Genomic DNA, 57527 nt, shown 5'->3' on the forward strand with positions numbered 1-57527 from the left:
ATATCCAGCTCTTTTCCGTCGGAAAGGCGGATGATGGTGCAGTCCAAAGCCAGGCCCCTGTTGTGTCCTGAGCCTTTGGTGGGTTCGGCCACATAACGGGGATCGCGCACCAGCTCCCAGAAACTCACCGTAACGGAGTAGGGGCGGTACGCATCAAAAATCTTCATTCCGTAACCTTTGGCATTCAATTCGTACAGTATTTTCTGTAGTGCCAGGGCCGCCGGAAGGCGGAGAAAACTAATATTTGTATTTTTGGGATACATTCGCCGGTTCATGAAGTTATTCTGAGTAGCATACCGGAGGTCATACACAACGCCTGGAACTACCGTACGAAGTTCAACCATCCTATGCAACGAATCTTTTGAAACACCCTGCTCATACTGTGAAAAATGCCTGATCACTGGCACTCCATACGCGCTGGTATCGGTTTTTTGAGCATGCACTGTTAGAGTGAGTAGTTGAGATAAAGCAATAACCAGTAAGGTGGTATTTGGAAAGTAACGGTGAAGTAGTATTTTGTTCGGCATTGCAACTGGGTGATGATGAATTACATCAATAAGGAAGGTACAAAAAATATAAATCAGGGAGAATACATGAATAAGCATTTGAATGCAGGCACACGAAGTTGCATGTTTGTTTTTTTACTGGCCCTCGCAGCCTGTGGTGGTGGTGAAACTGAAAAGCCCAAAGTAAAAGACATCGTAGAATCACCGGAAAAGTTTGAAGCCCGCGTAAAAGAGAATCTCACAAAAGCGCTTTCATTCATGCTCGATAACAAGGGCAGACTGAACGATACCGTGGTACTCGCCGACGATGTAATGGTAAACGAAGTATACGTTCGCCGCGACCACCAGCCCATCTGGAGTGCACGCGAACAGTGGAATGCCATCGGCGAATCGTTCTTCCAGTTCATTGCAAAATCAAAAGAATACGGATTATTTCCTTCGGATTATCATTTCCGCGCATTGCAGGGAATCCGCACACAGATTGAGCGCGATACACAATCGCGCAGAGATGCTGCGCTCTGGAGCCGCGCCGATCTGATGATGACAGATGCCTTTCTGCTCGCAGCCCGCCATCTGAAACAGGGGCATTTCAAAAACGACAGCGCATGGATCCGCACCGATTCTGCACTGGGCCCCGATTTCTATCCAAACGTTCTTGCCAACTTAATCAATACAAGAAACCTCAACGGAGTAATCAAGGAGCTGGAACCAACTTATGCAGGTTATGCAGCGCTGAAAGAAGGATTGAAATCTTTCCTCGACTCCATCCAGACATTCAAACGATACACCAAATTATATTACAGCTATCCGCTTCGCGACAGCGTAGAGTTCTATCATCAGCTGCAGCGCCGTCTCTTTGAAGACGATCTGGTAGTGTCTGCTACGGAGCCTCTCGATACAACCATGTGGCGGCAGGTACTTACCGATTATCAGAAATCGAAAGGGCTGAAACCAACGGGACGCATCAACGAGAATACGGTAAACAGTCTCAATTACACCAGCTGGGATAAATTCAAGCGGGTAGCGATTACGCTTGATCGTTATAAGATGGCAACGGATTCATTTCCTGAAACATATATCTGGGTGAATCTGCCTTCGTTCTATCTGCGCGTATACGATGCCGATACTGTTGCGCTCGAAAGCCGCATCATTGTTGGTCAATCGAGAACAAGAACGCCGCTGCTCACATCGGCGATCAGCAACTTCATCACGTATCCGCAGTGGACGGTCCCTTACAGCATCATCTACAAGGAAATGCTGCCGAAGATCAAGCAGAATGTGGATTATCTCCGCAAGCAGAACCTGATGGTGGTAGACCGCAACGACAGCATACTCGATCCTGCACTGATCAACTGGGCAGCGCTGGGCAAGGGCAATTTCCCTTACCTGCTGAAGCAGCGTCAGGGCGACGATAATTCACTCGGCGTACTCAAATTCAATTTTCCGAATAAATATGATGTGTACCTGCACGATACCAATGCCCGCTGGTTGTTCAGCAATGGCAACCGCGCCATGAGCCATGGATGTGTACGTGTGAAAGAGTTTATGAAGCTGGCAGATTTTCTGGTGAGGAACGATACTGCCAAGTATCATCCTGATACACTTCGTGCATGGATCAAACGCGAAGAGAAACATACGGTATGGGGTTTTAAGAAAGTGCCCATCTATATCCGTTATTTCACATGCGAAGGAAAAGATGGAAAATTGAAAATTTATGAAGATATTTATGGGGAAGACAAGATTCTGAGGGAGAGATATTTCGCCGATAAAGCCGTCCAATAAAATCCCCTATCTATGAAAAAATGGGCTCTTATTACTGTCTTGAGTACCGTTATCCCTGCTGTTGTATCCGCCCAGGCAGCAGAAGACAGTGTTCGCATGTCTAAGAAAGCGAGGGTTGCCAAAGTTCAGTATGGCATCGCAAGTTTCTACCACAACAAGTTTGAAGGCAGAAAAACCGCCAATGGCGAGATCTTCAGCCAGAAAAAATTAACAGCAGCCTGTAATACGCTTCCACTTAACTGTTGGGTGCGTGTAACCAATATCCGCAATAACAGGTCTATCATTCTGAGAATTACAGACAGAATGCATCACCTGAATAAAAGATTGATCGATTTAAGTCATATAGCGGCTAAAACACTTGGGTATACCGGTCATGGGCTCACGCGCGTGAAGGTTGAATACCTCGGAAAAACAAAGCCGGTAGAGCTTAGCCTTATCGAAGGCGCCTCACAACCGGCTACCCAAACACCGTAGCTCGTATTGTTGTATCCGTGAGTGACTTGTATTAACGGAATCTTAATTATCAACCACAGTTGATAAATTATTTTTCTGTTTAATGGGTACCCCATTAATTTTGCTCCCTTACGAATACAAAATGTCCCGATATGAAGAAAGTACTACTACACCTTGTATTGTTGTTAACCCTAACCCAGGTTTCGTTTGGTCAGAATAAAGACTATATCCAGAATCCTTCGTTGGGAATTCACTTTTTCATGCACGATTTCCATTCTGCTGATTACATCAGAAAAACCTCTCTGGGAGCCGCTTTCAGAGATAAGGAATTCGGAAGAATCAAAGAAATGTCTCCAGGTCTCGCTATCAGCTACACCGAAGGCCTGAGCAATACATTCGATTTCGTTTCTACATTGGCAGGCGCTTTTCTCGACTATCCAAAGAGAGATGGTTCCACTTACGGAAAGGATAATTTCCTGCTGGAACTCGATGCATCGGCCCGTGCAAAATTGTTCTCCAATAAATATGTAGTGTCTCCATTTGCTTCAGCAGGTGTGGGTGGTTCTATGTATAAAGGAACATTCGGTGCGTTTCTGCCACTGGGCGCTGGTGTTCAGTTCAATCTGGGCGACGAAGCTCACCTGGTAGTGAACTCACAGTACCGCGTACCTGTAACCAACACCGTTAACTATCATTTCTATCATAGCATTGGTTTCACCGGAACCATCTTCAATAAAAAGAAGAAGGCAGAACCGGCACCAGTTGTTGTTCCTCCTCCGCCAGCTCCGAAAGACACAGACGGAGACGGAATCGTTGACAGCCTCGACGCATGCCCTGAAGTGGCCGGTCTGGCTCAGTTCCAGGGTTGCCCTGATAAAGACGGAGACGGTATTCCTGATAAAGATGATAAATGTCCTGAAGTGGCAGGTCTCGCCCGTTACAATGGTTGCCCAATCCCTGATACAGACGGAGACGGCATCAACGATGAAGAAGATAAATGTCCTAACGTTGCAGGTGTTGCCCGTTACAACGGTTGCCCGATCCCTGACCGTGATAAAGACGGAGTGAATGATGAAGAAGATAAATGTCCTGATCTTCCCGGAACTGTTGCCAACAACGGTTGCCCAGAGATCAAAGAAGAAGTGAAGAAACGCATCGATGTAGCTGCGAAAAACATTTTCTTCGCAACAGGATCGTTCAAGCTGCTCGCTAAATCGAACAAATCACTGGATGATGTAGTGAAACTGCTGAACGAAGACACCAACCTGAAACTCGATGTAGAAGGTCATACCGACAATACCGGTAAAGCAGACAAAAACCTCACGCTTAGTGAGAATCGTGCTAAAGCTGTGTACGATTATTTCGTGAAGAAAGGAATCAGCCCTGAGCGCCTGAAATCAGCAGGTTACGGTCAGGAACAGCCGGTTGCAGACAACAAAACTGCTGCAGGCCGTGCTAAGAACCGTCGTGTTGAACTGAAGCTCCACTATAATTAATCGCATTGCGACTAAATAGAAAACCCCGGCAATTTGCCGGGGTTTCTTTTTGTATTGTTGTTTGTAGTTGCCGGTTATTTTGCATTCAGCAATTGTCTTTTATACAACTGCACTGCATTTTCATATCCGAGATACAAAGCATCACATACCAGTGCATGGCCAATGGAAACTTCTGCCAGCCCCGGAACCTGCTGTGCAAAGAAAGCAAGATTCTGCAAATCCAGATCATGCCCTGCATTGATGCCTAACTTCAGTTCCTGTGCGCGTTTTGCAGCTGCAATATACGGTGCAACAGCAGCTTCTTTACCTGCAGCAAATGCACTGGCATATCCTTCGGTATACAATTCAATTCTGTCTGTACCTGTTTCTGCTGCGCCGTTCACCATTTCAATCACCGGATCTACAAAGATGGATACACGAATGCCTGCCTGCTGAAATACACCGATGATCTCTTTCAGATAATCTTTGTATCTGATGGTATCCCAGCCGTGGTCTGATGTAAGCTGACCTTCAGCATCGGGTACCAGTGTTACCTGATCGGGCTTTGTTTCGAGTACCAGATCGATGAACTTCTGTTCCCTGCAATTGCCTTCTATATTGAATTCTGTGGTGATGATCTTTTTGATATCGCGTGTATCCTGATAGCGAATATGTCGTTCATCGGGTCGGGGATGTACGGTAACGCCATCGGCACCGAATCGCTGTGCATCGATTGCTGCTTTCACTACATCGGGATTGTTGCCACCGCGGCTATTGCGCAGCGTTGCGAACTTGTTGATATTGACACTAAGTTTTGCCATACCCAAAAGTATAAAAAAAGCTGCCTCGTTTTGCAAGGCAGCAGTGGACATGGGTAGGGATCAAGCAATAAGTTACGGTTTTGGGTAAGGGGTTAATATTTGCCATGAAAAAAACAAGTACGGTTTCGGGTAAAGGAGTTAAGGGGACGGAGTAAAAAAGGGCCTTGAGAAAGGCGCAGCTGGTGCTGCGCTTGTTTGTTTTGGGTACGGCAGTGTTTGAAAAATAATTTTCTACAGCGAAGGGGAGGGGTCAGAGAAACTGCTATCAGTTTGATTGGGTCACATCAATTGTATGCAACAGTGTTCCATCCTGATTGATCACATCCAATCTGCACTTTCCACCTACTGTTGAACTGATGTCTTCGATGCTTGTGATGTTGGCCCCTTTGAGCAGGTACCAGCTGAACAATTTTACAATGCGATCCTCTGCATTGATGAGCCGGACAATGGCGTGTAAATTCTGGTTACAATTGATCTCCAGTGTAAAGGCATTTGTAAATGGATCGGGATTGACCAGTACTTCATTGATCATTGGTTATTGTTTTGGTCATGTGTTGGAAGATGCCAATCCTGTGCCGGGAGTTGAACTGTTTAATAATCAATGTGTTAGAAGCTTTGTGCCAACTCAGTTTTTCCCTTTTCTGGAATAGCGTGGGAAAAGGGAATTTCGATCAGGTGTTTTTGCTCACTTTGGAAGTTGCTGGTAGTTCGCGAGTGCCCGGTCGCTCGCATCCCGCGAGTGACTTCTATTTCTTCGCCTCTGGCGAAATTCTTATGCGCCGCCGAACGAAGTAGCAAGAGATGGCGACCATAAACTCTATCATTCCTAAAGGGCAGGTCGCTGCAACGCTGCCGGCTTGCGAGTTCCATAAAACAAGAAGGCCGGCCCGTTTACCGGGACGGCCTCATGTGACATCCATTATCGGATGGCTCTAACCATAAACCATTTTCCAATAATCATTAAACTTGCCAGTTATGCTTTAATCAGAAAACCAATAACCATTAACCATTAAACCTTATCCTATGAAAATGCTTGTACAAATGAACAACGTACTTAATAAAATGCACTAACCAGAACCATTAACCTTACCTTATCCTCTATTCAATTTCTTTAATCAGAATGCCTGTAACCTTAACCAATTTGCTACAACCAGAGCCCTAGCCTTACCTTATCCTCTATTCAAATTCGTATAGTTCGATTGATGATTATCAATTTGCCAATGGAATGCCAGAAAAGTAGTATGCTGTGAATCAGATTGTTAGAGAGTTGGCACGGACTCGATTTGTCCCGTAATTGGAATGACGTGGGAAATGGGAATAATGCGAAGACCGTAAACGGTCTTATTTAATGGGGAAGGATTGACGTAAACAGATGTCTGCCGCCGCTTATTTATTATGGAGATATGGGAATCCGGAACTTGCCTGAAAACGGATTAATGATTCTAACGTTCTGCCCAGAACGAACTATTGAAGCCAGTTTTCTTACTAATAAAAGAACGACTGTTATCGGTTTCTTGCCTGAAACAAATTAAAATAATTTACCCAATCCCCCTGACAACTAATAAAATATAAATTAGCGTCTTATTCTAACTAATTTCTACACACGTATGCCAAAAGCTCTATTCATCATCAGCTTTATGCTGTTGTCATCACTCAGTTTTGCCCAAACTTCCAAAATCGATTCCCTCTCAAAAGTCAAAAAAGAAAAACAAATCCTCCAACTGGAAGAACAACTCAAGGAATACCGTGCAGATTCTACTTCCATTGAAACCGATCTCCAGCAAAAGAAAATCGATCTACATGCCCTGCAACTCGAATCTCAGAGCTCTGCTAACAGGAATTATGAATTGGCAGCCAAACTCCGGAAAGACGCCCACGACAAATCTGCCGCAAGACAGGCTGAGAAAGCAGCCCGCGAAGCAGGGAAACTGGCTAAGAAAGTGAGAAGCGCAGACAATGCTGTTCAGAAATACGAAAAGAAACTCAGGAAGCTCACAAAAAACATCTCCAGTGATGAAAAGAAACTGGCAAAGCTGAAAGCCGCGCTTCAGTTATTGAACAATGCTTCCGCATCACAAACTGGTTCATAAAGCAAACCCGGCCTCAATTGTAAGATTTTACCAGGCCCGGAATGGGCTTGGGTTTTTGTTTTGCAGGAGTAAGCAATAAAGGATCGAAGTTGACCGTACCCTTTTCTAGAACCTCGCAATCAGTTTCAGGTTGATCAATCTCGGCGTCAATCGGTTCGGCATTGCAAATACCGTATTCGAGAAGTCTTTGATCAGCATGTAAGAGATGGTATTGTTGCGGTCTATCAGATTGAATACTTCCAGCGTAGCCCAGATATTCTCGAAGTTGCGGAATGGATTATGGCTGCGTCGGTTTGCCTTATCGCTGTCGAGCAGCAGCGCACTAAACCCGATGTCTATGCGCATGTACGGATCGATCTCCAGTGCATTCCTGTACTTCACACTGTTCGGAATATTGTAAGGCAGATTGCTTCCGTACAACATATTCAGGTATACTTTGAAGTTCTTATTGGTAGAAAGATAATCCTGTAAGAACATACCGATGGTCAGCAATCGATCGCTCGGACGGCGCAGCCATCCCGCTTCGGTCTGAGTACTGTCGATGGGTTTGTTATTCGCGTCGAGTGTATAGTTGTAGTAAGTGTCTTTGTCGAGATCTTCGCGGGTACGCATGAGACCAATGCTCACCCAGCTTTCAGCGTCTTTAACCAGCTCGCCGAAGAAGCGGAACTCAACTCCCGTTGCATACGCTTTTGCGCGGTTCTCGCCGAAATAACGGATGCGCACATTGTCGATATCGTAAGGCACCACATCCCACATTTGTTTGTAGTATGCTTCTGCCGTGAATCTGAAAGGACGATTGCCCGATTTGAAATTGTAATCCATTCCCGCTACAACCTGCCAGCTCTTCTGTGCTTTCAGATCTTTGTTGATTGTGCCATCATATCTTCTCAGTTCACGATAGAAAGGTGGCTGATGATAGAGCCCCGCAGCTCCGCGGAAGATCACATCGCGTTCCCAATTCGCAGGCTTAAAACTGAAACCGAGGCGGGGAGAAAGCAGGAACTCTTTGTTGAGTGTATTGTAATTGTAACGAAGTCCGGCCTGTAGCGTAAAGGCAGCCGAATCGTGGAATATGATATTGTCCTGTATGTATCCGCTGAGTCGCGTAATATCCAGACTGGCGCTTGCTTTCAGCACTTTGCTGAGATTGAGCATATTCGGATTGTAAGGAAGACTATATCCCGCAGAATCCTGATACTCCCATTCGTTGAGTCTGTCGCTGATGTTCTGACGTTCGATGGTTTGTCCCCACTGAATAAAATGTTTGCCCTGATCATAACTTCCCTTATGCGAAAAATTCCAGAGCGCTATGTTGAGTTTGTTGCGCGCGAAATTCTGGTATACACCAGCACCCAGCGGATTGGTGATGGTTCCGAAATCGGGCTTGGCCTTGTCGAATGCGCGATCGCCAAAAAGATAAGCACCGGTAATGTCGAGCGATTCTTTCTCATCGTTCTCGAAACGGCTGGCCATCCATTTGAGGCGAAGTTTTTTATTGAGTTGCTGCACCCATGCCAGACCGATCATATTGGTACGATACCGGTCTTCCTCCCTTCCTTCAAAATAAATATCGAGTCCGAGATTGGCGCTGAAGTATGGTGAGAACACACTGGAGGTGAGCTGGCTGAACTCTGGTGTAAGCGTGAATTTGGTTTGCGAAATATTTCCCAGCAACTCCAGCGAGTTGCGGCTATTGATCTGATAAGTCAGCTGCGCCTGCAGGTCTGATGAAGAAGGTACGTAGTTGCCTTTTGTATCCTGACTCTTCAGCAGGTTTCGGTTGCTTCTGTTTCGAACACCGATGAGGTAAGTGAACCTGCCGTTCTTCGAAGCGCCTTCGAGATGAAGTCCCTGTTCGAGTAATCCCACATAGGCTGACCCTCCGAATGTTTTGGGTTTCTTGTACTGGATGTCGAGCACAGAGCTCATCTTATCACCGTAACGCGCCTGGAAGCCGCCATTGTAGAAACTCACGTTTCGCGCGAGTTCCGGATTGATGAAGCTGAGACCTTCCTGCTGTCCGCTGCGTACAAGGTATGGACGGAAGATCTCAAAATCGTTCACATACACGAGGTTCTCATCATAATTTCCTCCGCGTACATTGTATTGAGAAGTGAGTTCGTTATTGGAGCCTACCACCACTTTAATGAGACTTTCGATACCACCGCCGGGAGCAGGGATATTGATGGCGTTCTTGGGATTGAGCAGTATCAGTCCGGCTTCGCGGCGTTGCCGCTGATCGGTCACCACCACAGAATCGAGCATGCCTGATCCGCGTTCCATGCGGATCACCACGTATTCGTTTTCTTTCTCGCTCAGCAGAAAATTGCGCTGAACAGTTTTATATCCTGTAAAAGAAAACACCAGGGCGAAGGCTTTGTCGGCGGGTACCTGTAGCTGGAAGGTACCAGAATCGGAAGTGGAAGTGCCGATTCGTTTACCCAATATGGTTACGGAAACATTTCCCAGAGGATTCTCATTGTCGTCGACCACTTTTCCCGTGAGGGATGCTGGTTTCTTTTGGGCAAATGCAGCCTTGGGCAGGATTGGCAACAACAAAACCAACAGTAGCGGTATGATTCTCACCGGCAGTATTTTTAAGTGCAGTCGAAATTAACAGATTTTATCGGTTCACCAAACCGGTTGTTTCCTTTTTCAGCTGGGCGATGGTAGCCGCAGGGTCGGGTGATTTGAATACGGTATTCCCTGCCACCAGCGCGTCTGCGCCTGCCTCCACAATCTGTGGCGCATTGGCGAGGGTAATGCCTCCATCTACCTCGATGAGGGTAGACAATTTCTTCTCGTTGATCATGCCGCGAAGCTGCCTGATCTTTTCGAGGGTATGGGGTATGAAGGTTTGTCCTCCGAAACCGGGGTTCACGCTCATGATCAGCACCAGATCGATATCCTGAATCACATCCTGCAACAGACTCACAGGAGTATGAGGGTTCAGCGCCACGCCAGCCTTCATGCCCAGGCTTTTGATCTGCTGCAGGTTTCTGTGAAGATGCACGCAGGCTTCGATATGAACAGTGAGAATGTCTGCTCCGGCATTTTTGAATGCTTCGGCATATTTCTCCGGTTCGAGTATCATCAGGTGTACATCGCACACTTTTTTGGTGGCTTTGCGGATATGCTCGATCACGGGAAGTCCGTAACTGATATTGGGTACAAATCTTCCATCCATCACATCCAGGTGATACCAGTCGGCTTCGCTGTTGTTGAGCATATCACAGGCTTGCTGCAATTGCAGAAAATCGGCTGATAACAGTGAGGGTGCAATGATGGCCATGAGTTGATATTTATTTGCTGAGGTTTTTGATTCTTTCTCTTGCTTCTTTCAATGATTTGTCGAGCGCGTATGCCTTTTTGTAATTTTCGATAGCTTCATCTTTATCTCCTGCTGCTTCGTAGCATCTTCCGATCCAGAACCAGGCATCGGCGCTGGTAGCTGATACGGTTGTAGCGAATTTGAATGTTTCCAGGGCTTTATTGAAGTCTTTCTGCTCGTAATAAATGATGCCTTTTTCGAGATAGGCATCGGTGAACTTCCAGTCGAGTTTGATGCTTTCGTCGAACTCGTGAATGGCTTCTTTATACTTGTGCGTATCGGAATAGTACATGCCTTTAACGAAGTGCGGCTCTGGTTGCGATTTGGCGCTATCCCTTGCTATCAGTGTATCGCAGAAGGGGATGGTTCGCGCATCGAGCGAAGCTGCATAAATATTGGCGAGTGTATTGCCGAAGAAAAAGATGGGTTTAAGATGATAGGCATTTTGCAATGCTGTGATGGCACTGGCTGTATCACCAGCTCTTGCGAGCAGCACACCTTTTTCGTACCAGGCTTCGAAATTTGATGAATCTTTACTCAACATATCATCGAACTGCTGCATGGCTCCTGCATTATCGCCGGTTTGTGCCAGCACTTCGCTGAGCCTGCGTTTGAAATCGGGATTGTCGGGATATTTTTGAATGCATTCTTTCAGAAATGCCAGTGCATCATGAGGTCTGCCGGTGAGCATGAAATTAGTGATGTATTCCTGTGCAGTATTCTCATCGGGCGCCAGTTTCCATGCCTGTTCGTAATCGGCTGATGCCAGATCGTGCTGATTATTGAGAGAAAGCAGTACCGCTCTTTTTTTGTACAGCGCAGCATCTTCAGGAAAGCGTGCAATGCTGTCTGTAAGCCCTTTGAATGGGGGAGCTGAAAGTATATCGCCGGGGTTTCGCTCCGGCTTATCGCCACAGGCTGCAAGTTGAACAAGCAGCAGGCAGATAGCAAAAAAGAATCTAGTCCTCATTGTCATATAGGCAACAAATCTAACCGTTTTTAAGCAAGTGTGTTATGACAATATTCTGACAAAAATGGCAGTTTACAAAAATACCTTTGCGCCGCCTTTCTTCCCGCAATCTAAACGAACAAATAATGAGAAAGCTCTTTTGGTTACCGGCATTTGCACTGATCGTTGCCGGGCTCTTCACTGCATTCAGAAAACCTTCCTTACAGGCCGGACTCAACATTTCAATGGCCGACACGGTACAATTTCCCGGTGAAACGCATTTCAGGAATATTCGGCAGCTTACTTTCGGAGGCGATAATGCCGAAGCTTATTTCAGTTATGATGGCAGGTACCTGGTGTTTCAGCGAACCAGCGCTGCGAATGGACTGCCCTGCGATCAGATCTTCGTAGGACGAATCCCTGAACCCGGAAAACCTTTCGAGTACAAAATGATCAGTTCAGGAAAAGGCCGCACCACCTGCGGATTCTTCACCAAAGACGGCAAACATATCATCTATGCTTCCACGCATCTGGGCGGCGATGAATGCCCACCGGTTCCCGACAGATCAAAATATGGCAACAAATACATCTGGCCATTGTACAACAGCTACGATATTTTCATGGCCGATCTCGATGGCAAGATCGTAAAGCAACTCACCAGCAGCGCCGGTTACGATGCAGAACCCACCCTCAGTCCCGACGGAAAGAAGATGGTGTACACCAGTGTAAAAGACGGTGATCTCGAACTCTACGTTATGGACCTGAAATCGGGAAAAGAAAAACGCATCACACATACGCCCGGATACGATGGCGGTGCGTGGTTCAGTCCTGATGGCAAAAAACTCATCTGGCGTGCTTCCCGTCCGAAGACCGAAGCAGAGTTGACAGAATACAAATCTTTGCTCAGTGAAGGATTGGTAGCGCCTACCAATATGGAAGTATGGGTTTCGGATACCGACGGCAGCAATGCCAAACAAATTACCAATCTGGGACAGGCCAACTGGGCGCCTTCTTTTATGCCAGACAGCAAACGCATCATCTTTGCAAGCAACCACGAGTACAAACGTGGTTTCCCATTCAATATGTATACGATGAACGGAGATGGAAGCAATCTGCAGAAAGTGAGCAGGGATAAAGGTTTCGATGCCTTCCCGATGTTCAGTCCGGATGGAAGGCAGATCGTTTTCTGCAGCAACCGAAATAATGGCGGTACACGCGACACGAATATCTTCATTGCCGACTGGGTAGATTAATTACCGGATTTGGTTTGCGGTATTCATGCAGATTATTCGGTTTTTAAAATATTGCGCATTACTTTTGAAGCAAATCTCTTGTTATGCATGATGGTCTTGTTCATTTGCACAGTATTCTGCGCTGGGTGATCCTGGTGCTGCTTATTATTGCCATTTTCCGGCATTTATCGGGCATGAATAACAAACGCCCAATAAGTGCGCAGGATAAAAAGATCGATCTTTTTCTGATGATCTCTGCACATACCACCTTCCTGGTTGGATTGATCCTTTGGATCATGGGTCCATGGGGATTGAAAACCATCCAGACGATGGGAATGGGAGGAGTGATGAAGAACAGCGTTTTTCGTTTCTTCGCCATAGAACATCTGGTAGGGATGCTGATCTCCGTGGTACTGATCACTGCAGGCCGTTCATTTGTGAAGAAATCATCGGATGCCGGTGTTCACAAAAAGGCGTTCTGGTTGTTCCTGATTGCATTGATCATTATCCTGGCTTCCGTTCCCTGGCCTTTCCGTGTGGTGGGTGCAGGCAGAACCTGGTTACCTGGCATGTAATTGCTCTTGCTCTGAAGTAAAAAAATTGCAAAGGTCGTCCTGGAAAGGACGACCTTTTTTGTTACACCAAATGAAGGGAATAAATTAGCCCTTGCATCCATATCATCAATCAGGTAAATCAGTTCTTGTCTGTTCGGGTGAAGATCTTGCTTACGATCTTCCATTGTCCATCTATCTTCAGCAGGTTCATATAATCTACAAAGATCACTTTCGGCGTTTCGATGCGAAGCTTTGCCTGCGCTGCATTGCCATCGATATTGTAGCTGAGTATTTCTGTTTTTCTTTCACCCGGTGCGCCATTCTTTCTCACGCGCGCAATGAAGTCTGCAATGGGCAGGTCGGTGAATTGTCCGGTTTTGTTGTCGATATATTTCAGTGATGCAGATGTATGGAATGCCTGTTCCATTTTATCGGCCTCACCTGTGAGATACAATTGAAGTACAGTTTTCAGCGCTGCTTCTTCGTCGGGCACTGAAGCCGGAGTGCTTGCCAGCAACACCGTTGCGAGCGAAGCAGTGAAAAGCATGGAGCCAAGTTTTTTCATATGAGGTTTGTTTAAATGATAATTCGGAGATGCTTCCAGCCGCTACCGGTCTGCCCCCGCATCCGGTAGCGATGGTGTCGCAAAATGTTGGAAGCATACATGGCTATACTAAACTTCGTACAGCAATATTACCGGAACACACAAGCGATAGAAAATCAGTTCTGTGCACTGGCCGTTTTTTTCGACCGATCCTGCCACTCAGCATGGATCGAAAAAAGAACAGGATCCGTCGAACCGGAACGTTCAGCCATCCTTTATCGATTACTTTGCGCGATAAGGGTTGGCAACCCATTCTATTCCCTCATAATTTTGTATTTTGACCTGATGCTGAAAAAGACCAATGTAGTGTTTACCAGGAAGATGTTGCTGCTGCAGGCCGGATGCTGGTTGCTGTTCTACGTGTTTCTTGTGCTTTATGCCGTTCAGAAATGGGGTACATGGTCTGGTGCATTCACAAGCACCACAATCGGAATGAGCTCCTATGTGCTGGCTGTTTATGGCAATGCACTCTGGCTGATGCCACGCTTTTACCGGACCGGTAAAAAAACAACGTACTTTTTGCTGGCATTCCTGTTTCTCGCATTTGTGATCGGAGCGCGAATGATGGCGGAGTTTCTGATTCTGTATCCGATGCATGGGAGACTTCCTTTCTACAATCTATCCGTTGCTCAGTTTACATTTTGCACCATCTCCGATTTTCTGGCCTTCTTTTTCGGAGCGATGTTGTACACTACTGCCGATTACATCACCCTGTTACGTAAGCAGGAAACCATGCGCATGCAGCAGGCTGCTGCCGAATTGAATCTGCTGAAAGCACAGGTGCAGCCGCATTTCCTCTTCAATACACTCAACAATATCTATTATCTCGCCTATACAAAAAGCGATCTTGCGGCTACAGTGATCGCACGCCTTTCGGGCATCATGCGCTACTTTGTAGATGAAGCTCCGAAAGAAAAAGTACCGATCACCACTGAGATCAATTTCCTTAAAAATTATATGGAGCTGGAACAGATCAGAATGCTACATGCAGCTTCCCTGCAGTTTACACACGAAGGAGTGGATGAAATGATCCGCATTCCGCCAATGTTGCTGATTCCGCTGGTAGAGAATATTTACAAACATGGCGTAGACAAATCAGTTCCTGAAAACAATGTGAATCTTCGACTCCGCATGGAGAACGGATACCTGAAATTCAATACGGTAAATACTGTTCAGCCAGCCGAAGCCGGCGCCGGAAGCGGCGTGGGCCTGGATAATTTACGCAAGCGGTTGACATTGTTATTCGGAAATGATTTTACTTTGAAAACAGAACAGGAAGGTCAGCTTTACAAGGTGGAACTTCAATTTCCCGTAAAATGAAAATACAATGTCTGCTGATAGATGATGAGCCCTATGCGGTGAGCCTGCTGGAAGAATACATCGGGCAGGTACCTTATCTGCAACTGCAGCACAAGTGTTACAATGCGCTCGAAGCATTGGAATGGCTGAAAGGCAACCGGCCGGATCTGATCTTCCTCGATATCAATATGCCACATCTCTCCGGCATGCAGCTCGCAGGATTGCTGCCTCCCAATCAGCTGTTCATCTTCACTACTGCCTATTCCGAATTTGCTGCGGAGAGCTATGAGAAAAATGCAGTGGACTATCTGGTGAAGCCCATCACTTTCGATCGTTTTCTGAAATCGGTGATCAAAGTCTCCAATCTGCTTTCGGTGAATGAAGAAAAATGCCAGCAACCTGCTATTGCTCCGCAGAAATTATTCCTTAAGACAGGCCGCGCCATTGTACAGCTGGAGTATCATGATGTGCTGATGGTAGAAGGACTGAAAGATTATGTGGTGTTCCATACCAGTTCGGGCAAACATATTGTGTACAAACGCATGAAAGAGCTGGAAGAATCATTGCCTGCCAACTTCTCCCGCATTCATCTCTCATACATCGTTAATCGCAATCATATCCGCAGAATCGAAGACAATCATATTCACATAGGGCAGGAGCGGGTTCCGGTAGGAGACAAATACCGCGAGCAGTTTCTGCAACGCATCAGCAAAGATCTTTTGTGATGCTGCATTCCTTCTATCTTATCAATACCATTGCGCCTTTGGCGAGATAGGTGTTGCCTCTGTAGTCGATTCCTTTGAGCATCCAGACAAATGTGCCGGAGGGTTGCGGCGCTCCTCCGATATTGCCATCCCATCCGGGCGTTGGATTGGGATTGTTGTATACCAGTTGTCCGTACCGGTTGTAAATGCGGAAAAATTCTATGCTCTTCATGCCTGCTGCGATATACCTGAATACATCATTCTTTCCGTCTCCGTTTGGCGTAAATGCGTTGGGTACAAATACCGATGGAACTGCGTCGAATACTTTCACCGTAACATAGGCAGAATCCACGCAGTTGATGGCATCGTACACACGCAGCTTGTAGCGGATGCCCGATGATGGCAAGCTATATGTGCCAACCGGATTGCCGATGATGCCCGACGATAAATCTGTTGATGGAGTCCATTCGTAACGCGTTCCACCTTTGGCGTTGAACTGAAGCGGTTGATGAACCACCACACTGGTATCGTTTCCTGCAAAAGGAATTATCCTCGGCATCATGGTTACCATCACTGTGTCGAAGGATGGTTTGGGGCAACCTTTATCGTCGTTTGCACGGAGAACATACATGGTATTGCCGAATGGTTTTGCAATCGGATGAAGTGTAAGCGGATCATCGAGTGTAAACGACGGAGACCACGAAAACCTTATGCCATCTGTGTTTCCGTGGAGTTGTGTTTGAGTGAGGTAGCAGATGCTGATATCCGGTCCGGCATTCACAATGGGGTAGGGCACGGTGAGCACATCGAGCGATGCTCTGGTGTTGCAACTGCCAATGGTTGCCACTACCTGATAGGTTGTGCGCGTTTGTGTTACCACGCGCGGGAAAGCAGCGCCGGCATCGAGCACATTCGCTGAAGGCGACCATGCATATTTCAATCCATCGGATTGAAGACGGAGCCGGATGGTATCGCCCTGGCAGATAGTGGTATCCGGCATTACACGCAGACTTACATGATCTACCACATTGATCAATACGGAATCGGTATTGGTACATCCGCCTGATGCAAGGTTTACATAATATTTTGTAGTACTGACTGGGTTTACGGTTGGCGTTGCTGTGCCAGCTCCCGTGATGCGGATATTGGGCGACCAGCTGAATACGCCGCTGCCTGCAGCCCGCAACTGCACTGCATCCGGGATGCAGATGAGGGTGTCTCTGAACGCCATTGCAATGGGTGGTTTGTTGATGATGCTGATATTTCGCATGGCCGTATCCACGCAGCCGTTCTCGTTGGTAACGGTCATCACTACCTGCTTTGTGCCGGTTGAATTGTACGTGTGCTCAGTATTGGGTTGATCGGCGCCGCTGCCGGCATCTGCGAAGTCCCAGCTCCAGCTGACGAGTCTTCCGTATCGTGTGGTACTCCGGTCTTCAAACTTCGTTGGCCTGCTCACACAGAAGTCGGATGCTTCAAATGCCGGGAACATGCCGGGATACACATAAGCAGGCGTAGTGGCCGAATCGCGGCAGAGCTGGCCGCGGTTGATCACCAGCTTCACCATGTATGTGCCGATTGACGGGAATGTATAGTTTGGTTGTACTGCAGTGGAGGTAAAAATGAGGTTATCGTCTTTATCGCGTATCTCCCAGTTGTAGGTTCGTATCAGCGGACTCTGCGAATTATTCTTCAGCATGAGTGTGAAAGAGTTCCTGCATGCCATGAATCCGATGGGCAATACTGCTGCTGCGATGGAGCAACTGGTGATTTTTATTTGCAGGTCTTTGCGTTGCGTGGCAATCACGTGTCCGTTTCTGATTTCTTCCACACAGACCGTTACCACATACACGCCTTCGGCGGGAGCGAGGCCTGTGATCAATCCGGTTGCAGCATCGATGCTCACCGATTTTCCCAGTGGAGTTGTGGCAGTGTATCCATTGCCGTAAGGAACAGCATCATAAGGTGGTGGGCCTGCGACAGGCGTTCCGCCACCACCGCCATCTGTTTGCCAGGCTTCGCAAAATGAGTAACGAAGCTGATCGCCATCTTCATCCTTTGCTTCAAAACTGTAACTCATGGGATGTTCGGCACAAACTGTTACCAGATCGTCTCCGATGAATTTTGCACTGTTGTTTGCAGGTCCGTCTGCTGCTGCATCTGTGCCGGGTATCTCAGCAGTGTAGGTGGCGCCTACTTCCCGGTAACCGGATATGAGATTGCTGAGTGTGTAGATGCGGTAATTTACCTGCGATACGATGATGTATCCATCCGGACTACCCGCGAGGTCCGTATCGAATTCATAGGTGCCTATCCGGTAGCAAACGTCCGGCGGATTGGTGATGCACGGACTTTGATTGGTGAGTTCGATGATATTGGTTCCATCGAGATTCTCTCTGAGCCTGCGTATCAGCGCATGTGACTGCCGCGAAAATATGGAGACGTTGGCGGGATTTTCAAACCTCCGGTCGCTCCGGCAATCCATGAACATTTTGATGGTGATATGGTATCGGTACAGATTATTGCCGAGACTGGTGTAAGTGTAGTAGATCTCTCCGCCGGTGATATGATCGGCGCGAACGTAAAGGGAGCCAGTCAGCAGCAGCAGGAGAAGCAGCATGCTTTTAAAGACATCTTTACAAGCAGTGTTCCGGACTGGTTTAGCAGTAGTCGTATAGTTGGTTTGTAATTGGTACAGAACCTTAGGGGTTCTATTATAATTTACGACTATTTGACGATAAGGTTGGCTCTGCCTTGCGGAATTTCTTAACGTTTGCCGAGCTCGATCACCTGGCAGTCTTTCATGTTGGCGCCGTCGATGGAGAAAGTGATAAGGGTGCGCACTTTATGCCATCCCTCTTTGCCGGCAGCGCCGGGGTTCATGTGGAGGCATTGCAGTTGATCGTCATACATTATCTTCAGAATATGAGAATGTCCGTCGATAAAGAGGTTGGGAGGATCGGCTTTCAGTTCGCGTTTGGTTTCCGGATTGTACCGGGGAGGGTAGCCGCCGATATGCTTCATGTACACTTTTACTCCCTCACACTGAAAGTGGAGTTTCTCCGGAAACTGTTGACGGATCTCCACTCCATCGATATTTCCCCATACGCCTCTGAGTGGCCTGAAGGCCGCCAGCTTCGCGGCAATTTCAGGATTGCCGAAATCTCCGGCATGCCAGATCTCATCGCATTGTTCAAAATGGCGGAATACAGCCTCATCGAGGTAGCTATGGGTGTCCGAAATCAGTCCGATACGCGTCATATGATTGATTCAGTGAGCGGCAAAAGTCGGAATAAATTGAGCCACAACCAGCGGAGGGCCCATAAAAGATTGTATCTTTAATGCACGATTGAAATCATATGCCACTCTTCCGCAACTTCACTTACTGGATCGATAAACGCCGCTGGAAATATTATTTCCTGATGGTGTCTTTGGAAATGGATAGTACCAGCTAATAGCTTCCTGGTTCAACTTCTTTACTCAGACCTGTCGGGTCTTATTATTTCATTCAGTCAAATTAATTGAAATGCCATACTATCATAAGCTTGGACAAATTCCGCATAAACGCCATACACAGTTCCGCAAACCAGATGGTGGATTGTATTCAGAGCAACTTTTCTCGACAGAAGGATTCTCCAATGATTACTCGTTGTTGTATCATGTGTATCCGCCTACACAGATCATCTCTACCGATGAGCCGGTGAATGTGATGCCAACAGTAGCAGAAGAAAAAATGCTGAAACACCGCAGCTTCGAAGGCTTCAAAGTAGCGCCAACAGAAGATTACCTGAAAAGCCGCAAACCGGTGCTGGTAAATAACGATCTGCATATATCACTCGCTGCGCCAACAGGTGGCATGAAAGATTATTTCTTCAAGAATGCAGATGCAGATGAAATGATCTTCATTCACGAAGGATCGGGTGTGCTTCGCACCATGTATGGCGAACTGCCGTTCGCGTATGGCGATTATCTTGTAATTCCGCGCGGAACCATTTATCAGATTCAGTTCAAAGACGATCATAACAGGTTGTTCATTGTGGAATCATTCAGTCCGATCCGTTTTCCAAAACGGTATCAGAGCAAGTACGGGCAACTGATGGAGCACTCACCATTCTGCGAGCGCGACATCCGTGCACCGCAGAACCTGCCTACGTTTGATGAGAAAGGAGATTTTCTTATCAAGACAAAAAAGAAAGGGGTGTTGTACGGATTGCATTATGCCACACATCCGTTCGATGTGATCGGATGGGATGGATGTTGTTATCCGTTTGCATTCAGCATACACGATTTTGAACCGATCACTGGTCGTGTTCACCAGCCACCACCGGTGCATCAGACATTTGAAGCGCATAATTTTGTGGTGTGTTCATTTGTGCCGCGTTTGTTCGATTATCATCCGCAGGCCATTCCGGCACCATACAATCACAGCAATATCGATAGTGATGAAGTGTTGTATTATGTGGATGGAGATTTTATGAGCCGCAAAAATGTAACGCGGGGAATGATAACGCTGCATCCGGCGGGGATACCGCACGGGCCGCATCCTGGTTCTGTGGAGAAGAGCATTGGTGCGAAAGAGACGAAGGAACTGGCAGTGATGGTAGATACATTCCATCCGTTGCAATTGACGGTGGAAGCGCTGGATATCGAGAATCCGGGATATACGATGAGCTGGGCTGAGTAGGGTTGTCTCAGTTGGAAATAATTGTAAAGCGTCGCAGGTTGCGGCGCTTTTTTCATATATATGTAACCGTTAGGGTGACAAGCACTCCTTGAAAAAATTATTTCTTTATTATTGAATAGTACAGCAAGTGAGTTTGATTGTTTTAAGTATTGAAATAATCAATTGCTCAATGCAACAAAGCAGATACATTCCTTTATCAGATTCGGAACATGAGGCGTATGAGTTTTTGGGTTCCGGACCAAAAGGAACCATCAAGAAGATTATTCAGTTTGTCGCAATTGATGCAAACATTTATAACCTGCAATTTGGAGATTGGGATGAGGATACACAAATGATCAGAGATGATGTGCGATCTAATAATGAGGACAGAAGTAAGGTGCTGGCAACAGTTGCTTTTACTGTTTTTGATTTTATGAAGCATCACCCGCAAGCAATAATTTTTGCACGTGGGAGCACTATTGCCAGAACGAGATTGTATCAGATGGGGATTTCCGAAAACCTGGTAGAAATCAAGCAAATGTTTGATATTCAGGGATATATTGAAAATGGGTGGGAGCCATTTAGAAAAGGAAAGAATTACCTGGCCTTTTATCTGAAGGCCCGATAAATAATTGTAAATTTGATTATTCACTAAAAGAAGATGTTATGTCAACAGCCGCAGTTAAAAAAGGGAGAATGGATGAAGTGATTGTAGTTAAGAAAATGCGAGACTACAGTAATGATCCTGCTTTCAAAAAGAAGGCTGAGGAAGCTAAGGCATTCATAAAAAAGCATGGCTTGCCTGATACTTTTTCTAAGAAGAAATAATACAGTAATTACACCGATTTAATATTGATCCTGCATGTAACAGCATGCGGGATTTTTTTTCGTTAACTTACAATACTTCTTCTCCCTGCCGCTTCATAGCTCTGAATTCCTTTCATCGTATTCATTCATCGTAAAACCGATTCATCGACTATGAAAAGGAATCTACTGCTATCATTATGCATTATTGCCTCCATTGGTCTGCAAGCGCAATCCACCATCCTCATCAACAATGTTCAGATCTTCGATGGTGTACATGAGAAACTATTCACCGGAAACGTGCTGATCCAAAAAGACAGTATCGCAAAAGTATCAGCTTCTCCCATTCCTACGAACAAAAGCGCTGATACGCGCATCATCGACGGTAAAGGGAAATACCTGATACCTGGATTGATAGACGCACACTGGCATTCGATGATGTGCGCTGTTCCCCAAATGGTGCTGCTTACAGCTGATGTAGGTTATCTCAATCTCGTTGCTGCCGGGGAAGCGAAGAACACCCTGATGCGGGGATTCACTTCTGTTCGTGATCTTGCCGGCCCCAGCTTCGGTCTCAAGCTGGCCATCGACCAGGGGCTGGTACTCGGACCGCGAATTTATCCCAGTGGTTCCATGATCTCGCAAACCGGCGGCCATGGCGACTTCCGGCTTCCCTATGAAACGCCTGCCGCTGCCAATGCACCACTTAGTCATGGCGAAGCTATTGGCGGAGGTGCCATTGCGGACGGTCCTGCTGCCGTGCAGCAGAAAGCGCGGGAGCAACTGATGAAGGGAGCCACACAATTGAAACTGGCAGCGGGTGGGGGAGTATCATCGAGCTATGATCCCATCGATGTAAGCCAGTATTCCGAAGCAGAATTCAAAGCAGCGGTAGATGCAGCAGAAAACTGGGGAACCTATGTTACCGTTCATGCCTATACGCCGCGTGCCATCCAGACTGCATTGAGGGCAGGAGTGAAATGTATCGATCATGCACAGCTGATGGATGATGCTACGGCAAAAATGATTGCGGAAAAAGGAGCGTGGCTCTGCCTGCAGCCTTTCCTCGATAACGAATATTCCAATCAGCAGACAGGTGAGAACAGAGAGAAACAAAAAATGGTGCAGGAAGGAACCGACAGAGCCTATCAGCTCGCGAAAAAATACAAGATCAAAACAGGTTGGGGAACGGATATTTTGTTCAATCCCTCGGCTACAAAGAATCAGGGCGCTATCCTCACAACGCTCACGCGTTGGTATACACCTTTTGAGATTCTCAAAACAGCCACATCTACCAATGGTGAACTGCTGGCATTTTGCGGACAGCGGAACCCATATCCCAAACCATTGGGAGTGATCCGTGAGGGCGCCTATGCCGACCTGATTCTGGTGGACGGTAACCCGCTGGAGAACATCAAGCTGGTAGCGGATCCCGATAAAAACTTCCTCCTGATCATGAAAAATGGAAAGGTCTACAAGGAGATCATCGAAAAATAAGTTTCGTTAATTGCTGTTTATCAAAGTTTTGTCGGGCCACAAAAAATAATGCAGGAAACCCTTGCAGGGAATTATCGTTTCCTGTACTTTTGGTTTAACTATTTGGTTAAACTATATGGTTGACGAGAAGGAAAAAGATTCCACCGAACAGAAGATCATAGCTGCCGCCAAGCAGGTATTCCACGAAAAGGGGCTCGATGGTGCACGCATGCAGGATATCGCCGACAAAGCCGGCATCAATAAAGCACTGCTCCATTATTACTTCAGAAGCAAAGACAAGCTCTTCGAAATGATTTTCCGCGAAGCGGTAGCCCGTCTCATCCCCAAAGTGGGTATCCTTTTTCTGGAGGATGTTCCGCTCTTCGAAAAGATCGAAAAATTCGTAGACTTCTATATCGCGATGCTGATTGAAAATCCTTACCTGCCGCTCTTTGTAATGAACGAAATTCAAAAAGAATCGGGCAGGGAATTTCTCGAAGGCATTTTCAATGGAAAGAAACCGGCCGTGCACGTTCTGGCCAAACAGATCGAAGAAGAAGTAGCCAAAGGAAATATCAAACCGATCAAGCCGATGCAGCTTACCATGAACATGGTGAGCATGTGCATCTTCCCATTCATGGGCCGTCCGATGATAAAACTGCTCTGGGATATCAACGAAGAGCAGTTCATGCAGGCAATGGAAGAAAGAAAGAAACACGTTGTGCAATTCATTATCGACTCAATTCGTAAATAACAATATATGAATCTCCTTATCGCATGGTTGAAAAGAATGTTCCGCTGGCAGCTGGCTGCCGGCGTTTTTTTTGTGCTGCCCGCAGCTGCGCAGGAACAAAACACGCTAACCCTCGAACGGGCCTATCAACTGGCAGAGCAGCATTATCCGTTGATTCGTCAGCGTGATCTGGTGAACCGTACATCGGCACTTACTATAGAGAATATCGGTAAAGGGTATCTGCCCCAGCTGGCCATCAACGGACAAGCTACTTATCAATCTGACGTAACATCTGTTCCGGTAAAGATCCCCGGCATCAATGTCGATCAGCCAAATAAAGATCAGTACAAGATCACAGCGGAACTTTCGCAGGTATTGTACGATGGCGGCAATATATCTTCCCAGAAACAAATTCAGCAGATTAGCTCACTGGTAGAAGATCAGAAGGTAACGGTGGATCTGTACAAAGTGAAGGAGCGCATCAACACACTTTACCTCGGTACACTCTTACTCGATGAACAACTCAAACAAACCGAACTGCTCAAACGCGATATCCGCATAGGCATCGACAAAGTATCCGCGCAAGTGCGCAACGGAACTGCACTCCGCAGCAACCAGCAGGTGCTCGAAGCCGAGCTGTTGAAAACCGATCAGCGGAGCATCGAACTCGCCGCCAACCGCAAAGGACTGCTCGATGTACTGAGCCTTTTTCTCGGAAAGCAGCTGCCTGAGAACACCACATTGCAGCAACCAGCGTTAAACTCGACTGATATAACCGAAACCATTAACCGACCTGAGCTTCAGCTCTTCTCTTTTCAGGATAGTCTTTATAAAGTGCAGGAGAGTCTGATCCACGCAAAGAACCGTCCCAAAGCCAGCGCCTTCATTCAGGGCGGATATGGCCGTCCGGGACTCAACATGCTCGAAAACAAATTCGATTTCTTCTACATTGGTGGTGTTCGTCTCAACTGGAATCTCGGCGGACTTTACACTTCAAAGAAAGAAAAGCAGCTACTCGCATTGAACCAGCAAATGGTAGGCGTTCAGAAAGAGGTGTTTCTCTTCAATACCAATACCCAGCTGAAACAGCAACAGGCCGAGTTGAACAAATGGCAGAAGCTGATCGATACAGATCAGGCGATCATCGATCTCCGCGAAAAAGTGAAGACCGCTGCCAACGCACAACTCGAAAACGGAGTGATCACGGCCAACGATTTCCTCCGCGAAGTGAATGCTGAAGATCAGGCGCGTCTCCAGCTGATTGCACACAAACTGCAACTGCTGCAATCTCAGATCAACTATCAAACAATTTCAGGAAAACAATAAATAACCACCTACATGAAACAATATATTTTCCCGGCACTGATATTCGCAGGCTTTCTCGCTGCCTGCAATGGCAACGGCACTGTAGCAGATGCCTCCGGAACTTTCGAAGTAGATGAAGTGATCGTCAGCTCCGAGCTTACAGGAAAAATCCTTTCTTTCGATGTGCAGGAAGGCGACTCTATTGCCAAAGACAAAGTAGTTGGTCTTGTTGATGCCGAAAACCTCAACCTGCAGAAAGAGCAGGTACAGGCCAGCATTGCAGCGCTTAGTCAGAAGACCGCCGATCTCAATCCACAGGTGAAACTGCTCGAAGATCAGCTCACTGTTCAGCAGGCGCAACTCAAAAATCTCCTGCACGAAAAGCAACGTCTCGAAAATCTCATCAAAGCAGATGCAGCCACCGGCAAACAACTCGACGATATGGTTTCTCAGATCGAAGTTGTGCAACGGCAAATGCAGGTAACCCGCCAGCAGATGCAGGTGCAGCGCAGCAATGTGGGAACGCAGAACCGCAGCATCCTCTCCGAAGGAAAGCCACTCGAAAAACGTGTAGCACAACTCGATGATCAACTGAAACGCGCCAGCATCACCAATCCCGTTGGCGGAACCGTAATAGAGAAATATGCAGAAGCGGGTGAAATGACGAGTACCGGCAAAGCCCTCTACAAAATTGCCGACCTCTCCGTAATGACGCTCCGCGCCTACATTACAGGCACACAGCTTCCTCAGGTAAAATTAGGACAGCAGGTAAAAGTGCTGATCGACAACGGCGCCAAATCGTACAAAGAACTTGCAGGTACCATCACCTGGATCGCCGACAAAGCGGAGTTCACTCCTAAAACCATCCAGACAAAAGAAGAACGCGCCAATCTCGTGTACGCCATCAAAGTGAAAGTAAAGAATGATGGCTTCCTCAAGATCGGCATGTACGGAGAAATCAAATTGCAGTAACCTGAATCATCTTGTATGTCAGCCATCATTGCAAATAATCTTGTTAAGACCTACGGGAAGAAGAAAGACGTGATGACCGCATTGCACGGCATTTCTTTCAACGTGGAAAAAGGGGAGCTGTTCGGAATTATTGGTCCGGATGGAGCAGGGAAGACCTCGCTCTTCCGCATCCTCACCACTTTGTTGTTGCCCGATGGAGGCAATGCCACTGTAAACGGATACGATGTTGTGAAAGACTATCGCGCCATCCGTCAGCAGGTAGGCTACATGCCTGGCAGGTTCTCGCTCTATCAGGATCTCACCGTTGCAGAGAATCTCGAATTCTTCGCCACTATCTTCAACACCAGCATTGCAGAACACTACGATCTCGTGCGCGATATTTACGTGCAGATAGAACCATTCAAAGATCGTCGTGCAGGCAAACTCTCCGGCGGCATGAAACAGAAGCTTGCACTTTGCTGCGCACTCATTCATGAACCATCGGTACTGTTTCTCGATGAACCCACCACCGGTGTAGATGCCGTATCACGCAAAGAGTTTTGGGAAATGTTACGTGGACTGAAAGAGCGCGGCATCACCATTCTGGTATCCACTCCCTACATGGATGAAGCCAGTCTCTGCGACAGAGTAGCACTGATTCAGAATGGAGGCATCATGAGCATCAATTCTCCTGAAGGCATCATCGCTTCATTTCAAAAACCTTTGTTCGCCGCACGCACCAGCCGCATGCTGAATATGCAGCAGGATCTGCTGCAACTCGAAGGTGTGGAAGAGTGTTACCTCTGCGGAGAATACTCGCACGTAGTAGTGAAGCCAGCACTCGATGCCGCACAACTTGATAGCTACCTCCGCAACAAAGGCCACGAAGCCGTAGAAGTAAAACCCGTAGCTCCCAATATCGAAGACTGTTTTATGGACCTCATGAAAAATTAATGCACCAATGACAAACAACAGGATCATAACAGCCAATCAGCTCACCAAAATATTCGGCGGCTTCAAAGCCGTGGACAGCATCAGCTTCGATGTGCACGAAGGTGAGATATTCGGATTCCTCGGTGCAAACGGAGCAGGCAAAACAACCGCTATGCGCATGCTCTGCGGATTGTCGATGCCCAGCTCAGGATCGGCCACCGTAGCGGGTTTCGATGTGTACAAAGAACCGGAGAAGATAAAGCGCAGCATCGGATACATGAGCCAGAAATTCTCGCTCTACGAAGATCTTACCATTAAGGAGAATATTCGTTTCTATGCCGGCATCTACGGAAAGAGCGATGCCTTCATCAAAGACAAAACAGCAAAGCTGCTGCAGCAACTGCATCTCGGATCGGAAGCCAATAAGTTAGTACGCTCATTGCCGTTGGGATGGAAGCAGAAGCTTGCTTTTTCGGTGGCCATCTTCCATGAACCGCGCATCGTTTTTCTCGATGAGCCAACGGGTGGGGTAGACCCGGTTACACGCCGCGAGTTCTGGAATATGATCTACGAAGCAGCAGCATCCGGCATCACCGTATTTGTAACAACGCACTACATGGATGAAGCTGAGTACTGCAACCGGGTGAGCATAATGGTGGATGGAAAAATAGAGGCACTGGATACGCCGTCTGCACTCAAACGATCGCTCCATGCAGCCTCGATGGATGAAGTATTTCTGAAACTGGCACGCAAGGCCGTTAGAAGCGGAGACTGAACCTAAAACACAGTACATGAAACAATTTCTGTCCTTCGTTAAAAAAGAATTCTATCATATCAGGCGGGATAAGCGAACGCTGTTCATCCTGCTGGGCATGCCGGTGATGCAGATCCTCATCTTCGGGTTTGCGCTCACCAATGAAGTGAAGAATGCGAAGATCGCTGTGCTCGACAATTCAAAAGATGCCAGCACACTTGCACTCAGCAGCCAGCTCGAAGCCAGCCGTTATTTCGATATCGCGCAGGAACTGCATTCGCAGGCGGATATCGAAAAAGCTTTCCGTGCAGGGAAGATCAAACTGGTAGTGGTATTTCCTCAGCAGTTCGATCAGGATCTCAGTCATTTCAACAAATCGCAGATACAGCTGATTGCAGATGCATCGGATCCGAATGTAGCCACTACGCTCACCAATTACGCCACTGCCGTGATAATGGATTATCAGAACAGGATCACCAATGAACGTAAGCTTCCTTACACCATTAAGACAGAATACAGGATGCTCTACAATCCGCAGCTGAAAGGAGCTTATACTTTCGTGCCGGGAGTGATGGCGATGGTGCTGATGCTGGTTTGTACATTGATGACGGCCATCACCATCGTTCGTGAAAAAGAAACCGGCACCATGGAAGTGATGCTGGTATCGCCTGTGCGTCCGCTGAAGATCATTGTGGCAAAAGCAGTCCCTTACCTGCTGCTCTCGATCATCAATATCACCAGCATTTTGTTGCTCAGTGTTTTTGTGCTGGATGTGCCGATCCGCGGAAGCCTCGCCCTGCTTGTGTTTGAAAGCATCCTGTTCACCATCACCTCACTGGCGTTGGGATTGCTGATCTCTTCGGCCACGAATTCGCAGCAAACTGCCATGTTCATTTCTCTCACAGGATTATTTCTTCCAACAGTGATGCTGAGCGGTTTTATGTTCCCTATCGAGAATATGCCATTGCCGCTTCGCGTGATCTCCAATGTGGTACCGGCAAAATGGTACTATCATATTGCAAGCTCGGTGATGATTAAGGGGCTTGGACTGGCGGCCGTTTGGAAAGAAACCCTGATACTAACAGGCATGACTGTATTTCTGCTGGCTGTAGCCATCAGGAAATTCAAAATAAGATTGGCGTAATTGTAAAACATAACGCAGATGCGCACGCTAAAATTTTTATTGCAGAAAGAATTCAGGCAGGTTTTCAGAGATCCTGCCATTCTCCGGATGATTTTCATTATGCCGGTGATTCAACTGATGATTCTGCCATGGGCCGCCGATTACGAAGTAAAGAACATCAGGTTGGCGGTGGTAGATAACAATCATTCGGATTATAGCCGCCAGCTGATTTCCAAAGTTACCAGCTCCGGTTATTTTCAATTGCAGCATTACAGCAGTTCCATGCAGCAGGCGATGCAGGAGATCGAAGCGGATAAGGCAGATCTTGTTCTTGAGATCCCTGCACATTTTTCCAAAGACATCGTAAAAGAGGATGAAGCCTCGCTGATGATGAGCATCAATGCCATCAACGGCGTAAAGGCCAACCTGGGAGGAGCCTATCTGCGGAGCATCATTCAGGATTTCAACCGGGAGATCCGCCTGCGATGGATTCAGTTCCCAAGATTCAATCCCGAACTGAATATCGAAACCACCAGTTCCAACTGGTTCAATCCGCATCTCAATTACCGGTATTTTATGGTACCGGGGATACTGGTGGTATTGGTAACCATGGTGGGCGCTTTTCTTACCTCCATGAATATTGTACGAGAAAAGGAGATCGGTACTATCGAGCAGATCAACGTTACGCCGATCCACAAATACCATTTTATATTAGGTAAGCTGATCCCGTTCTGGGTACTGGGGTTGTTTGTTCTTGGCATCGGGCTCACTATAGCGCGGCTGGTCTATGGAATTGTGCCGGTGGGTAATGTGGCTACCATCTTCTGTTTCGCGGCGCTTTACCTGCTGGCGGTACTGGGACTGGGGCTGTTGATCTCCACCTACACATCGAGTCAGCAGCAGGCGATACTGCTTTCATTCTTTTTGATGATGGTATTCATTCTGCTCGGCGGCCTTTATACGAGTATCGACAGCATGCCTGCCTGGGCGAAGGCTTTCACCAAAATCAATCCTGTTTCTTATTTTATTGAAGTGATGCGGATGGTGGTGCTGAAGGGGAGTGGTCTTTGGGATATCCGGTATCATATGCTCACAATGGCGGGTATTGCCGTGGTGCTGAACAGCTGGGCAATTTTCAGTTACCGTAAGCGGGCTTAGAATTGCGCAGGTGAAAATAACTGCATTGCCTACCTTTGCGCTTCAAAATCGCAACGCATGGAATACAGAGTATTAGGAGAAACAGATGTTAAAGTATCGGCCATCACATTCGGTGCATGGGCTATCGGAGGATGGATGTGGGGAGGAGCAGACAGAAATGATGCGGTACGCGCCATCCGCGCCGCCTATAATGAAGGAGTTACCAGCATCGACACCGCTCCGATCTACGGAATGGGCGTGAGTGAAGAGATCGTGGCGGAAGCCATCAGCGGTATCCCCCGCGATAAAGTGCAGATACTTACCAAGTTCGGTATGCGCTGGGATGTGAAAGAGGGCGATTTTGTGATGAAGTCCAAAGACAACTACGGCAACGAGATCGATATCTATAAACTTGCATCGAAGCAGAGTATAATAAAGGAGTGCGAAGATAGTCTTCGCCGCCTCAAAACCGACTACATCGATCTGATGCAGCTGCACTGGCCCGATGTAACTACTCCGATCTCCGAAACCATGGAGGCGATGGAGATGTTGCTGCAGCAGGGCAAGATCCGTGCGGCGGGGGTGTGCAACTATAATGTGGATCAGATGAAAGAAGCGAATCAGACGCTGAAGCTGGCTTCCGACCAGGTGAGTTACAGCATGATCTACCGCGATATAGAGCAGGAGCTGGTTCCTTATTGTATCGAGAACAAGCAGTCGGTGATCGCTTACAGTCCGCTTCAGAGAGGATTGCTTACCGGAAAGATCAAACCTGGTCACCAGTTCGGTGAAGGGGATACCCGCGAGGGTAATCGTTTTTACACAGAAGATAATATCATCAAAACTAATAAGTTCCTCGATTCAATTCGTCCATTGGCTGAAGTGAAGAGTGCAACTCTGGGGCAATTGGTGCTTCGCTGGACCATCGATCAGCCGGGCATTACGGTGGCGCTGGCAGGAGCGAGAAATGAGGAGCAGGCAGTACAGAATGCACGGGCAATCAATGTGAAGCTGAGCAATGAAGAGTTGTTGTTCATCAGTACCAAACTGAAAGAGCACGGATTTTAAGGTGGCGGTGCCGGTTTATTTAACACAGAAAAATAATTCTTATATTAACTGTGTTTAGTAAATTAGGGAACACTTTAAAACTGCTGCCATTATGATCAAACTTTCAGAGCTCAGATCGGGCGACCTTGTAAAGGCCAAATATGAAGGCCAGATGATTGAAGGCGCTGTAACCGAAGTAAACAGAGAAGACAAAGAGGTAGGGGTAGAGACGGATGTTCAGGAGTACTTTTTTACGCCTGACAGTCTGTTTCCGATACCACTCGATGAAAATCAATTGTTTAAGCTGGGATTTTCCCGGAATGTGCTGGACGACGGAGCCGTGAAGTATATGCGGAATTCCTTCAGGCTGATGATCCCGAAAGATGGGGATTTCAGTACGATGGAGCTCTGGTGGAGGGAGGACAGGAGGCATTTGGTTCAGCCGATCAATGTACATGAATTGCAAAATCATTATCACCAGATGACCAAGGTAGATTTGACTCCTGCCTAGGTTTTCCCAAAAAAAGATGCCAATTTCAGGCCCTGAAAGGCTTATTCAGCCGGGATTTGAGGATTTATGAAAATTGCTGTGTTATTTTTTTCATATTTCCGGCTGAATATTCCTATCTTTGCGCCTCCTTAAAAGTGTATGGGTAAACAACCTTTAATCAAACAAGATGGACAAATTACAGAAGCACTGTCGAACGCTATGTTCAAAGTGAAGCTGGAAAACGGCCACGAAATCCTGGCCACCATCTCCGGAAAGATGCGCATGAATTATATCCGTATTCTTCCGGGTGACAAAGTAGGGGTGGAAATGAGCCCGTATGACTTGTCCAGAGGAAGGATAATTTTCAGGTATAAATAGCATCGCTGTAAAGCCGTTGCATAAAAACAAACGTTATGAAAGTTAGAGCATCAATTAAAAAACGTAGCGCTGATTGCAAGATCGTGAGAAGGAAAGGGCGTCTTTATGTGATCAACAAAAAGAATCCCCGCTTCAAACAACGTCAGGGATAATCAGCAATCATTCATCAACTACAAACAATAAACAGTAAATATGGCACGTATTGCCGGTGTAGACTTACCTAAGAATAAGCGTGGCGTGATCGGTCTTACCTATATCTTTGGTATCGGTCGTTCTACTTCTGAGTACATCCTGGATAAAGCAGGGATTGATGTTAGCAAGAAAGTTCATCAGTGGAATGACGATGAGCTGAATGCTATCCGTACAATCATTACCAACGAGTTCAAAGTAGAAGGACAATTGCGTTCTGAAGTACAGATGAGCATCAAGCGTCTGCTTGATATCGCCTGCTACCGTGGACTGCGCCATCGTAAAGGTCTGCCTGTTCGTGGTCAACGCACCCGCACCAACAGCCGTACGAGAAAAGGTAAACGTAAAACAGTTGCCGGTAAGAAAAAGGCCGCTAAGAAATAGATTGTTAAGGCGCAACTCACCGTTGCGTCTTTCATCATATTCAGACCTGTTGTTCTTACAAGCAGCATAACCGTGAACCGGTACCGGATCGCAAGGGTCGGCAGGAGGATCGGTTCCACTCACGCAAGTGAGGATTTTTAAAAAACAGACTACCTTTTTATTTTATGGCTAAAGCACAAGGAAATCAGAAAGGCGGCGCTAAAGCAGCTGCCAAGAAGAGAGTGGTTAAAGTTGACTCTTACGGAGATGCACATATCTCTGCGAGCTTCAACAACCTCATCATCAGCATCACTAACAAACAAGGCCAGGTTATCTCCTGGAGCAGTGCCGGTAAAATGGGCTTCCGTGGTTCTAAAAAGAACACACCGTATGCAGCTCAGATGGCATCTGCTGATGCAGCAAAAACTGCGATCGACGCAGGTGTGAAGAAAGTAGACGTATACGTTCAGGGCCCAGGTGCAGGTCGCGAAGGTGCGATCCGTTCACTCGCTCAGAATGGTATCGAAGTGGTGATGATCAAAGACGTAACTCCGCTGCCACACAACGGATGCCGTCCTCCAAAGAAAAGAAGAGTTTAGTATTTATACCGGCTTTCAGCAAAGGATCAGATTTCGTCTGCCTTTGCTGAAAGTTTATTTTATAACCGGGTCTGCGATTCATTTTTATTGATTTTTACTGATCGCAAGGCCGTCAACAAAAAATCAATTACACAATTATGGCACGTTATACTGGACCGAAAACAAGAATCTGCCGCATCTTCGGCGAGCCTATCTTAGGCAATGGCAAGTACCTCAGCAAAAACAGCAATCCTCCAGGTCAGCATGGACCAACCAAAAAGCGTAAAGCTCCAGGTGAGTATGCATTGCAGCTGAAAGAAAAACAAAAAGCCAAATACACTTACGGTGTACTGGAGAAACAATTCCGCAGAACTTTCGACGAAGCTGCACGCCGTAAAGGTGCAACAGGTGAGAACCTGATGAAGCTTCTGGAAGCTCGTCTCGATAACGCTGTATACCGCCTCGGTATGGCTGCAAGCCGCCCAGGTGCTCGTCAGCTCGTTAGCCACAAACACGTAACCGTGAATGGCGAAGTGGTGAACATTCCTTCTTTCCAGCTGAAACCCGGTGATGTTATCGGTGTTCGTGAGAAAGACAAATCAAATGCTTCTATCACTGGCACTTTCCGCGGAAAGAATGCAAAATTCACATGGATGGACTGGAGTGAAGGTGAAATGCAGGGTACATTCGTAGCTTATCCTGAGCGCGAAAGCATCCCTGAGAACATTAAAGAGCAGTTGATTGTTGAATTGTATTCTAAGTAATCATTAAACTGAAATTTTAAAATATGGCCATTTTAAATTTCCAAAAACCAGACAAGATCGTTCTGCAAAAAGCAACGGAGTTTGAAGCTCAGTTTGAGTTTCGTCCGTTGGAACCCGGCTTTGGTGTTACCATCGGCAACGCCCTCCGCAGGGTTCTGCTGAGCTCACTCGAAGGTTTTGCGATCACTGGTATCCGCATCGAAGGTGTAGACCATGAGTTCGCTACCATCAAGGGTATCACAGAGGACGTACTGGAAATCATTCTGAACCTGAAACAGGTTCGCTTCAAGAAGAAAGTGGAGCATGAAGTGGCCCAGGAAAAGATCACCCTGAGCATCAAAAATAAAGCAGAATTCACTGCCGGCATGATCGGAGAAGCTACACAAAGCTTCGAGATCATGAACCCCGAGCTGCTGATCTGCACACTCGACAGCTCTGCCAAACTGGATATCGAACTCTCTGTATCCAAAGGCCGTGGTTATGTTCCTGCAGAGGAGAATAAAGTAAAAGACGCACCATTTGGTTATATCCCAACTGATGCTATTTACACTCCGATCAAGAATGTAAAATACGCTATCGAGAATACCCGTGTGGAACAACGTACCGACTATGAGAAACTCATCATGGACGTTACCACCGACGGTACCATTCACCCTGAAGAAGCGGTGAAACAAGCCAGCCGCATCCTGATCCAGCACCTGATGATCATCACTGATGAGAACATCACTTTCGACAACAAAGAAGATAAGAAAGAAGATGTGGTGGATGAGCAAATGCTGCAACTGCGCAAGATCCTGAAAACTCCGCTGGAAGATCTGGATCTCTCTGTTCGCGCCTTCAACTGTCTGAAAGCCGCTAAGATCAACTCACTCTCTGAGCTGGTTCAGTACGAGCAGGAAGACCTGATGAAGTTCCGTAACTTCGGTCAGAAATCTCTGGCTGAAATCGAGCAGGTGCTCGCAGAAAGAGGCCTCCACTTCGGTATGGACCTCAGCAAGCTGGGTTTAGACAAAGAAGAACTCTAGTAAATATTCACTTGTAGGCTGCAATTCCTGACACGGTGCAGCTGAAATTTAAAACTTAACGTCATGCGTCACGGAGACAAGATCAACAATCTCGGCAGAACTGCCAGCCACAGAGCGGCGTTGCTCAGCAACATGACCTGCCAGCTGATCATGCACAAGCGTATCGTAACTACCCTGGCTAAAGCCAAGGCACTGCGTAAATATGCTGAGCCACTGATCACTAAAGGAAAAGAGAACACTACTCACCAACGTAGAACTGTGTTCAGCTACCTGCAGGATAAAGAAGCTGTTACCGAACTGTTCGGACCAATTGCAGAAAAGATCGGCGGCCGCCCAGGTGGTTACACCCGCATCATTAAGCTTGGTATCCGTCAGGGTGACAACGCTGAAAGAGCAATGATCGAACTGGTAGATTTCAACGAGATCTACGGTAAAGGAAAAGGTGAAGTGAAAGAAGCAGCTAAGAAAACACGTCGTAGCCGCTCTACCACTAAAAAAGCTGATGAAGCTGCACCTGAAACTCCTGCAGCCGAGTAATCATAATGATCAACGCATCAATCATATTAAAGCCCTGCTTGCAAAAGAGCAGGGCTTTTTTACGGCCCGTTGGGAAACTGTGAAAATTTAGCAGGCTACATTCCCTGATTTTATTGTTTCTTTGCAAAACTTTTTTAGAAAAATCATGTCAACACCTCTTCACAAGCCCGCCATACTCCTCCTGGACGACGGTACGGTTCATTATGGTAAAGCATTTGGTAAGATCGGTACTACCACCGGCGAGATCTGTTTCAATACAGGCATGACCGGTTATCAGGAAGTATTTACCGATCCCAGCTATTACGGACAGGTCATCATCATGAACAATGTGCACATAGGCAACTATGGTGTAAAGGATAACGAAGTGGAGTCTGACAGTGTTAAGATCCGTGGACTGATCGCGCGCAACCTCGAAGAGCTGTACAGCCGCAAAATGGCCGACGGATCGCTCGATGCCTACATGGAGAAAAACAATATCGTGTGCATCGAAGGCATCGACACCCGCGCACTGGTACTTCACGTTCGTGAAGCTGGCGCCATGAACTGCATCATCTCTTCAGAAATCACCGATGTGGAAGAACTGAAGAAGCAACTCGCACAGGTGCCCAGTATGGACGGTCTCGAACTGGCCAGCTTCGTTACTACCAAAGAGCCTTATACGCTCGGTGATCCCAATTCTGATGTTCGCATCTCCGTAATCGACTTCGGTACCAAACAGCACATTCTGCAATGCATGGTCGACAGAGGAGCACACCTGAAAGTATTCCCTGCAAAATCGAGCATCGCCGATCTGAAAGCGTTTAACCCTAACGGTTATTTCATCTCCAATGGCCCCGGAGACCCCGCAGCCATGGATTATGCCATCGCAACCGTGAAGGATATCATCAACGAAAACAAACCCACTTTCGGTATCTGCCTCGGCCATCAGCTGCTGGCACTCGCCAATGGTGTGGACACTTATAAACTGCATCGCGGTCACCGTGGCCTCAACCACCCGGTGAAGAACCTGCTCACAGGCAAATGCGAAGTAACTACACAGAACCACGGGTTCGGAGTAGATCCCAAGTCTGTAAAAAATGCAGCCAATGTGGAAGTAACCCACATCAACCTGAACGACGATTCAATTGAAGGTATCCGTCTTAAAGACAGACCTGCCTTCTCCGTACAATATCACCCGGAAAGCACGCCCGGCCCGCACGACAGCCGTTATCTCTTCGATGATTTCATCGAAATGATCAAAACGCAGAAGCAATAAGCCGGAGCTTCCGAATTTTTACTGAACCAGCCACCAATGCAAGCGATTGCAGGTGGCTGGTTTTATTTTAAACTGAACATCTAATGAAGATTTTCTACATCCCCTTAGCCATTTTCCTGCTTTTTGTTTCCTGCAAAAAGGACAATGAAAAAGAAGAGAATTACAATACTTGTGGTATTGTAAAAGTCACAAATCAGTATACGAATTCTCAAACACAATCAGCACTGCTTGCTTTCAATACGAAGGGACAGCTGGATTCTGTTATTTCCGACGTATACGGTTCGAAACTACTCAGGAAACTGATCAGAGACCCGCAAACCGGACGGATCAATGCCATTCGGATCTATGGCAGTGCGGATGCAGTTCTTACCTACAATGATGCTGGTCAGCTGATCAAAACAGAGGCAGGGGCGGCCCGTATGACCTATGAATATGCCGAAGGCAAATTATTGAAGGCAACCTATCATACCCAGAAATTCGAAGCTCCCCCCGGATTAACTCCAAGGTCGGAGTTCTATCCCGAATTCAACACAGAGGGTAACATGACCAGGCTCACTGAAAAAGACCTTTACCATGGATTTCGTTTTGTAACAACCTTCGACTACACCAATATCCCCAATCCCTGCCGGGATCTCGGCTATGTAAACATGCTCGCAATGGCAGGATTTGTTACTCCAACCAATTTTGTTTTTCAGAATGGATTCACCGGATGTTTCGATAACGGTCCATTTATGGTAAAATCATATCGCAAGGTTGTTTATAATGAACGGGGCGTTGAAGAGAATATCACTGAGGGAACGTTGCAATATACTTTTGATGAAAAAGGAAGGATGCTTACCAGTCAGCCTATCATTAAGGATCTTACAACTAACATCACTTTAGCTTTCGATAAGCAGACATATGCTTATGGGTGCAAATAATGGAAACTAATTCTATACCGAGAGCCTGCATCATTTGTATGCAGGCTTTTTTGTTGCTACCCATTTACCATGAATTTTTTTCTACCATTTTCCCTACCCATTGATTCTCAATAACAAAGCATCCTGCCTCCAAATTTCCTCAAAAAAACTCCCGATTTCTTACGTACAAACATACCCGTAAAAGCTCTTATCTTATAGAGCCATAACCCCGAACTAACACCGAAACTGCAACGTACTAATGAGAAAACCGGCTGACTGTAACATACAGGATCTGGTAAGGCGTCTGAAACTTGGAGACGAAACCGCCTTTACAGCCATCTACAATGTGTACTGGAAGCAACTCTTTTATGTAGTGCATAAAAGACTTCATTCGTTGGAAGATAGCAAAGAGATCATCCAGAGCGTTTTCTTTACCCTTTGGGAAAAGCGCGCACAACTGGAGATCGCAGACCTTAACCTATATCTTTCCGCCATGACCCGGCATGCCGTATACAAACACCTTGCCCGGCAGAAACGCGGAAGAACTTATCTGCGCGAACAAATCAATCAGCACAACAAATCAGTATCGAACACTACAGACTACGAGAACAAATTCTTTCTGCAGCTCCTCAATAAATTCTCCGATTCTCTGCCGGACAAATACCGGATTGTATTTGTACAGCACAAGCTTCTGGACAAACCTATCGATGAAATAGCTACGCAGCTGGGTGTTTCTCCCCGCACTGTAGAAGGATATGTTTCTAAGGTTATGACAATTATGCGCGATCACGGAAGAAAGATCGCGTTCTAAAACGAAGGCAAAATAGTATGAATTACGATCCCCGAAATATCGATATTGGCCAGCTCGCGCGCAAATACTTCGATGGTACTGCCACCGAAGAAGAGATTGCCATCCTTCACAGGTGGTATCAGGATGCAGACGAAACAGATGCAGCTATCGTTGATATTACTCCGGATGAATTTGAGACCTTCGGCGCATCCATGCTCGAAGATCTCCACAGCAAACTGCATGCAGATAAAGCTGTTGCTCCCGTAAAACGTTTTCACTTCAATTCTAAATATGCCGCTGCCGCCGCAGTGCTGATCGTACTATGTAGTACAGGATATTTCTGGTACAGTAACAGTAATGTACATCCGAAAAAAGACATTGCTGCTGTTGTTCAGGCAGATCCACTTCCGGGAAAAGACGGTGCGATACTGAAACTCGCCAATAATCAGCAGTTCAATCTCGACGAACTGCAAGACGGTGTTGTGCTGAAAGAAAAAGGCGTTCAGATAGTTAAAAACGGCAACGAAGTTAGTTATACCATTTCAGCAGAACACACTACAGAAACGGGTTTCAATACCATCAGCACTTCGAGGGGACAGAAGTTCAACATCACTTTACCGGATGGCACTTTTGCCTCTCTCGATGCAGCTTCTTCATTGAAATTCCCTTCCCGCTTCGATGGAAATATGCGTAAGGTATTTGTAAGCGGACAAGTATACTTCGATGTAAAAGCAGATCAGCAGAAACCATTTACCGTAAGTGCAAACGGTTTTCAGGTGAATGTACTCGGCACCCGCTTCAATGTGAATGCTTATGAGGGTGATCCATACAGCCACGTAACACTATTGCAGGGCTCTGTTCGCCTGATGGAAGAGAAAGGCGGAACCGCCAGAACATTGGTGCCCGGCAATCAGGCGCAGCTGGATGCACAGGGTAATTTATCAGTTGTGCCTCAGGGTGATCTGGAAATGATCATGGCATGGAGAGAAGGCGCATTCCAGTTCAGAAATACTGAGATCAGTCAGGTACTGATGCAACTGAGCAGATGGTACCAGATAGATATCGATCTGCAACTAAAAGACAATGAACCAAGATATTTTTCAGGAAGGCTTCCCCGGAGCAGCAGTCTGAGCGACATTCTCAAAATACTCCGGTTGAGCGACGTTAATTTCAAACTGGAAGGAAACAAGCTCATTGTGCTTCCCTGAAAAATTATATGACCCCATATACTTCAATTTTTTACTAAAACTACGTTCACCATGAGATTAGTTATGGCGCATGTACACATGCTCCTCATGAACTGCTTTGCCCGGAAGTACCCGATGCCGGTTCCCGTGAGACAGCCAGGTCTGAAATTGCCGGGAATCTTCATGCTGCTGCTCATCTGTAGCATGCAGAGCTTACGCGCAAATCAGGGAGAGCCTGTTACCCTCAACGAAAAAAATGCTTCATTAGAAACAGTCATGAAAAAGATCGAACAGCAAACGGAATATCGTTTCTGGTTCGAGAAAAAAGTTTTGGAAACTGCCAGCAAAGTAGACATCAAGGTCTCCGGCGTTTCTTTGAAAACCGCACTGGACATTTGTTTCGAGAAACAGCCGCTCACGTATCAGGTGGTGGAGAAAACAATTGTGGTGAAAAAAAAGACAGCCACACAGACCCTGGCAACAGAAGCCAATGAGCTGATTGTTACTACGGCTGCTTTTCGTGAAGAAGTGAAAGGTGTGGTTAGAAATAAAGACGGTGAACCGCTTGTTGGCGCCAGTGTTCGTGTGAGAGGTACCAGCCATGGTGCATCCACCAATGAGAAAGGTGAATTCACGCTCGCTAATGTACAACCCGGGAACGTGCTCGAAATTTCCATGACGGGCTACAAAACGTCCACCGTTAAATACACAGGGAATAACAGTAATCTCATAGTTGCTCTTGAGCAGGAAACCAGAGTAATGACGGATGTAGTGGTTACCGGCTATCAGAACAAGAACCGAAGCGAGTATGCCGGTGCCGCTACTACTGTAAAAACAAAAGACATCAAAGTGGCCAGCCTTGGCACACTCGATAAAATGCTGCAGGGCCAGGTGGCAGGTGTTGCCGTTCAGAACACTTCTTCCACATTCGGTACTGCACCCAAGATCAGAATCAGAGGAAGTGCATCGCTCAGCGGCATCAACGAACCACTCTGGGTACTCGATGGTGTTCCGCTCGAAGCGCCACTGAACATCGTTCCATCTGAACTGTATGGCGGCAATGCCAGAAACCTGCTCGCCAGCGGACTCAGCAATGTGAACCCCGACGATATCGAGGACCTTACCATTCTCAAAGACGCCACCGCTACTGCCATGTATGGGACCAGAGCGGTGAACGGCGTTATTGTGGTGAACACAAAAAGGCCCAAATTCAATACACCACTGCGCATCAGCTACGGATTAAATACCACATTAAGCATTAAACCTTCCATCAAAGATTTCGATGTACTGAATTCAAAAGACCAGATCGATCTGAATGCAGAACTGTTTGAAGTGTATCAGGCAACCATGATGAACTTCTCAGCAGCTACTTCAGGTCCATATGCCAAAGCGGTAGATCTGTACAACAGAAGAGCCATCACCGAACAACAGTTCCGCGAAATGGTGCGCGACCTCAAAACAACCAATACCGATTGGTTCGATGAGCTGTACAGGAATTCCATTCAGCAGCAGCACTCCATTGCGCTGGCCTATGGCAGCGACAAAAGCGCTACACGCATCTCATTCAGTTACCTTACCGACCCCGGTAAAACAATCGGCGAAAAAACAAACCGCTTCACTGCCAACTTCGTTAACGTAATGCAGCTGACGAATAATTTCAGTGGAGAGGTTTTGCTGAAATATGCAAAAAGAGATCAAAAGAATCCCGGTACAAGTATTAACCCCTTCTCCTATGCAAGAGACGCCAGCCGTGCAATGAAACCTTATAGTGCAGATGGCAGATATGAATTCTACAAAAGAGGTTTTGCAGATTTCAATATCATCAACGAGATCAATAACAACTACATCGATCTCAGCAATAACGATTTCACTGCGCAGCTGGGTCTCAATTTGAAGGTGAACAGAAAACTGAAACTCACCGGCTTGTTCAACGCGCGTTTCTCCAACTCTGCCATCGACGAAATTCAGACGGAGAACTCCAACTACGCCAATCAGTTCAGAGCAGACGATTTCAGAATCAGAGATGCCAATGAGCGTTTGTACAAGAGTCCGGGTGCACCTTCTTACGATCTTCCCAAAACAGTGTTGCCCGAAGGCGGCATTCTCGATCGCGAAACCAATACTGCACGTTTTTACACCATCCGTGGACAGGCAGAATGGAATGTGCTCGACAAAGGCGACCACAAACTGGAGCTGATGGGCGGTATGGAAGTAACACAAAACCGTCAGACCGGAAACTTCGGAAGAAACTACGGTTATCGCAGCGGAAGCAAAACCTTTGCTCCTGCTGATCTCGCATACGAGCGCTTAATGCTCAGCACCAATCTTCCCGAAGATGAAAGAAGAATGTACAATGGAAGAAATCTGCTTCAGGGTACTTCAACCTATGTAAGTGAATTTACCAGAAATGCTGTATCCTACTACGGTAGCGCATCTTACAGCTATCTCGGAAAATATATTCTCGATGCTTCGCTCCGCAACGATGCAACCAACGTTTCGGGAAGAGCAAGCAGAAACCGTTTCCTTCCAACATGGGCGGTTGGCTTTGCATGGAATCTCTACAAAGAGAACTTCATGGAAGGTTTCAGCAATGTGATCTCCGATGCACGTGTACGCGCATCTTACGGCCTTCGCGGCAATGCCGGCTATCGTGGAGCAGAACTGGTAGCTTATTATGAAAACATCCTTCGATTATATCCCGGCTACAACGTAACAGGAGTGAACATTGTAGAATCAGAGAACTCAGCTCTCGAATTCGAGAAAGAATACACGCTGAGCACCGGCTTCGATATCTCGTTCATCAACAAGATCGATTTCAGTGTAAACTACTATACCAGAAAGAACTTTGATCTCGTAGGATTCAAACCTGTACAATCTTCTTCAGGTTATCAGACCAAACTCTTCAACTGGGCTGATATGAAAAACGAAGGAGTGGAAGTGTCGCTGAACTTCAGGCCGATCCCTATCGCAGGAGAATTCAAATGGTCTGGGAACTTCAATCTCGGTTACAACAAGAATACTGTGGTGTCCGACTATCAGGGCAATATGCCTTCGGTATATGATGCTGCTACCGCTGATGGTTATCCACTCAGAGGAAGACCCGTTACCGGCATGTATTCCTTTCAGTTCGCTGGTCTGAACGATCGCGGTCTCGCTACATACAACTCCGGCAAAGGCAATCGGGTAATGGGTTTCAGCGAAACAGACAGAGACCTCAGCAATCTGGTATATCAGGGCAGCAGAGATCCGCTGGTATCGGGAGGATTTGCGTCCAACTTCATTTACAAGAATTTCACATTGGGTGTTTCACTCGTGTTCAATACAGGGCATGTGGTGCGTAAGGCCGACTTCTACAAAGGTGGAAGCCTCAATGCACTCTATCGCGACGATAGAAATGCGAATGCCGATTTCGCCAACAGATGGCGTGCAAAAGGCAACGAGACATTCACCAATATTCCGCGCCTCATTTTGCAGGAAGATATCAACGATTACAACCAGGCAGGTTTCTTCGACAAGTCGATTTTCAACACCTACAATATGGCTGATATCCGCACTATCAATGCATCGTTCATGCGCCTGCGCAACGTAACACTGCAATACAATTTCGAGCGTTTCGCAAAACGAATGAAAATGCAGAACCTCACAGTAGGGCTCGAAGCATCCAACCTGGCTGTGTTTGCTTCGAAGAGACTGAATGGAATGGATCCCGAAACATTGCTCACCGGACTGAACATGCCTCCGGTAAAATCATTCACATTCAATCTGGCAGCCACATTTTAATCAACGATCCACACAATTATCATATGATGAAGACGAAAATAATACTGTGTCTGCTGTTGATCTCCGGTCTGCTGGGAAGCTGTAAGAAGTTTCTCGAAGAGCAGGTAGACAACAGAACACTGATCATCACCATACCGGATATGGAGAAGAACCTGAACTTTCTGTTACCTCACTCAGATCATCATTTCACCGATCTGATGACGGACGATTACATATTCAGGGATCTGTCCGGACATATTGTGGCAACTGCTGCAGAGCAGGTACTGCCGATTTTTGAACTGGCCATTACCAGAGAATCGATGCCTGCAACGCAGTTCCTTTCTTCGGGCTTCAATCCCGTAATGGCATTCCGCCGCAACTATTACAAGATCATCAACTGCTGGATGCTCATCGAAAGAGCCAGCAAATACAAACCTGTAAACGATCAGGAAAAACGCCGGCTCGAAATAATCATTGCAAAAGCAAAGGCCACCAAAGCATACTGCAATTACATGCTTGCATCGCTTTTCGCTAAACAGTATGATCCGGCAACAGCTGCATCTGATAAGGGTATTCCGTATATCGACAAATACAATGGCGAACCTGTTGTAGGATATAAGATCGTTTCTTTGAAAGAGATCTTTGCAAGTGTGGAAGATGATCTGCTGAGCGCATTGTCTGTTGTGGATGATGTTGAACCGGAAGGCGCACCTTTCACCTTCAGCAAAGAGGCCATCCTCGGCCTGCTGAGCAGATTGTATCTCGATAAAAGAGACTGGGACAACTGCATCAAATATTCAAATGATCTGCTGAGAAGAAGAGGTACGCCACTTAATGTGAAACAGCTGAGAAGCTCTATCACAGACTATGCGATGTATTCAGATAAATACTTCGATCCCGCCAATTCATCTTACCTGCTGATGGGCGGCAACACCTATCAGCTGATCGCATACTTCTATTCGGGCATGTATCCTTATCCGGCTTTGCAGCTGATGCAGAACGCCGGTGCGGATGACGATGGAAGCTACGTGATACAAACCAGTGCATTGTTCAGAGATTTTGTGCCGCAGAAATTCGGGAAATTCTTCACCACTGCTACCCGCAATTTCAACCTTCCGCTGATAACGGTAGACGAAGTGTATTTCAATCGCGCAGAAGCAACCATCATGAAGAATGGCGGATTGACCAACGCATCGAAGGCCGATCTCGCACTCATGATCAAAAACCAAACCTTTATCGATGATGCCGCGGATTTCTATATCGCATCCATGGAAGATATGACCGGAGTGGAAGAGCCGCTGGATCTGCTGCTGATGGTAAAACGCATTCGTTTTTCCAGCGAAGGCATGCGTTGGTTCGATATGAAGCGACACAGAATTCCCGTATCGCATGTAGGCCGTTCCGGAACCTACACCATCGACGGTACAAGCGCTGATGCGTATGTGATAAAACTTCCAACAGAAGAGATCACCCGTAACCCCGATCTGGAATAAAACCAATTACCGATTAACTGAAAATATTATGAAGAAGCATATTCTCTATTTACTGGTGATCTGCAGCTCGCTTGCCACTGCAGGTTGCAGCAAAGAAGCGAAGCTTACAGCTGAAGTAGATCCTGCTCTCACATTCGATCTCAACACTCCACTGGGAAGAAAACAGAAAGAAGTGTTCGACAAATATGGAGTGATCTACGAATACGAATGGAACAGGTATGCATTTGCTCCGAACGTTATTGCCGATCCCGCAAAGCAGGCCGATGTGTTGCCTTACATAGAACTGGTGGAAGAATTGTTTTTCCGTGCCATGGATTCTGTTGGCGCTCCGGGTGTTACCAGCACCAAAGAAACACCGGTGCGCATAATGCTCATCGGAAGCGGCATCAACTATGGCGGCTCTGAAAGTTTTGGTGAAAGCACAGCAGGGCAGGCGGGCAATATTCAGCCCAATCGTCTTACGCTTGGTGGATTATCGGCCTTCGGCACTGTGCTGCGCGCAAAGGGAGCTAACGCAGATGCTAATTTTCTGCGTGCCATTTATGATGTAGCGCCCAACAGCAACCCCAGTGATGCCGGCCTTGTTGGATTTGTTTATCACGAATACACACACTACCTCGACAGTAAACACCAGATCCCCAAAGGCTTCGAAGCGCCTGCAAAAACCAACTACCTGCGCGGCAGCGATCAGTATCGCCGCAAAACCTTGCAGGAGGCCATCAACGCAGGTTTCTTCATTCCCTATGGCATGCAGAACGAACACGAAGATTTTGCCACTTACGTACAAACGATGATCTGGAAAACCGATGCTGAAATGACCAACGTGTATCTCACCAACGAAGCTACCAGAACCAAGTACAAACTGGTAACAGCATATTTTGAGAAACTGGGCATTCCCATCAAAAGCCTGAGAGATTATCTCAACAAACCATCAGTAAGAGAAAGGCTGATTCAGCTGAAGAGAAAATATGAATAGCCATCCATTTTATGACCTTAGATCATCATCATATGACGCAATCTAATCAACGCATCACCGGCGGAAAACTCACTGCACTCCTTGTTCTGGTGCTGGCGCTCACTGCCTGCGAAAAGAAAATCGAGAGCACCATACCGCCCGACGCCAACACGCTGAAAGGCGATATCGAAAAAACATTCAACGCACTGAACGATAATGTGCCGGTCTGGTACTGGGATGTACCCGTAGCACTCACTCCCGGACACCTGATGTCTTCTTTCAATAAAGACTCCACATCGGAACTGCTGATTCTGCAACGATACTCTTTGATTCAGCAGTTAAGTCAGCTTTATAGCAGGGGCGGATTATCGCCCGATGAACAAGATGATATTCTCAATATTGCCGGATACGTTAACACTTACGGCGATGCCACATTCAAAGCCATCGTAGAAGACCCTGTGAATGCGGGTTTCAAGGCATATGTGCAGTCTTATCTTCCTAACTACCTGGAGTATTATGGTTATTCGAGACTGGCATTGGCAGAACGGCCAACCTATGTAGTGAATGGCACTGTTCAGCTGAGCCTTACTTTCAACAACAGCACTTTGCTGCCGCAGTTGAAACAATCGCGACAACTCGATTACGATTTCAGGGTATTCGGATATTCAAAAGACAGTATCAGCCTCAACGGATATTACAACACCAGCAGCAACAAAGTATGCAGACTGCTGGCCATTAGAAATGAGCAGGGGATTGTCGATTACAACAACGGTGCGACCATGATGGCGAATTGCTTCTTCACCAGAGTGCCGGTTTCTTTGAAGATGGATGGCGCAAAACTGACTGTTCCTGCCAACTTCCGCAATGGCCTCAGTTATTTTATTTCCAAATTCAGAGATGGCATAATGAACAAGCAGCTGCTGGAATTCAGTTACGAACTGATGAATCCCAAAGCTCCTGATCTGATCGAAGCGTTCAAAGATCTTCGTTTCTGCACAGTTAAAAGCAGCTTCGAAGGCTCTTATGCCAGCGCACCCGCGGGCGCAACATTGATAACCATGAACGCCTACACAGCAGGCGGTACCAAAAAAGTATTGGAGTTCATCAAAGAATAAAGGCAGTTTTTAATAGTAGGATCCTCCCAAACAGCCGGCCTTATGGTCGGCTGTTACAGCTTTAAGGAGAGGGTGGATTAATTGCCCCAAACGCCGTATTTTAGCGGAGCTTAAAACTACCGATATGAAGATCGCCATCATAAACGGACCCAATCTCAACCTGCTTGGACAACGTGAGAAAGGGATCTACGGAAATATGTCATTCGAAGATTATTTCGCCTACCTGAAAGAGAAATACAAGCATGTGCAATTCCACTACTACCAGAGCAATGTGGAAGGTGAACTGATCAATGAAATACAGCGGGTAGGGTACGAGTACACCGGTATTGTACTCAACCCCGGCGGCTATACACATACATCCGTAGCAATTGGTGATGCGATCGCTGCCATCACTACACCAGTAGTGGAAGTGCATATATCGAATGTGCATGCACGTGAGGAATTCAGAAAGATCTCCCATGTATCGGCAAAAGCAGCAGGCAGCATTATCGGATTGGGATTGAAAGGTTATGATCTGGCTGTAGAATACCTCACAGACAACAAATAACAGAGCATACCCTTGTGCGGATTGTTCGCTCAAACCGCACAAGGGTGTATCGAAAATGAACAACTGAACAGGAAAAGTTTTCGTCTATTGTGCTCATAACCAGCCTGTTTCAACTCTGGCATTTTTTCTGGAACTGATTTCCCAATCAATTGACAATATGTTCCGGAACTTCTTCAACACCACTTTCAGGTTCCTGCTGAGGAACAAAACTTTCAGCATCATCAATCTTGCAGGCCTTGCTGCGGGCACTATCTGCTGCCTGTACATGGTACTGTATGTGATGGATCATTACAGTTACGACAAACACCATCGCCACGCTGAAAATATTTACCGCCTTACCACGCAGCTGCAACTGACCGGCGATAAGCACAATATGGCAACGGCATCGCCGCCCATTGCGCCGGCCATGCGCGAAGAGTTTCCTGAAGTGGAGCAGTTCACCCGCGTAATTCCGGTGATGAGCGGCGGCCACCAACTGCTGCATTACAATGGCAAATCCATTTATGAGCAAGGGCCGTTTCTGGTGGACTCTACTTTCTTCGAAATGTTCAGTTACCACTTTGTGAGTGGCACTGCAACCGCTGCGATGGCCAATCCGAGTTCCATTGTGCTAAGCAGTGAAGTTGCGCAGAAATTGTTCGGCAAAGAAGACCCGGTAGGCAAACTGGTAGAGCTCGAAAACGGATGGGGCAGAGACCCGCTCACCGTTACAGGCGTTATCGACGAAAGCCTTGGTAAATCGCATATTCAGGCGCCGTTTTTTATTTCGCTCAGCGGATACGGAAATGAGATCAGAGACAACAGCGTATGGACGGGCAATAACTTCACCTATTCGTATATCCGCCTGAAACCCGGTTCCAGCGCGCTTTTGCTGGAGTCGAAGTTTCCGGCTTTTCTGCAAAAACATGCCGCAGAGGAACTGAAGAACAGGGGAATGGCTAAGATGCAGCATCTGCAACCGGTTACGGAAGTGCATACTACCGGAGGGTATGAAGTGGAAGCAGGAAAAGTTGTAAGCGCTTCGTTCCTCAAATTGTTGTTGCTGGTGGCTATTCTCATTCAGGTGATTGCCTGCATCAACTTCATGAACCTGTCTACTGCCAGAGCATCCAAAAGAGCCAAGGAAGTAGGCGTGAGAAAAGTGGCAGGAGCGGGAAGAGGCAATCTCGTGCTGCAATTTTTGCTGGAGTCTTTTTCACTGGCATTGATCGGTGTGCTCATTGCAGTTCCATTGCTGATAATGGCACTCCCCTGGCTGAATCAGATCACCGAAGCGAATATCACTGCATCTTCGCTGTTGCAGCCCGGCGTATGGCTGGCACTTGTTGGATTGGTGTTTTTCACTGGTCTGCTTGCAGGAAGTTATCCGGCTTTCTATCTGCCTGCATTTGATGTGATACGTGTTATCAAAGGAAATTTCAAAAATCAGATATCGGCTGGCGGCATCAGAAAATTTCTGGTAGTGTTTCAGTTTACGTTGTCGCTTATTCTCATTATCAGTATCATAGTTATTTACAATCAGCTTCACTATATCCGCAATCGAGATCTGGGCTTCGATTCAGGGCAGAAACTGGTGTTCAGTTTCCATACACCCGAAATGAAAAAGCAGATCCCTGCATTCATGAACGAACTGAATCAGCTGACTGAAGTAAAGTCTTCTGCGCTTTCCACCGGCATACCCGGGCAACCCACTTATTACAACTGGGGAGTGTTTCTGGCAGGTGGTGATCTCAGCACTTCGGTGAATCAGGAGAACATCAGTACGGATATCAATTTCATCAAAACCATGGGCATTCATATGCTCAGCGGAAGAGATTTCTCCACGCAGGATTCCGGCCGTGTGATCATCAATGAAACACTCGCAAAAAGACTGGGACTAACTGCTGAATCTGCCATCGGCAAAAAATTGTTCACGGAAGATGCCAACAGAAATTATGAGATCACGGGTGTGATGAAAGATTTCAATTATCAATCGCTGCACGAAGCGATCAGTCCGTTTATGCTCATCTACAATCCGAAATCACCATCGGCAGGAAGCGTAGTGGCGAGCGTGAACACCAGCGATTATGCATCATTCCTCGATAAAATAAAAACCATCTGGAAAAAGCATATACCTGCACTGCCATTCGATTACCGTTTCATGGATGCACAGGTAGAACAGCAATACAAATCAGAGGCAACACTTGCACGCATCATCAATGCGTTTACCGGAATGGCCATATTGATTTCCTGCCTGGGATTATTCGGACTGGCAGCTTTCAGTGCAGAGCAACGTACACGTGAAATTGCGGTGCGTAAAGTATTGGGAGCAGGCCTGCCATCGTTGGTGAAGTTACTTTCCGCGCATTTCATCAAACTGGTAGCGATTGCATTTGTAGTGGCAGTGCCCATCGGCTGGTATGTGATGGATCAGTGGCTGCAATCTTTTGTGTACCGTGCAGAGCTGAGCTGGTGGGTGTTTGCGCTGGCGGGAGCCATTGCTTTGCTGATTGCGTTGTTCACGGTGAGCTCGCAGGCTATTCGTGTTGCGATGGGAAATCCTGTGAAGAGTCTTCGTTCAGAATAAATGATTTCACCGCGCGGTGAATTCTGCTAACATGCAAAAAAGGGTGTACCTGAAAAGATACACCCTTTGTGTTACATTCAAATTTACGTTATTATTTTTCTGCTTTTTCGAGTGCTTTGGAGGCGCTGTCGAGGGCTTGCAATGCAGAGTCGCTGGTGGCCTGCATGGCTTTGCTCATACTGTCGAGTCCTTTGTTCATTTCTTCCAGCGCTTTGGTAAGGCTGTCTGCTGCTTTTTTCATTTCATCTGCCTGTCTGGACGCACCCATTCCGCAAGAGAACAGTGTGAGTGAACAGATAGCGAGGGCAAGCAGCATCATTGAACGTCTTTTCATGTTGGATAATTATTAGTTAAAGAAAAATACGCATCATAAGAGCATATCCGTCTTTCTCCTCAGGGTCGTCTGTTTTGCGGATGATATGCAATCCGGCTGCGGTCCACACTTTGAAGATCTCACCCTTCTTTCTTTTTTTCAGTTCTTTTTCTATTTCGGGTATCATAGCGCCGACAGCAATCCAACCGAGATCTCCCTGGGTGGCCGATTCTCCGCCCATCGAATAGGTTACTGCCAGATCTTCAAAACTCGCACTGCCTTCTTTTACGCGGTTAATGATACTCGTTGCTACTGAATCTGCCACTTTTGGTGCAAATACGCTTGTGTCGAGATAGATCTGTCCGATATGATTGAACATATTCGGGTTTTTCGCGAGTATCTGAACGAGGAATTTCCCTTTATCGTATGGCCCGTAAACTTTATTGATTTTTCCATGGTATGCGAGGCTGTCTGCCAGTCCGAGAAAGCCCCAGGTTCTGCGAACGATAATGGTATCGAGCTTGAATTTTTTCTTCAGCACATCCTTTACATACAGAGGACTGTTTCCTGATTGCTCGATGGCAGTTTTCATCTGCCCGATGGTCATTTTCGGAGAAACTGTTTTTGCGGGAGCCGGCTGGCTGCCCGGTTGCAGGGGCGTCCACTGGCCACCTGTGGAAGCTGGTTTGGGTAATGTTTTGCCGCCCTTCTGTTGCGCTGAAGCTGTTGCAGAAATGGCGGTGAATAAAATGAAAATGATCACTGCTGCTCTCAAACTGAATCGATTAAGACGTACAAGGTAATAAGCTCCGGCCAGATTTTTGGAACTGTAGCCCCGATTCATCCATATTTTTCAGAATTTGACCGGCTAAGGGTGGAGCAGCTCCCTGTGCAATGAACCGGCAGGTCTGGCGTTATTATTGTAATTTGCTATCATAAAACCGCTTATCATGCGCTGGTTAGTTTTTATCTGCCTGTTCTTCGCTGCCAATGCAGAAGCACAGCTCTGGAAAGATTACAAACTCAATGCGAACAACGACACGTTGAATCGCATCGATATGAAGGGCCGCAAACAGGGCCCCTGGATCAACCGCTACGAAACTATGCGCGGCGAACCCGGCTATGAAGAAGAAGGCTGGTACAAACACAACCGAAAAGAAGGGGAGTGGAGACTCTACAGCCTCATGGGCGATCTCGTAGGAACCGAAAATTACAAATGGGGATTGAAAGATGGTATCTGCCGCTATTACAACAATCTCGGACAACTCAGACTCGAACAGAGCTGGCTGGCCATGAACCCCGACAAAGAATTCGATACACTCGAAATCGAAGACCTCGATAAACTCGATACCTACCGCACCGTGATCGTAAAAAACGAAGGAGCTGCCATCAAGAACGGTTTCTGGAAATACTACGATGCAGAAACAGGCACTTTGCTGAGAACAGAGAACTATGTAGTAGGCAAGCTCGAAGGAGAAAAAAATGAGTCGGTAAAAGTGCTCGAAAAGAAAGCCGGAGCCAAACCAAAAGAAGTGATGGATTTTGAGAAGAAGTATTCAGGGAAGAAGAAAGTGAAGGTTAAGGATGGCAGTACCAATTGATACAAATACATCTTTATAAAAAATAACCCGGATGATGAATCCGGGTTATTTTTTTATCAGTTATTTGCTTCGGCGCCGTCAGGGCTTCGCTGCAGCTGCCTTATCGAACAGTTTCCTGAAGAAAAGCAATTCGTAGTCCACGGTGTTGCCCCAGTATTCTTTGTTATGTCCACCCGGACGTTCGGTATACACGTGATCGATCTTCTTCTCCAGCAACTTCTCGTGTATCAGCCTGTTCACTTTGATGAAGAAATCACTTACACCACAATCGATCATCAGGTTCATTTCTCCGTTCTTCAATTGATCCACCACATTGATCACGGTATGTTTTTCCCAGTTCTCTTTGCAGCAGGTTGTATCGCCGAGTCTTTTTTTCAGGTCCCAGCCGTTGGGGAATTGTCTGATGTCCATGGCACCGGCCATGCTGCCTGCGCTTCCGAAAAGTTCTTTATTGCGAATGCCAATGTACATAGCGCCATGGCCTCCCATGCTTAAACCTGCAATGGCCCGGAATGTACGGCTGTTGCGGGTCTTATAGTTTTTGTCGATATACGGAACCAGCTCTCTGGCGATGAAAGTCTCGTAACGAACGGCGGAATCGAGCGGAGCATCGAAGTACCAGCTGTCGTAGCCGCCATCCGGACAAACGAACATCATCTGCATTTCATCTGCCAGGCGCGGCAGTTGAGGAGATGCCTGTATCCATTGTGCATAGTTTCCACTCCATCCATGCAGCAGGTACACTACCGGCATGGCAGTCATCTTTTTATAGTTCGATGGCCTGATAACCACGGCCTTCACCTGTTTTTGCATGGAATTGCTGAATACAGAAATTGTGTCTACCGTGCCTGCAAAAGAACATAGGGTAAGCAGCAGGCATGCTGTGAGGGTAAGAGAGCCTTTCATAATAATAAGTTTTCCGTTCGTAAAGATAGGGCTTTGAATAATTCGGAACTTGATGTAGATTTGATATTGAAATGATATCAAAATAAAACACCTTCATATGGAAAAGATCTTTAAGCCCGTGAGCGGTTATCTCGCCCTGATCATTGCCCTGGCAGCGTTGATTTTCGGAATCGTATTGTTTGTGAATGCCGGCAATTATGAGAACTCCGGTGCGATGGTAGTGAGCGGCATCATTGTGTTGCTCATCAGTATTTTTGCCTTCAAAGGCGTAATGGTGGTGAATCCCAACCACTCGCGGGTATGTGTTTTCTTCGGAAAATATATCGGTACGGTAAAGGAGAACGGATTGCTTTGGGTGAATCCGCTTTATTCCACCATGAGAATATCCCTTCGTGCGCAGAATCTCGAAAGCGCCAAACTGAAGGTGAACGATAAACTGGGCAACCCCATCGAAATTGCAGCTGTAATTGTTTGGCAGGTGCACGATACTTACAAAGCAGCATTTGAAGTAGCCGATTACGATCACTATGTGAAAGTGCAGAGTGAGGCTGCCATCAGGCACCTGGCGTCTACCTGTCCGTACGATCAGTTTGAAGATGAGAATGCTTCGCTTACGCTCCGCGATGGGGGTGAAAAAGTGAATGAGATGCTCGAAAAAGAATTGAATGAAAGACTGTTTGCTGCCGGCATTCTGATCCGCGAAGCGCGCATCAGCCACCTCGCTTATGCAGCAGAGATTGCGGGCGCCATGCTGCAACGTCAGCAGGCAACGGCCATCGTAGCGGCACGATACAAAATTGTGGAAGGTGCAGTAGGCATGGTGGAACTGGCGCTGGAGCAGCTTTCCAAAAAAGCCATCGTTCAGCTCGATGAAGAAAGGAAAGCCGCCATGGTAAGCAATCTCATGGTTGTGCTTTGCGGCGAAAAAGGTGCGCAGCCTATTCTGAATACCGGCACATTGTATCAATAAACCAATTCAACTCTTTACCATGAGAGTAGACAAACCCCGCGGAAAAAAACTCTTCTCCGAAGAGCAGCAATTCAGGCAATGGTGGCTATGGCTATTGTTTGGCGGAACACTTTTGTCAGTGATCATTGGTAACATTATTTCACCTCCTTCGCCGCACATGATGAAAACAGGGGAGGGAATTGCTGCCATTCTGGTTGGTACAGGCATTCCGATGTTATTGATGCTTTTCTTATACATCACCCGTTTTGAAACAACGGTTACTGATGAAGGCGTGTATTTTCGCTGGTGGCCTTTTCAAAAGAAATTCACGGAAATAAAGTGGGACGAAGTGATAGAAGCTTCCGCCCGCGAAAAATTAATTACAGGCCTGGGAGTTAAATACCAGATCGGATTTGGATGGAATCATCAGGTATCGGGACAGAAAGGAGTTGAACTGACATTGCGTAACAGAAAACTTTGGATCGGAACCTGTAAACCCGAACGTTTTGTAGAGGCTATCAGAGAAGCAAGGCCTGAAGTGCTTCGATAGAAAAATGTAAAATCCAAGCTCGTGAGCAACAAAAAAAGTTTTGTATTGCGGATAGACGAAGATGTGTACAAAGCCCTTGAGAAGTGGGCTTCGGACGAATTCCGCAGTGTCAATGGCCAGATAGAGTGGCTGATAGATAAGGCGCTGAAAGATGCCGGGCGACGAAAAAAAGCTGAAAAAAGCGATCGGGCAAATGATAAAAAATAATTAAATACCGTTTAAGGGTATATCAACTGAGAAACTGCGGTATTACCTTTGGTTTCTCAAACTTAACCGCAAAACCTGGTCTTTATGAACAATCAAACCACCCTCTTTTTACTTCCGCTCATTATCGGGCTGCTCACCATGTGCCTTAAAGCATGTGCCTAAGCCAGCTACTTTCCCATTAACTGATTCAAAAAAAGAAACCTGTCAGTATTGCCCGGAATATCCGGATGCACCACTGACAGGTTTTTTATTTCGAAGCGAAATTGCTTAGAATCCTTTCTTCTTTTCTTCTGCTTTCTGCATTGGGTTGATGCCTGGAGCAGCAGCTCTTGGCACATTTGCATTCTTCGCTTTGTAGAGCGCGAATCTTGATGGTGCAGCGATCTTGCCCCAGTTGTTGTTGCTTTCGTCGATATCAGCGGTTTCGCGATATGGATCGAGTTGAACACTGGCCACTTCCTTGTCTTTCATGAAAGCTTTCACGATGTTCTTTTCGTTCATTCTCCATACCTGAGCAGGAATGCGGTCGATCTCTTTAGTACCGTCTTTGTACGTCCACTCGATAATCACCGGCATTACCAGCCCGCCTTTGTTGCTGATGGCTACTTCGTAGAAATGCTTGCCGGCAGCGCGTTCCAGGCTCGCAGCATCTGCTGCGGTGATCTGAGAAGGCACCTGCACTTTGTAAGTGGTAGTGTCGTACGCTTCTTTGCCGCGTGCATAACGATAGTAGAAATCCTGCAGCTCAGGATCTTTGTCTACCGGGTAGGTGATCGATTTATCGGCGAGGTTGCGCTCTTTGGAAATATCAGGGTTGGTAGATCCCATCGGAGGATCGAGCTTTCTGCTTTCTGTGCGGTCTTCTGTTCCGCGAACGGCGAGGCTGCCATCAGCTTTGAAATATTTCACACTGTCGAGGCTCATGTCGCAGGGCTCGGTGCCGTAGAACCATCCTCTCCAGAACCAGTCGAGATCTTCTCCAGATGCATCTTCGAGTGTGCGGAAGAGATCAGCAGGCTCGGGATGTTTGAATGCCCAGCGGCGTGCATATTCTTTGAATGAGTAATCGAACAGATCGCGGCCCATGATGGTTTCGCGGAGAATGTTCAATCCGGTTGCAGGTTTGGTGTATGCATTCGGACCGAAACGCGCGATGTTCTCGGAGTTGCTCATGATGGGCTCCAGCTGATCTTTCGGAAGTTTCATGTAGTCTACGATTGCCCATGCTGGTCCTTTTCCGCGAACAGGGAATTTGCTGTCCCACATTTCTTCGGTGAGGTATTCAACAAATGAGTTGAGGCCTTCGTCCATCCAGCTCCATTGGCGTTCGTCGCTGTTGATGATCATGGGGAAGAAGTTATGGCCTACTTCGTGAATGATCACACCGAGCATTCCGTATTTGGTAGCTTCTGAATAGCTGCCATCTTTTTCGGTACGGCCGTAGTTGAAGCAGATCATCGGATATTCCATGCCGTTACTGGCTTCTACACTCTGTGCAACAGGGTAGGGGTAAGGAATGGTGAAATGAGAATATGTTTTGATGGTATGTGCTACTGCCTTGGTAGAGAACTTGCGGTAGAGGCCGTAAGATTCTTTGGGGTAGAAGCTCATGCACATCACTTTGCGGCCTTCAACGAAAGCGGGCATGGCGTCCCAAACGAATTTGCGGGATGATGTCCATGCGAAGTCGCGAACATTATCTGCTTTATAGATCCATGTTTTCTTTGCTTTGCTTTTGTTGCCTTCGGCAGCTTTTGCTTCGGCCAGCGTTACGATCTCAACGGGCTCTTTGGAGGTCTGAGCCTGCGCCCAGCGTGCTTTCTGAGCTGCGCTGAGATTCTGCGTGTAGTTGAGGCATTCGCCGGTAGAGCCGATCACGTGATCGGCAGGCACCGTCATCTGCACTTTGAAATTGCCGAAGGTGAGGGCAAATTCTCCGCGGCCTGTGAACTGGTGGTTCTGCCATCCCTGAAAATCGCTGTACACGCAGAGGCGCGGATACCATTGTGCCATGGTGTAGAGCGTATTGCCGTCGCCAGGGAAGAACTCGAATCCGCCACGACCGCCGTAAGTGCTGCGGTCTGCGATCTTGTAATCCCAGTTGAGCTTGAATACGAACTGCTGTCCGGCTTTCAGCGGAGCGGGCAGTTCTACGCGCATCATGGTTTTGTTGATGGTGTATTTGAGCGATTTGCCGGTGATATCGCTGAGGCTGCGGATATTGAAACCGTAGCCATTGTCTTTTCGTGCTGCTTCCAGCCGGTCGATCAGCGCCTCGTTCAGTTGAGAAGGCATGTTGTCGCTGTTCTGGTAGTTGGCGTTGTTAACGGTGCTGTGCTGATTCTCATCCAGCTGCAACCACAGATAAGTGAGTGTGTTGGGCGAGTTGTTGAAGTAGGTAACCGTTTCGCTGCCGGTGAGTGTATTCTTCTCTTCGTCGAGCTCACATTTAATGTCGTAATCTGCGCGCTGCTGCCAGTATTTGGGACCGGGAGCGCCGCTTGCAGTACGGTATTCGTTGGGAGTAGGCAGTATGGTGCCCAATTGCTCGAACCTGTTGCCATGGTTGGAGCCTGGGTTGTTTTGGATATTCTGCGACATCGCACTACTGCTGCATAGCAATAGCAGAACGGCCGCCGGAAATGACAACTGTTTCATCATTTGTTTTTTGATTATGTGGAAAGCGCTGATACGCCCATTCGAGTGAAAAAAGTAATATGATAATAGATGCCGCTCTCAGCCACCAGATCCTCGGCACTTTTACAATCTGCACCAGCAGGTAAGAAACCAGCAATACTGCTATCACTACCACCAGTTGTGCAACTTCGATACCGACATTGAATGCCAGCAAATGCCCTACCAGGCCTTCTTTTCCTTCGAGCGACATAAACTCTCCTGCGAATGCCAGCCCATGGATCAATCCAAAGAACAGCGCAAAAAAGTAGATGATTGGAAGCTGCCTGGCAGTGGTTTCCTTCGGTTTCTGGAAAATATTGTTCACGCAGGTGGCTGCAATGGTGAGAGGGATGAGAAATTCAATCCAGCTTCTGTCGAAATTTACATAACCCAGTGCGCTGAGTGCGAGTGTGATGGAGTGACCAATAGTGAAGGCCGTAACCAGTATCACCACTTTTTTCCAGTCGGCCCACAGATAACGGAGGCAGAGGGCGGTTACAAAAAGAATATGGTCCATAGCATCCAGTGAAAGGATATGGCCTATTCCCAATTGAAAATATAAATTAAAATCCTGCATACAAATCGGAGTGCTACAAAATAATTAAGAGATTTGTAATATAAAAATCAGAAGGTTTAATGGCGATACTACTGTATAAATGGCTCTGGGCCGCTTCCTGCATCTTGTTTGCGCCTGCCGGCAAGTCCG

57 protein-coding genes (2 of these 57 only partly in view) are annotated in these 57527 nt (G+C 46.9%); 43 read left to right on the forward strand and 14 right to left on the reverse strand.

From position 1 onward, the window contains the following. Positions 1-605, reverse strand: partial view of a M15 family metallopeptidase gene (locus HHL16_RS20340; protein ID WP_346766848.1) — the 5' portion only. Its footprint begins 220 nt before the window's first position; the window shows 605 of its 825 coding nt (coding positions 1-605); it begins with the start codon at positions 603-605; its stop codon lies off the left edge, out of view. Between HHL16_RS20340 and HHL16_RS20345 the strand changes: the two genes are divergently transcribed. From HHL16_RS20345 to HHL16_RS20355, 3 genes are all read left to right on the forward strand, one after another. After that, positions 594-2288: a L,D-transpeptidase family protein gene (locus HHL16_RS20345; protein ID WP_169427175.1), complete on the forward strand. Its 1695-nt coding sequence runs from the start codon at positions 594-596 to the stop codon at positions 2286-2288. The two genes, HHL16_RS20340 and HHL16_RS20345, sit on opposite strands and share 12 nt — an antisense overlap. A gap of 12 nt (positions 2289-2300) precedes the next feature. Next, positions 2301-2762, forward strand: a complete 462-nt coding sequence (locus HHL16_RS20350; protein ID WP_169427176.1) for a septal ring lytic transglycosylase RlpA family protein — start codon at positions 2301-2303, stop codon at positions 2760-2762. 131 nt (positions 2763-2893) lie between these two features. Beyond that, positions 2894-4237: an OmpA family protein gene (locus HHL16_RS20355; RefSeq protein ID WP_169427177.1), complete on the forward strand. Its 1344-nt coding sequence runs from the start codon at positions 2894-2896 to the stop codon at positions 4235-4237. A 74-nt stretch (positions 4238-4311) separates the two neighbouring features. On the opposite strand, the gene HHL16_RS20360 is transcribed toward HHL16_RS20355, so the two are convergent. Both HHL16_RS20360 and HHL16_RS20365 read right to left on the reverse strand, forming a co-directional pair. Continuing rightward, positions 4312-5037 (reverse strand): pyridoxine 5'-phosphate synthase, encoded by a 726-nt coding sequence (locus HHL16_RS20360; RefSeq protein ID WP_169427178.1) that lies wholly within the window; start codon positions 5035-5037, stop codon positions 4312-4314. A 265-nt stretch (positions 5038-5302) separates the two neighbouring features. Next, positions 5303-5569: a hypothetical protein gene (locus HHL16_RS20365; protein WP_169427179.1), complete on the reverse strand. Its 267-nt coding sequence runs from the start codon at positions 5567-5569 to the stop codon at positions 5303-5305. 1075 nt (positions 5570-6644) lie between these two features. Here HHL16_RS20365 and HHL16_RS20370 point away from each other — a divergent pair. Continuing rightward, positions 6645-7127 carry a hypothetical protein gene (locus tag HHL16_RS20370; RefSeq protein WP_169427180.1) on the forward strand — a complete coding sequence of 161 codons (483 nt, stop codon included), beginning with the start codon at positions 6645-6647 and terminating at the stop codon, positions 7125-7127. A 105-nt stretch (positions 7128-7232) separates the two neighbouring features. Here HHL16_RS20370 and HHL16_RS20375 read toward each other — a convergent pair whose 3' ends face one another. The 3 genes from HHL16_RS20375 to HHL16_RS20385 form a co-directional block, all read right to left on the reverse strand. Then, positions 7233-9689 (reverse strand): TonB-dependent receptor, encoded by a 2457-nt coding sequence (locus HHL16_RS20375; protein ID WP_240966280.1) that lies wholly within the window; start codon positions 9687-9689, stop codon positions 7233-7235. Between the two features lie 64 nt (positions 9690-9753). Beyond that, positions 9754-10422: a ribulose-phosphate 3-epimerase gene (gene rpe, locus HHL16_RS20380; protein ID WP_169427181.1), complete on the reverse strand. Its 669-nt coding sequence runs from the start codon at positions 10420-10422 to the stop codon at positions 9754-9756. 10 nt (positions 10423-10432) lie between these two features. Further along, positions 10433-11437 (reverse strand): tetratricopeptide repeat protein, encoded by a 1005-nt coding sequence (locus tag HHL16_RS20385; RefSeq protein WP_169427182.1) that lies wholly within the window; start codon positions 11435-11437, stop codon positions 10433-10435. 119 nt (positions 11438-11556) lie between these two features. On the opposite strand from HHL16_RS20385, the gene HHL16_RS20390 reads away from it, so the two are divergent. After that, positions 11557-12663, forward strand: coding sequence for a PD40 domain-containing protein (locus HHL16_RS20390; protein ID WP_169427183.1), 1107 nt, complete (start codon positions 11557-11559; stop codon positions 12661-12663). Between the two features lie 83 nt (positions 12664-12746). After that, on the forward strand, positions 12747-13217 hold the full coding sequence (locus HHL16_RS20395; RefSeq protein WP_169427184.1) for a hypothetical protein: 471 nt from the start codon (positions 12747-12749) through the stop codon (positions 13215-13217). A gap of 118 nt (positions 13218-13335) precedes the next feature. Here HHL16_RS20395 and HHL16_RS20400 read toward each other — a convergent pair whose 3' ends face one another. Beyond that, positions 13336-13761 carry a nuclear transport factor 2 family protein gene (locus HHL16_RS20400; RefSeq protein WP_169427185.1) on the reverse strand — a complete coding sequence of 142 codons (426 nt, stop codon included), beginning with the start codon at positions 13759-13761 and terminating at the stop codon, positions 13336-13338. 99 nt (positions 13762-13860) lie between these two features. Here HHL16_RS20400 and HHL16_RS20405 point away from each other — a divergent pair, with 99 nt between their 5' ends. Next, on the forward strand, positions 13861-15120 hold the full coding sequence (locus tag HHL16_RS20405; protein WP_169427186.1) for a histidine kinase: 1260 nt from the start codon (positions 13861-13863) through the stop codon (positions 15118-15120). Continuing rightward, positions 15117-15824: a LytTR family DNA-binding domain-containing protein gene (locus HHL16_RS20410; RefSeq protein ID WP_169427187.1), complete on the forward strand. Its 708-nt coding sequence runs from the start codon at positions 15117-15119 to the stop codon at positions 15822-15824. Before HHL16_RS20405 ends, HHL16_RS20410 begins: the two co-directional genes overlap by 4 nt. A 13-nt stretch (positions 15825-15837) precedes the next feature. Here the strand turns inward: HHL16_RS20410 and HHL16_RS20415 are convergent, their stop codons facing one another. Both HHL16_RS20415 and HHL16_RS20420 read right to left on the reverse strand, forming a co-directional pair. After that, entirely contained in the window at positions 15838-18423 is a 2586-nt protein-coding gene (locus HHL16_RS20415) for a PKD domain-containing protein (RefSeq protein WP_169427188.1), read from the reverse strand. A gap of 146 nt (positions 18424-18569) precedes the next feature. Then, entirely contained in the window at positions 18570-19064 is a 495-nt protein-coding gene (locus HHL16_RS20420) for a metallophosphoesterase family protein (RefSeq protein WP_169427189.1), read from the reverse strand. A gap of 265 nt (positions 19065-19329) precedes the next feature. On the opposite strand from HHL16_RS20420, the gene HHL16_RS20425 reads away from it, so the two are divergent. The 30 genes from HHL16_RS20425 to HHL16_RS20570 all read left to right on the forward strand — a co-directional run bounded on the left by HHL16_RS20425 (position 19330) and on the right by HHL16_RS20570 (position 49619). After that, the gene (locus HHL16_RS20425; protein ID WP_169427190.1) at positions 19330-20487 is read left to right on the forward strand and encodes a homogentisate 1,2-dioxygenase; all 1158 of its coding nucleotides are present in this window, start codon (positions 19330-19332) and stop codon (positions 20485-20487) included. A 169-nt stretch (positions 20488-20656) separates the two neighbouring features. Further along, complete coding sequence (locus tag HHL16_RS20430; RefSeq protein ID WP_169427191.1) at positions 20657-21094, forward strand: hypothetical protein; 438 nt, start codon at positions 20657-20659, stop codon at positions 21092-21094. Positions 21095-21132: 38 nt separating this feature from the next. Continuing rightward, positions 21133-21294, forward strand: coding sequence for a hypothetical protein (locus HHL16_RS20435; RefSeq protein ID WP_169427192.1), 162 nt, complete (start codon positions 21133-21135; stop codon positions 21292-21294). A gap of 150 nt (positions 21295-21444) precedes the next feature. Next, positions 21445-22767: an amidohydrolase family protein gene (locus tag HHL16_RS20440; RefSeq protein ID WP_169427193.1), complete on the forward strand. Its 1323-nt coding sequence runs from the start codon at positions 21445-21447 to the stop codon at positions 22765-22767. A 115-nt stretch (positions 22768-22882) separates the two neighbouring features. Next, positions 22883-23500, forward strand: coding sequence for a TetR/AcrR family transcriptional regulator (locus tag HHL16_RS20445; protein ID WP_169427194.1), 618 nt, complete (start codon positions 22883-22885; stop codon positions 23498-23500). Between the two features lie 6 nt (positions 23501-23506). Further along, positions 23507-24805 carry a TolC family protein gene (locus HHL16_RS20450; RefSeq protein WP_240966281.1) on the forward strand — a complete coding sequence of 433 codons (1299 nt, stop codon included), beginning with the start codon at positions 23507-23509 and terminating at the stop codon, positions 24803-24805. Between the two features lie 12 nt (positions 24806-24817). After that, positions 24818-25756: an HlyD family efflux transporter periplasmic adaptor subunit gene (locus HHL16_RS20455; RefSeq protein WP_169427195.1), complete on the forward strand. Its 939-nt coding sequence runs from the start codon at positions 24818-24820 to the stop codon at positions 25754-25756. Positions 25757-25771: 15 nt separating this feature from the next. Next, complete coding sequence (locus HHL16_RS20460) at positions 25772-26689, forward strand: ABC transporter ATP-binding protein (RefSeq protein ID WP_169427196.1); 918 nt, start codon at positions 25772-25774, stop codon at positions 26687-26689. A 7-nt stretch (positions 26690-26696) separates the two neighbouring features. Beyond that, on the forward strand, positions 26697-27443 hold the full coding sequence (locus tag HHL16_RS20465) for an ABC transporter ATP-binding protein (RefSeq protein WP_169427197.1): 747 nt from the start codon (positions 26697-26699) through the stop codon (positions 27441-27443). Between the two features lie 16 nt (positions 27444-27459). Continuing rightward, entirely contained in the window at positions 27460-28566 is a 1107-nt protein-coding gene (locus HHL16_RS20470) for an ABC transporter permease (protein ID WP_169427198.1), read from the forward strand. Between the two features lie 18 nt (positions 28567-28584). Next, positions 28585-29703 carry an ABC transporter permease gene (locus HHL16_RS20475; RefSeq protein WP_169427199.1) on the forward strand — a complete coding sequence of 373 codons (1119 nt, stop codon included), beginning with the start codon at positions 28585-28587 and terminating at the stop codon, positions 29701-29703. Positions 29704-29760: 57 nt separating this feature from the next. Next, positions 29761-30750 carry an aldo/keto reductase gene (locus HHL16_RS20480; RefSeq protein ID WP_169427200.1) on the forward strand — a complete coding sequence of 330 codons (990 nt, stop codon included), beginning with the start codon at positions 29761-29763 and terminating at the stop codon, positions 30748-30750. A 91-nt stretch (positions 30751-30841) separates the two neighbouring features. After that, on the forward strand, positions 30842-31240 hold the full coding sequence (locus tag HHL16_RS20485) for a hypothetical protein (RefSeq protein ID WP_169427201.1): 399 nt from the start codon (positions 30842-30844) through the stop codon (positions 31238-31240). A gap of 138 nt (positions 31241-31378) precedes the next feature. Then, a complete protein-coding gene (gene infA / locus HHL16_RS20490) occupies positions 31379-31597 on the forward strand; it encodes a translation initiation factor IF-1 (protein WP_127131982.1) in 219 nt (72 codons plus the stop codon). Positions 31598-31632: 35 nt separating this feature from the next. After that, complete coding sequence (ykgO, locus tag HHL16_RS20495) at positions 31633-31749, forward strand: type B 50S ribosomal protein L36 (protein WP_010519235.1); 117 nt, start codon at positions 31633-31635, stop codon at positions 31747-31749. Positions 31750-31789: 40 nt separating this feature from the next. Continuing rightward, positions 31790-32170 carry a 30S ribosomal protein S13 gene (gene rpsM, locus HHL16_RS20500; RefSeq protein WP_169427202.1) on the forward strand — a complete coding sequence of 127 codons (381 nt, stop codon included), beginning with the start codon at positions 31790-31792 and terminating at the stop codon, positions 32168-32170. 164 nt (positions 32171-32334) lie between these two features. Further along, on the forward strand, positions 32335-32748 hold the full coding sequence (rpsK, locus tag HHL16_RS20505) for a 30S ribosomal protein S11 (protein ID WP_169427203.1): 414 nt from the start codon (positions 32335-32337) through the stop codon (positions 32746-32748). Between the two features lie 137 nt (positions 32749-32885). After that, positions 32886-33491, forward strand: a complete 606-nt coding sequence (gene rpsD / locus HHL16_RS20510) for a 30S ribosomal protein S4 (protein ID WP_169427204.1) — start codon at positions 32886-32888, stop codon at positions 33489-33491. 23 nt (positions 33492-33514) lie between these two features. Then, complete coding sequence (locus HHL16_RS20515; protein ID WP_169427205.1) at positions 33515-34516, forward strand: DNA-directed RNA polymerase subunit alpha; 1002 nt, start codon at positions 33515-33517, stop codon at positions 34514-34516. A gap of 63 nt (positions 34517-34579) precedes the next feature. Then, positions 34580-35053 carry a 50S ribosomal protein L17 gene (rplQ, locus tag HHL16_RS20520; RefSeq protein WP_169427206.1) on the forward strand — a complete coding sequence of 158 codons (474 nt, stop codon included), beginning with the start codon at positions 34580-34582 and terminating at the stop codon, positions 35051-35053. A gap of 145 nt (positions 35054-35198) precedes the next feature. Further along, entirely contained in the window at positions 35199-36308 is a 1110-nt protein-coding gene (carA, locus tag HHL16_RS20525; RefSeq protein WP_169427207.1) for a glutamine-hydrolyzing carbamoyl-phosphate synthase small subunit, read from the forward strand. Between the two features lie 83 nt (positions 36309-36391). Continuing rightward, complete coding sequence (locus HHL16_RS20530; RefSeq protein ID WP_169427208.1) at positions 36392-37228, forward strand: hypothetical protein; 837 nt, start codon at positions 36392-36394, stop codon at positions 37226-37228. A 238-nt stretch (positions 37229-37466) separates the two neighbouring features. Then, on the forward strand, positions 37467-38018 hold the full coding sequence (locus HHL16_RS20535) for a sigma-70 family RNA polymerase sigma factor (protein ID WP_169427209.1): 552 nt from the start codon (positions 37467-37469) through the stop codon (positions 38016-38018). Between the two features lie 17 nt (positions 38019-38035). Next, positions 38036-39205 (forward strand): FecR family protein, encoded by a 1170-nt coding sequence (locus tag HHL16_RS20540; RefSeq protein WP_169427210.1) that lies wholly within the window; start codon positions 38036-38038, stop codon positions 39203-39205. Positions 39206-39256: 51 nt separating this feature from the next. Next, the gene (locus tag HHL16_RS20545; RefSeq protein WP_169427211.1) at positions 39257-42964 is read left to right on the forward strand and encodes a SusC/RagA family TonB-linked outer membrane protein; all 3708 of its coding nucleotides are present in this window, start codon (positions 39257-39259) and stop codon (positions 42962-42964) included. A gap of 26 nt (positions 42965-42990) precedes the next feature. Beyond that, positions 42991-44436 carry a RagB/SusD family nutrient uptake outer membrane protein gene (locus HHL16_RS20550; protein WP_206022512.1) on the forward strand — a complete coding sequence of 482 codons (1446 nt, stop codon included), beginning with the start codon at positions 42991-42993 and terminating at the stop codon, positions 44434-44436. 28 nt (positions 44437-44464) lie between these two features. After that, positions 44465-45412, forward strand: coding sequence for a putative zinc-binding metallopeptidase (locus HHL16_RS20555; protein ID WP_169427213.1), 948 nt, complete (start codon positions 44465-44467; stop codon positions 45410-45412). Positions 45413-45444: 32 nt separating this feature from the next. Then, the gene (locus HHL16_RS20560) at positions 45445-46506 is read left to right on the forward strand and encodes a hypothetical protein (protein ID WP_169427214.1); all 1062 of its coding nucleotides are present in this window, start codon (positions 45445-45447) and stop codon (positions 46504-46506) included. A 124-nt stretch (positions 46507-46630) separates the two neighbouring features. Next, positions 46631-47053 (forward strand): type II 3-dehydroquinate dehydratase, encoded by a 423-nt coding sequence (gene aroQ, locus HHL16_RS20565; RefSeq protein WP_169427215.1) that lies wholly within the window; start codon positions 46631-46633, stop codon positions 47051-47053. Between the two features lie 157 nt (positions 47054-47210). Beyond that, positions 47211-49619 carry an ABC transporter permease gene (locus HHL16_RS20570; RefSeq protein WP_169427216.1) on the forward strand — a complete coding sequence of 803 codons (2409 nt, stop codon included), beginning with the start codon at positions 47211-47213 and terminating at the stop codon, positions 49617-49619. Between the two features lie 91 nt (positions 49620-49710). On the opposite strand, the gene HHL16_RS20575 is transcribed toward HHL16_RS20570, so the two are convergent. Together HHL16_RS20575 and HHL16_RS20580 are read right to left on the reverse strand one after the other, a co-directional pair. After that, the gene (locus tag HHL16_RS20575) at positions 49711-49953 is read right to left on the reverse strand and encodes a hypothetical protein (RefSeq protein WP_169427217.1); all 243 of its coding nucleotides are present in this window, start codon (positions 49951-49953) and stop codon (positions 49711-49713) included. 16 nt (positions 49954-49969) lie between these two features. Next, entirely contained in the window at positions 49970-50707 is a 738-nt protein-coding gene (locus HHL16_RS20580) for a peptidylprolyl isomerase (RefSeq protein ID WP_169427218.1), read from the reverse strand. Between the two features lie 175 nt (positions 50708-50882). Between HHL16_RS20580 and HHL16_RS20585 the strand changes: the two genes are divergently transcribed. Next, positions 50883-51533 carry a hypothetical protein gene (locus tag HHL16_RS20585; protein ID WP_169427219.1) on the forward strand — a complete coding sequence of 217 codons (651 nt, stop codon included), beginning with the start codon at positions 50883-50885 and terminating at the stop codon, positions 51531-51533. Between the two features lie 78 nt (positions 51534-51611). Here the strand turns inward: HHL16_RS20585 and HHL16_RS20590 are convergent, their stop codons facing one another. Continuing rightward, entirely contained in the window at positions 51612-52439 is an 828-nt protein-coding gene (locus HHL16_RS20590) for an alpha/beta hydrolase family protein (protein WP_169427220.1), read from the reverse strand. 97 nt (positions 52440-52536) lie between these two features. Here HHL16_RS20590 and HHL16_RS20595 point away from each other — a divergent pair, with 97 nt between their 5' ends. The 3 genes from HHL16_RS20595 to HHL16_RS20605 are packed head-to-tail and all read left to right on the forward strand — an operon-like array spanning position 52537 to position 54145. Next, the gene (locus HHL16_RS20595; protein ID WP_169427221.1) at positions 52537-53409 is read left to right on the forward strand and encodes an SPFH domain-containing protein; all 873 of its coding nucleotides are present in this window, start codon (positions 52537-52539) and stop codon (positions 53407-53409) included. A 19-nt stretch (positions 53410-53428) separates the two neighbouring features. Further along, positions 53429-53938 carry a hypothetical protein gene (locus tag HHL16_RS20600; protein WP_169427222.1) on the forward strand — a complete coding sequence of 170 codons (510 nt, stop codon included), beginning with the start codon at positions 53429-53431 and terminating at the stop codon, positions 53936-53938. Between the two features lie 21 nt (positions 53939-53959). Then, a complete protein-coding gene (locus HHL16_RS20605) occupies positions 53960-54145 on the forward strand; it encodes an Arc family DNA binding domain-containing protein (RefSeq protein ID WP_169427223.1) in 186 nt (61 codons plus the stop codon). A gap of 267 nt (positions 54146-54412) precedes the next feature. Here the strand turns inward: HHL16_RS20605 and HHL16_RS20610 are convergent, their stop codons facing one another. Both HHL16_RS20610 and HHL16_RS20615 read right to left on the reverse strand, forming a co-directional pair. Beyond that, a complete protein-coding gene (locus tag HHL16_RS20610; protein WP_240966282.1) occupies positions 54413-56746 on the reverse strand; it encodes a M1 family metallopeptidase in 2334 nt (777 codons plus the stop codon). 4 nt (positions 56747-56750) lie between these two features. Beyond that, entirely contained in the window at positions 56751-57398 is a 648-nt protein-coding gene (locus tag HHL16_RS20615) for a HupE/UreJ family protein (protein ID WP_169427224.1), read from the reverse strand. Between the two features lie 59 nt (positions 57399-57457). Between HHL16_RS20615 and HHL16_RS20620 the strand changes: the two genes are divergently transcribed. Continuing rightward, on the forward strand, positions 57458-57527 hold the 5' end (the start) of the coding sequence (locus HHL16_RS20620) for a DUF6702 family protein (protein ID WP_169427225.1). 458 nt of this gene lie beyond the right edge of the window; only the first 70 of its 528 coding nucleotides appear in the window; the start codon lies at positions 57458-57460; the stop codon falls past the right edge of the window.

It is taken from the genome of Pseudoflavitalea sp. G-6-1-2, from assembly GCF_012927185.1.
GTDB lineage: Bacteria > Bacteroidota > Bacteroidia > Chitinophagales > Chitinophagaceae > Pseudobacter.

Excerpts from the sequence above, each read along its gene's own strand:
- HHL16_RS20385 (WP_169427182.1), bottom strand. The coding sequence starts at position 11,437 with ATGACAATGAGGACTAGATTCTTTTTTGCTATCTGCCTGCTGCTTGTT.
- rpsK (WP_169427203.1), top strand. The coding sequence starts at position 32,335 with ATGGCTAAAGCACAAGGAAATCAGAAAGGCGGCGCTAAAGCAGCTGCC.
- HHL16_RS20395 (WP_169427184.1), top strand. The coding sequence starts at position 12,747 with ATGCATGATGGTCTTGTTCATTTGCACAGTATTCTGCGCTGGGTGATC.
- rpsD (WP_169427204.1), top strand. The coding sequence starts at position 32,886 with ATGGCACGTTATACTGGACCGAAAACAAGAATCTGCCGCATCTTCGGC.
- HHL16_RS20430 (WP_169427191.1), top strand. The coding sequence starts at position 20,657 with ATGCAACAAAGCAGATACATTCCTTTATCAGATTCGGAACATGAGGCG.
- HHL16_RS20455 (WP_169427195.1), top strand. The coding sequence starts at position 24,818 with ATGAAACAATATATTTTCCCGGCACTGATATTCGCAGGCTTTCTCGCT.
- HHL16_RS20560 (WP_169427214.1), top strand. The coding sequence starts at position 45,445 with ATGACGCAATCTAATCAACGCATCACCGGCGGAAAACTCACTGCACTC.
- HHL16_RS20595 (WP_169427221.1), top strand. The coding sequence starts at position 52,537 with ATGGAAAAGATCTTTAAGCCCGTGAGCGGTTATCTCGCCCTGATCATT.
- rpe (WP_169427181.1), bottom strand. The coding sequence starts at position 10,422 with ATGGCCATCATTGCACCCTCACTGTTATCAGCCGATTTTCTGCAATTG.
- HHL16_RS20575 (WP_169427217.1), bottom strand. The coding sequence starts at position 49,953 with ATGAAAAGACGTTCAATGATGCTGCTTGCCCTCGCTATCTGTTCACTC.
- rpsM (WP_169427202.1), top strand. The coding sequence starts at position 31,790 with ATGGCACGTATTGCCGGTGTAGACTTACCTAAGAATAAGCGTGGCGTG.
- HHL16_RS20470 (WP_169427198.1), top strand. The coding sequence starts at position 27,460 with ATGAAACAATTTCTGTCCTTCGTTAAAAAAGAATTCTATCATATCAGG.
- HHL16_RS20390 (WP_169427183.1), top strand. The coding sequence starts at position 11,557 with ATGAGAAAGCTCTTTTGGTTACCGGCATTTGCACTGATCGTTGCCGGG.
- HHL16_RS20570 (WP_169427216.1), top strand. The coding sequence starts at position 47,211 with ATGTTCCGGAACTTCTTCAACACCACTTTCAGGTTCCTGCTGAGGAAC.
- HHL16_RS20540 (WP_169427210.1), top strand. The coding sequence starts at position 38,036 with ATGAATTACGATCCCCGAAATATCGATATTGGCCAGCTCGCGCGCAAA.
- HHL16_RS20480 (WP_169427200.1), top strand. The coding sequence starts at position 29,761 with ATGGAATACAGAGTATTAGGAGAAACAGATGTTAAAGTATCGGCCATC.
- HHL16_RS20420 (WP_169427189.1), bottom strand. The coding sequence starts at position 19,064 with ATGACGCGTATCGGACTGATTTCGGACACCCATAGCTACCTCGATGAG.
- HHL16_RS20475 (WP_169427199.1), top strand. The coding sequence starts at position 28,585 with ATGCGCACGCTAAAATTTTTATTGCAGAAAGAATTCAGGCAGGTTTTC.
- HHL16_RS20610 (WP_240966282.1), bottom strand. The coding sequence starts at position 56,746 with ATGTCGCAGAATATCCAAAACAACCCAGGCTCCAACCATGGCAACAGG.
- HHL16_RS20545 (WP_169427211.1), top strand. The coding sequence starts at position 39,257 with ATGAGATTAGTTATGGCGCATGTACACATGCTCCTCATGAACTGCTTT.
- HHL16_RS20460 (WP_169427196.1), top strand. The coding sequence starts at position 25,772 with ATGTCAGCCATCATTGCAAATAATCTTGTTAAGACCTACGGGAAGAAG.
- HHL16_RS20345 (WP_169427175.1), top strand. The coding sequence starts at position 594 with ATGAATAAGCATTTGAATGCAGGCACACGAAGTTGCATGTTTGTTTTT.
- ykgO (WP_010519235.1), top strand. The coding sequence starts at position 31,633 with ATGAAAGTTAGAGCATCAATTAAAAAACGTAGCGCTGATTGCAAGATC.
- HHL16_RS20350 (WP_169427176.1), top strand. The coding sequence starts at position 2,301 with ATGAAAAAATGGGCTCTTATTACTGTCTTGAGTACCGTTATCCCTGCT.
- HHL16_RS20600 (WP_169427222.1), top strand. The coding sequence starts at position 53,429 with ATGAGAGTAGACAAACCCCGCGGAAAAAAACTCTTCTCCGAAGAGCAG.
- HHL16_RS20530 (WP_169427208.1), top strand. The coding sequence starts at position 36,392 with ATGAAGATTTTCTACATCCCCTTAGCCATTTTCCTGCTTTTTGTTTCC.
- HHL16_RS20585 (WP_169427219.1), top strand. The coding sequence starts at position 50,883 with ATGCGCTGGTTAGTTTTTATCTGCCTGTTCTTCGCTGCCAATGCAGAA.
- HHL16_RS20450 (WP_240966281.1), top strand. The coding sequence starts at position 23,507 with ATGAATCTCCTTATCGCATGGTTGAAAAGAATGTTCCGCTGGCAGCTG.
- HHL16_RS20435 (WP_169427192.1), top strand. The coding sequence starts at position 21,133 with ATGTCAACAGCCGCAGTTAAAAAAGGGAGAATGGATGAAGTGATTGTA.
- HHL16_RS20410 (WP_169427187.1), top strand. The coding sequence starts at position 15,117 with ATGAAAATACAATGTCTGCTGATAGATGATGAGCCCTATGCGGTGAGC.
- HHL16_RS20550 (WP_206022512.1), top strand. The coding sequence starts at position 42,991 with ATGAAGACGAAAATAATACTGTGTCTGCTGTTGATCTCCGGTCTGCTG.
- HHL16_RS20515 (WP_169427205.1), top strand. The coding sequence starts at position 33,515 with ATGGCCATTTTAAATTTCCAAAAACCAGACAAGATCGTTCTGCAAAAA.
- HHL16_RS20355 (WP_169427177.1), top strand. The coding sequence starts at position 2,894 with ATGAAGAAAGTACTACTACACCTTGTATTGTTGTTAACCCTAACCCAG.
- HHL16_RS20555 (WP_169427213.1), top strand. The coding sequence starts at position 44,465 with ATGAAGAAGCATATTCTCTATTTACTGGTGATCTGCAGCTCGCTTGCC.
- HHL16_RS20465 (WP_169427197.1), top strand. The coding sequence starts at position 26,697 with ATGACAAACAACAGGATCATAACAGCCAATCAGCTCACCAAAATATTC.
- HHL16_RS20365 (WP_169427179.1), bottom strand. The coding sequence starts at position 5,569 with ATGATCAATGAAGTACTGGTCAATCCCGATCCATTTACAAATGCCTTT.
- infA (WP_127131982.1), top strand. The coding sequence starts at position 31,379 with ATGGGTAAACAACCTTTAATCAAACAAGATGGACAAATTACAGAAGCA.
- HHL16_RS20425 (WP_169427190.1), top strand. The coding sequence starts at position 19,330 with ATGCCATACTATCATAAGCTTGGACAAATTCCGCATAAACGCCATACA.
- HHL16_RS20360 (WP_169427178.1), bottom strand. The coding sequence starts at position 5,037 with ATGGCAAAACTTAGTGTCAATATCAACAAGTTCGCAACGCTGCGCAAT.
- rplQ (WP_169427206.1), top strand. The coding sequence starts at position 34,580 with ATGCGTCACGGAGACAAGATCAACAATCTCGGCAGAACTGCCAGCCAC.
- HHL16_RS20370 (WP_169427180.1), top strand. The coding sequence starts at position 6,645 with ATGCCAAAAGCTCTATTCATCATCAGCTTTATGCTGTTGTCATCACTC.
- HHL16_RS20485 (WP_169427201.1), top strand. The coding sequence starts at position 30,842 with ATGATCAAACTTTCAGAGCTCAGATCGGGCGACCTTGTAAAGGCCAAA.
- HHL16_RS20405 (WP_169427186.1), top strand. The coding sequence starts at position 13,861 with ATGGCTATACTAAACTTCGTACAGCAATATTACCGGAACACACAAGCG.
- HHL16_RS20445 (WP_169427194.1), top strand. The coding sequence starts at position 22,883 with ATGGTTGACGAGAAGGAAAAAGATTCCACCGAACAGAAGATCATAGCT.
- HHL16_RS20440 (WP_169427193.1), top strand. The coding sequence starts at position 21,445 with ATGAAAAGGAATCTACTGCTATCATTATGCATTATTGCCTCCATTGGT.
- carA (WP_169427207.1), top strand. The coding sequence starts at position 35,199 with ATGTCAACACCTCTTCACAAGCCCGCCATACTCCTCCTGGACGACGGT.
- HHL16_RS20615 (WP_169427224.1), bottom strand. The coding sequence starts at position 57,398 with ATGCAGGATTTTAATTTATATTTTCAATTGGGAATAGGCCATATCCTT.
- HHL16_RS20535 (WP_169427209.1), top strand. The coding sequence starts at position 37,467 with ATGAGAAAACCGGCTGACTGTAACATACAGGATCTGGTAAGGCGTCTG.
- HHL16_RS20400 (WP_169427185.1), bottom strand. The coding sequence starts at position 13,761 with ATGAAAAAACTTGGCTCCATGCTTTTCACTGCTTCGCTCGCAACGGTG.
- aroQ (WP_169427215.1), top strand. The coding sequence starts at position 46,631 with ATGAAGATCGCCATCATAAACGGACCCAATCTCAACCTGCTTGGACAA.
- HHL16_RS20415 (WP_169427188.1), bottom strand. The coding sequence starts at position 18,423 with ATGCTGCTTCTCCTGCTGCTGCTGACTGGCTCCCTTTACGTTCGCGCC.
- HHL16_RS20590 (WP_169427220.1), bottom strand. The coding sequence starts at position 52,439 with ATGAAAGGCTCTCTTACCCTCACAGCATGCCTGCTGCTTACCCTATGT.